Annotated in this window: 46 protein-coding genes, 2 tRNA genes and 1 pseudogene (1 of these 49 running past the window's edge); 12 read left to right on the top strand and 37 right to left on the bottom strand. The window is 59.2% G+C overall.

From position 1 onward, the window contains the following. Positions 1–406: the 3' end of an AraC family transcriptional regulator gene (locus tag ACFC20_RS05135; RefSeq protein ID WP_375192060.1), read on the top strand. Its footprint begins 614 nt before the window's first position; 406 of the gene's 1,020 nt are visible here — the last part of the coding sequence; its start codon lies off the left edge, out of view; it ends in the stop codon at positions 404–406. A gap of 10 nt (positions 407–416) precedes the next feature. Here ACFC20_RS05135 and ACFC20_RS05130 read toward each other — a convergent pair whose 3' ends face one another. Both ACFC20_RS05130 and rmuC read right to left on the bottom strand, forming a co-directional pair. After that, positions 417–1,262, bottom strand: coding sequence for a hypothetical protein (locus ACFC20_RS05130; RefSeq protein WP_375192059.1), 846 nt, complete (start codon positions 1,260–1,262; stop codon positions 417–419). 5 nt (positions 1,263–1,267) lie between these two features. Then, positions 1,268–2,929 (bottom strand): DNA recombination protein RmuC, encoded by a 1,662-nt coding sequence (rmuC, locus tag ACFC20_RS05125; RefSeq protein WP_375192058.1) that lies wholly within the window; start codon positions 2,927–2,929, stop codon positions 1,268–1,270. Positions 2,930–3,218: 289 nt separating this feature from the next. Between rmuC and ACFC20_RS05120 the strand changes: the two genes are divergently transcribed. The 4 genes from ACFC20_RS05120 (at position 3,219) to ACFC20_RS05105 (ending at position 7,026) form a co-directional block, all read left to right on the top strand. Next, the gene (locus tag ACFC20_RS05120) at positions 3,219–3,626 is read left to right on the top strand and encodes a hypothetical protein (protein WP_375192057.1); all 408 of its coding nucleotides are present in this window, start codon (positions 3,219–3,221) and stop codon (positions 3,624–3,626) included. A gap of 139 nt (positions 3,627–3,765) precedes the next feature. Continuing rightward, entirely contained in the window at positions 3,766–4,563 is a 798-nt protein-coding gene (locus tag ACFC20_RS05115) for an ATP-dependent zinc protease (RefSeq protein ID WP_375192056.1), read from the top strand. After that, positions 4,560–6,077, top strand: a complete 1,518-nt coding sequence (locus ACFC20_RS05110; protein ID WP_375192055.1) for an inactive transglutaminase family protein — start codon at positions 4,560–4,562, stop codon at positions 6,075–6,077. Before ACFC20_RS05115 ends, ACFC20_RS05110 begins: the two co-directional genes overlap by 4 nt. A gap of 1 nt (position 6,078) precedes the next feature. Next, positions 6,079–7,026: an alpha-L-glutamate ligase-like protein gene (locus tag ACFC20_RS05105; protein ID WP_375192054.1), complete on the top strand. Its 948-nt coding sequence runs from the start codon at positions 6,079–6,081 to the stop codon at positions 7,024–7,026. A 74-nt stretch (positions 7,027–7,100) separates the two neighbouring features. Here the strand turns inward: ACFC20_RS05105 and ACFC20_RS05100 are convergent, their stop codons facing one another. Then, positions 7,101–8,690, bottom strand: coding sequence for a BCCT family transporter (locus ACFC20_RS05100; RefSeq protein WP_375192053.1), 1,590 nt, complete (start codon positions 8,688–8,690; stop codon positions 7,101–7,103). 264 nt (positions 8,691–8,954) lie between these two features. On the opposite strand from ACFC20_RS05100, the gene ACFC20_RS05095 reads away from it, so the two are divergent. Both ACFC20_RS05095 and ACFC20_RS05090 read left to right on the top strand, forming a co-directional pair. Continuing rightward, positions 8,955–10,598 carry an FMN-binding glutamate synthase family protein gene (locus ACFC20_RS05095; protein WP_375192052.1) on the top strand — a complete coding sequence of 548 codons (1,644 nt, stop codon included), beginning with the start codon at positions 8,955–8,957 and terminating at the stop codon, positions 10,596–10,598. A 125-nt stretch (positions 10,599–10,723) separates the two neighbouring features. After that, positions 10,724–10,800, top strand: a tRNA-Pro gene (locus ACFC20_RS05090). Positions 10,801–10,932: 132 nt separating this feature from the next. Here the strand turns inward: ACFC20_RS05090 and ACFC20_RS05085 are convergent. The 21 genes from ACFC20_RS05085 to ACFC20_RS04985 all read right to left on the bottom strand — a co-directional run bounded on the left by ACFC20_RS05085 (position 10,933) and on the right by ACFC20_RS04985 (position 38,091). Then, a complete protein-coding gene (locus ACFC20_RS05085; protein ID WP_296932289.1) occupies positions 10,933–11,298 on the bottom strand; it encodes a MerR family transcriptional regulator in 366 nt (121 codons plus the stop codon). Continuing rightward, positions 11,279–11,581 (bottom strand): integration host factor subunit alpha, encoded by a 303-nt coding sequence (ihfA, locus tag ACFC20_RS05080; RefSeq protein WP_007151838.1) that lies wholly within the window; start codon positions 11,579–11,581, stop codon positions 11,279–11,281. Before ihfA ends, ACFC20_RS05085 begins: the two co-directional genes overlap by 20 nt. A gap of 3 nt (positions 11,582–11,584) precedes the next feature. Then, positions 11,585–13,957 carry a phenylalanine--tRNA ligase subunit beta gene (gene pheT / locus ACFC20_RS05075; protein ID WP_375192051.1) on the bottom strand — a complete coding sequence of 791 codons (2,373 nt, stop codon included), beginning with the start codon at positions 13,955–13,957 and terminating at the stop codon, positions 11,585–11,587. Positions 13,958–14,016: 59 nt separating this feature from the next. After that, the gene (gene pheS / locus ACFC20_RS05070) at positions 14,017–15,015 is read right to left on the bottom strand and encodes a phenylalanine--tRNA ligase subunit alpha (RefSeq protein ID WP_375192050.1); all 999 of its coding nucleotides are present in this window, start codon (positions 15,013–15,015) and stop codon (positions 14,017–14,019) included. A 151-nt stretch (positions 15,016–15,166) separates the two neighbouring features. Next, positions 15,167–15,520 (bottom strand): 50S ribosomal protein L20, encoded by a 354-nt coding sequence (rplT, locus tag ACFC20_RS05065; RefSeq protein WP_008170485.1) that lies wholly within the window; start codon positions 15,518–15,520, stop codon positions 15,167–15,169. Positions 15,521–15,570: 50 nt separating this feature from the next. Then, the gene (gene rpmI, locus ACFC20_RS05060) at positions 15,571–15,762 is read right to left on the bottom strand and encodes a 50S ribosomal protein L35 (RefSeq protein WP_007151842.1); all 192 of its coding nucleotides are present in this window, start codon (positions 15,760–15,762) and stop codon (positions 15,571–15,573) included. Positions 15,763–15,856: 94 nt separating this feature from the next. Continuing rightward, positions 15,857–16,402, bottom strand: coding sequence for a translation initiation factor IF-3 (gene infC, locus ACFC20_RS05055; RefSeq protein WP_375192113.1), 546 nt, complete (start codon positions 16,400–16,402; stop codon positions 15,857–15,859). After that, entirely contained in the window at positions 16,399–18,324 is a 1,926-nt protein-coding gene (thrS, locus tag ACFC20_RS05050) for a threonine--tRNA ligase (protein ID WP_375192049.1), read from the bottom strand. The genes infC and thrS overlap by 4 nt, the downstream gene beginning before the upstream one ends. Positions 18,325–18,487: 163 nt before the next feature. Further along, positions 18,488–21,088: a TRAP transporter permease gene (locus ACFC20_RS05045; RefSeq protein ID WP_375192048.1), complete on the bottom strand. Its 2,601-nt coding sequence runs from the start codon at positions 21,086–21,088 to the stop codon at positions 18,488–18,490. A gap of 82 nt (positions 21,089–21,170) precedes the next feature. Next, positions 21,171–22,154, bottom strand: coding sequence for a TAXI family TRAP transporter solute-binding subunit (locus ACFC20_RS05040; RefSeq protein ID WP_375192047.1), 984 nt, complete (start codon positions 22,152–22,154; stop codon positions 21,171–21,173). 196 nt (positions 22,155–22,350) lie between these two features. Continuing rightward, entirely contained in the window at positions 22,351–24,735 is a 2,385-nt protein-coding gene (locus ACFC20_RS05035) for an RND family transporter (protein WP_375192046.1), read from the bottom strand. A gap of 46 nt (positions 24,736–24,781) precedes the next feature. After that, positions 24,782–25,876: a WD40/YVTN/BNR-like repeat-containing protein gene (locus ACFC20_RS05030; RefSeq protein ID WP_375192045.1), complete on the bottom strand. Its 1,095-nt coding sequence runs from the start codon at positions 25,874–25,876 to the stop codon at positions 24,782–24,784. 199 nt (positions 25,877–26,075) lie between these two features. Further along, on the bottom strand, positions 26,076–27,464 hold the full coding sequence (locus ACFC20_RS05025) for a DUF1329 domain-containing protein (protein WP_375192044.1): 1,389 nt from the start codon (positions 27,462–27,464) through the stop codon (positions 26,076–26,078). Positions 27,465–27,598: 134 nt separating this feature from the next. Continuing rightward, entirely contained in the window at positions 27,599–30,241 is a 2,643-nt protein-coding gene (gene pepN, locus ACFC20_RS05020) for an aminopeptidase N (protein ID WP_375192043.1), read from the bottom strand. A gap of 78 nt (positions 30,242–30,319) precedes the next feature. Then, positions 30,320–31,159 carry a DUF2797 domain-containing protein gene (locus ACFC20_RS05015; RefSeq protein WP_375192042.1) on the bottom strand — a complete coding sequence of 280 codons (840 nt, stop codon included), beginning with the start codon at positions 31,157–31,159 and terminating at the stop codon, positions 30,320–30,322. Further along, complete coding sequence (locus ACFC20_RS05010; RefSeq protein WP_091992066.1) at positions 31,156–31,446, bottom strand: YeaC family protein; 291 nt, start codon at positions 31,444–31,446, stop codon at positions 31,156–31,158. Before ACFC20_RS05010 ends, ACFC20_RS05015 begins: the two co-directional genes overlap by 4 nt. 167 nt (positions 31,447–31,613) lie before the next feature. Then, positions 31,614–32,474, bottom strand: coding sequence for a rhomboid family intramembrane serine protease (locus ACFC20_RS05005; protein WP_375192041.1), 861 nt, complete (start codon positions 32,472–32,474; stop codon positions 31,614–31,616). A 39-nt stretch (positions 32,475–32,513) separates the two neighbouring features. After that, complete coding sequence (locus tag ACFC20_RS05000; protein ID WP_375192040.1) at positions 32,514–33,527, bottom strand: metallophosphoesterase; 1,014 nt, start codon at positions 33,525–33,527, stop codon at positions 32,514–32,516. Positions 33,528–33,529: 2 nt separating this feature from the next. Then, complete coding sequence (locus tag ACFC20_RS04995) at positions 33,530–34,414, bottom strand: NAD(+) kinase (protein ID WP_091992063.1); 885 nt, start codon at positions 34,412–34,414, stop codon at positions 33,530–33,532. A 129-nt stretch (positions 34,415–34,543) separates the two neighbouring features. Further along, the gene (locus ACFC20_RS04990; RefSeq protein ID WP_375192039.1) at positions 34,544–35,791 is read right to left on the bottom strand and encodes a DNA repair protein; all 1,248 of its coding nucleotides are present in this window, start codon (positions 35,789–35,791) and stop codon (positions 34,544–34,546) included. A 230-nt stretch (positions 35,792–36,021) separates the two neighbouring features. After that, complete coding sequence (locus tag ACFC20_RS04985) at positions 36,022–38,091, bottom strand: FAD-dependent oxidoreductase (RefSeq protein WP_375192038.1); 2,070 nt, start codon at positions 38,089–38,091, stop codon at positions 36,022–36,024. 160 nt (positions 38,092–38,251) lie between these two features. Here ACFC20_RS04985 and ACFC20_RS04980 point away from each other — a divergent pair. Then, positions 38,252–39,286: pseudogene (locus ACFC20_RS04980) on the top strand (AraC family transcriptional regulator); the annotation flags it as partial. An 11-nt stretch (positions 39,287–39,297) separates the two neighbouring features. Here the strand turns inward: ACFC20_RS04980 and ACFC20_RS04975 are convergent. Then, positions 39,298–39,374: transfer RNA gene (locus ACFC20_RS04975), tRNA-Asp, on the bottom strand. A gap of 137 nt (positions 39,375–39,511) precedes the next feature. Then, positions 39,512–40,543, bottom strand: coding sequence for an AraC family transcriptional regulator (locus ACFC20_RS04970; protein ID WP_375192037.1), 1,032 nt, complete (start codon positions 40,541–40,543; stop codon positions 39,512–39,514). Positions 40,544–40,809: 266 nt separating this feature from the next. On the opposite strand from ACFC20_RS04970, the gene ACFC20_RS04965 reads away from it, so the two are divergent. Then, positions 40,810–41,685: a MaoC/PaaZ C-terminal domain-containing protein gene (locus tag ACFC20_RS04965; protein WP_375192036.1), complete on the top strand. Its 876-nt coding sequence runs from the start codon at positions 40,810–40,812 to the stop codon at positions 41,683–41,685. Here ACFC20_RS04965 and ACFC20_RS04960 read toward each other — a convergent pair. The 3 genes from ACFC20_RS04960 to ACFC20_RS04950 are packed head-to-tail and all read right to left on the bottom strand — an operon-like array spanning position 41,682 to position 46,380. Further along, positions 41,682–43,259, bottom strand: coding sequence for a response regulator (locus ACFC20_RS04960; protein ID WP_375192035.1), 1,578 nt, complete (start codon positions 43,257–43,259; stop codon positions 41,682–41,684). The genes ACFC20_RS04965 and ACFC20_RS04960 overlap by 4 nt on opposite strands. A gap of 45 nt (positions 43,260–43,304) precedes the next feature. Beyond that, entirely contained in the window at positions 43,305–43,931 is a 627-nt protein-coding gene (gene fixJ / locus ACFC20_RS04955) for a response regulator FixJ (protein ID WP_375192034.1), read from the bottom strand. Between the two features lie 40 nt (positions 43,932–43,971). Beyond that, a complete protein-coding gene (locus ACFC20_RS04950; RefSeq protein WP_375192033.1) occupies positions 43,972–46,380 on the bottom strand; it encodes an AAA family ATPase in 2,409 nt (802 codons plus the stop codon). Between the two features lie 219 nt (positions 46,381–46,599). Between ACFC20_RS04950 and ACFC20_RS04945 the strand changes: the two genes are divergently transcribed. Beyond that, on the top strand, positions 46,600–46,977 hold the full coding sequence (locus tag ACFC20_RS04945) for a PilZ domain-containing protein (RefSeq protein ID WP_375192032.1): 378 nt from the start codon (positions 46,600–46,602) through the stop codon (positions 46,975–46,977). A gap of 18 nt (positions 46,978–46,995) precedes the next feature. Here ACFC20_RS04945 and ACFC20_RS04940 read toward each other — a convergent pair whose 3' ends face one another. The 3 genes from ACFC20_RS04940 to pncC all read right to left on the bottom strand — a co-directional run bounded on the left by ACFC20_RS04940 (position 46,996) and on the right by pncC (position 49,644). Continuing rightward, on the bottom strand, positions 46,996–47,466 hold the full coding sequence (locus tag ACFC20_RS04940; RefSeq protein ID WP_375192031.1) for a flavodoxin family protein: 471 nt from the start codon (positions 47,464–47,466) through the stop codon (positions 46,996–46,998). A 465-nt stretch (positions 47,467–47,931) separates the two neighbouring features. Next, on the bottom strand, positions 47,932–48,978 hold the full coding sequence (gene recA, locus ACFC20_RS04935) for a recombinase RecA (RefSeq protein WP_091992052.1): 1,047 nt from the start codon (positions 48,976–48,978) through the stop codon (positions 47,932–47,934). Positions 48,979–49,143: 165 nt separating this feature from the next. Continuing rightward, positions 49,144–49,644: a nicotinamide-nucleotide amidase gene (gene pncC, locus ACFC20_RS04930; RefSeq protein WP_375192030.1), complete on the bottom strand. Its 501-nt coding sequence runs from the start codon at positions 49,642–49,644 to the stop codon at positions 49,144–49,146. Between the two features lie 82 nt (positions 49,645–49,726). Here pncC and mutS point away from each other — a divergent pair, with 82 nt between their 5' ends. Continuing rightward, positions 49,727–52,348 (top strand): DNA mismatch repair protein MutS, encoded by a 2,622-nt coding sequence (mutS, locus tag ACFC20_RS04925; RefSeq protein ID WP_375192029.1) that lies wholly within the window; start codon positions 49,727–49,729, stop codon positions 52,346–52,348. 152 nt (positions 52,349–52,500) lie between these two features. Next, positions 52,501–52,824 carry a ferredoxin FdxA gene (gene fdxA, locus ACFC20_RS04920; RefSeq protein ID WP_008170541.1) on the top strand — a complete coding sequence of 108 codons (324 nt, stop codon included), beginning with the start codon at positions 52,501–52,503 and terminating at the stop codon, positions 52,822–52,824. A gap of 102 nt (positions 52,825–52,926) precedes the next feature. On the opposite strand, the gene ACFC20_RS04915 is transcribed toward fdxA, so the two are convergent. From ACFC20_RS04915 to ACFC20_RS04895, 5 genes are all read right to left on the bottom strand, one after another. Beyond that, a complete protein-coding gene (locus tag ACFC20_RS04915; protein WP_375192028.1) occupies positions 52,927–53,574 on the bottom strand; it encodes a LysE family translocator in 648 nt (215 codons plus the stop codon). 41 nt (positions 53,575–53,615) lie between these two features. Continuing rightward, positions 53,616–54,650, bottom strand: a complete 1,035-nt coding sequence (locus ACFC20_RS04910) for a hypothetical protein (protein ID WP_375192027.1) — start codon at positions 54,648–54,650, stop codon at positions 53,616–53,618. 148 nt (positions 54,651–54,798) lie between these two features. Continuing rightward, positions 54,799–55,749: a DegV family protein gene (locus ACFC20_RS04905; RefSeq protein WP_375192026.1), complete on the bottom strand. Its 951-nt coding sequence runs from the start codon at positions 55,747–55,749 to the stop codon at positions 54,799–54,801. Between the two features lie 110 nt (positions 55,750–55,859). After that, positions 55,860–56,693 carry a metal-dependent hydrolase gene (locus ACFC20_RS04900; RefSeq protein WP_375192025.1) on the bottom strand — a complete coding sequence of 278 codons (834 nt, stop codon included), beginning with the start codon at positions 56,691–56,693 and terminating at the stop codon, positions 55,860–55,862. 277 nt (positions 56,694–56,970) lie between these two features. Continuing rightward, positions 56,971–57,671, bottom strand: a 701-nt coding sequence (locus ACFC20_RS04895; protein ID WP_375192024.1) for a group II intron maturase-specific domain-containing protein, incomplete at its 5' end; no start/stop codon positions are given.

The following is a 57,671-nucleotide window of genomic DNA, read 5'->3' as shown; positions in this document are numbered from 1 at the left end:
TCGCGACAAACCGGAGATGCGCCAGTTCCTGAAGACCTCACCGGCCGATCTGCTCTCCCGGCCAGACGAGAGCAACACCTTTACCGGTCGCATTCGGGCGCTGATTGGTCGGGATTTTTCCAAACCACTGCCGGATTTCGAGTGGATTGCGGCGGAGATGCACACCAGCCCGCAAACCCTGCGGAGAAGGCTGAAGCAGGAAAACACCTCGTTCCAGGAAATCAAGGATCTGTTGCGCCGGGACATGGCGATCTACTACCTGGCCCGGCAGGACCTGCCCATCAATGATATTGCGGCGAAGGTGGGCTTCACCGAACCCTCTACCTTCCACCGCGCGTTCAAGAAATGGACAGGTGTGACGCCAGGAGCCTATCGAGAGGGCGAGCGCGGCAACCTGGCGAACTGAGTCAGGAACGCTAGGGCGACTGCACCGACCGAACCAGCTGGCCCAGGGTCTCAGCAATCTGTTGTGCCTGGTCCCGGTTGGCAGCCAACTGGAGCAAGCGAGAGCCGTCCCGAGGATCGTAGACCCAGCAGGTTGCTGCGGCGGCTTCACAGCGCCACTCCACCTGCGGGTTGATCCCAAAAACCTGGATCTGTTCGGTGCTTCTCAGGATCCGGCCGGCTTCATCCCGCCGGATCTCCTGAATGTGGATTTCGCTGCCCTCGGTGGTCACACGGTATTCCACATCCGCCGGGCGATCGAGCCGTACGATGGCCTGATCCCGGCGCCAGCCCGCCAGCTCCAGCAGACTGTTGATATGCAGTGTCAGCGCCTCGCGGTCGGTGTCTGCCAGATACAGCTTCTTCAGCGATGCCAGTTGGCCGTCGCCCGCCGGCTCGATCACCGCCACCTGTTCGCTCTCGGCGGCGGCCTGGGGCGCCACGCTGTTCTGTTTACGAGTCTTCTCAATGGTTGTGATCAGCTTGAGGGCTTCCTGGTAATGAGCGCCCTCGGCTCCGGCCTTGGTTACATAGGTTTCCAGGGCCGACTGTGCCTCGTTCAGATGCGAAGCCTGGAACATCACCCGGCCTCGGTAAAAGTGGTAGTCGGCAGGTTTCTCACCTTCGAGTTGCTGAAGCTGGTTCAGGTACTCGCCGGCCTCGCCCCAGTTCTTGGCCATGACGGCCTCCTCGGTGGCCAGCATCAACCTGCGGGTTTCGTGTTCAGGCGCCAGAGCATGGGCCTGTGCGGTCACCAGGAAGGCCGCAAGGAGGGCGCCACGGGCAATCCAGCGACCTGTTGCAAACGATACTGCCATGGCATTCACTCCTGCTCGTTATCTGCACCAACCGCCTGCTCAGACCCCTCAGGCAGTTCGTTGTCTTCAGCCGTGTCTTCAGTCGAGTCTTCAACGGTTTCCGCGTCGTCCCGGTCGTCCACTTCGGCCTGATCGATGATGCCTTTCGGCAATTCCTTCTTCACCCGCACCCCAAGCTCTACAAACCGGTTGGCCTGCGAAATCAGGTTACCACGTCCCCGGGTCAGGGTATTCATGGCCGAGTCGTAGGTGCCCTGGGCCGTATGCAACTGGCCGCCCAGGCGCTCCATGGCCTCAACAAACACCCGAAGCTTGTCGTAGACCGCACCGGCCCGTTCTGCGATGCGCCGGGCATTCTGACTCTGGCGCTCATAGCGCCATATGTTCTCGATGGTGCGCAAGGTGGCCAGCAATGTGGTTGGTGTTACCACAATAATCTTTCGCTCGAAGGCTTCTGCGAAAAGGTTCTCGTCCTGCTGAAATGCCGCCACGAACGCCGGCTCAATGGGCATGAACAGAAGCACGAAATCCGGCGAATGCAGTCCATGAAGCTGGCTGTAGTCCTTCTCGCTGAGCGTGCGAATATGGTTGCGTACCGCCTCCACGTGTTGCTTGAGCGCCTCGTCCTTGACGGTCGAGTCCTCTTCTTCGGTCACCCATTGCTGATAGGCGACCAGTGACACCTTGGAGTCAATGATCAGGTTGCGGCTGTCCGGCAGGTGCACGATCACGTCTGGCCTATACAGCTGGTTGTCGCTGTCCCGGTAGCTGCCCTGGGTTTCATACTCCACGCCCTTGCGCAGGCCGGACTTTTCAAGCACCCGCTCGAGAATCAGCTCGCCCCAGTTACCCTGGATCTTCTTGTCGCCCTTGAGGGCCCGGGTAAGGTTGGAGGCCTCCTCGGTGATCTGGCGATTCAGCTCCTGCAGGGATTTGATCTCACTTCTCAGGGCCTGGCGGTCACGGGTCTCCGTGGTATAGACATCCTCTACCCGCTTGCGGAAGTCCTGCAACTGGTCGCGGAACGGGTTCAGCAGCGTATCCAGGCTGGTTCGGGTCTGCTGGCTGAAACGCTCGCTCTTCTGCTCGAAGATCTTGTTGGCCAGGTTCTCGAACTCCTGCTTCAGGGCATCGCGGTTGCGCTCTAGCAGTTCCAGTTTTTCATTGGCCGCACGACGTTCCTTGTCGAGGGTTACCTCCTGCTCCCGCAGCGCCACACGGGCCTCGCTGAGCTCCCGACCAAGCTCCTCACACCGTAACTGGAGCGACTGCCGCTCGCGCTCAAGCTCGCTGATGCGCTCCCTGCGGGCCTCCAGATCCGATTCCAGACCGGCCACGCGGTTCTCAAGGCTGGTCGCCCGCTGGCGCCACTGCTCGATATCCTGCTCAATACGACTGTTCCGCTCGCGCAAGTCAGAAGCTGCCTGCTCGAGCTGGGTCTGGCGCTGGGCATCCAGCGCGCGTTCGTGTTCAGCATCGTTCAGTTGCCGCTCGAGGTCGGCAGCGCGGGCCTCAAGCGCGGACAACTCGTCGGACAGACTGCGTTTCTCCGCCGCGGACCTTACCAACAGCCCCGCCAGGACCGGGACGGCAATCGCCAGGACGATCACCAGACCCGCCATGGTTTCCGGCCGGGACATCATCAACTGCGTGATGGCTTCGGGCACTGAACTGCACTCCCTTCCTCAAGATCTGTATATGTTCGCACTATCGCTCAGGTGTACCTGCGTGACAGTCTAACCCAGTTATGGAACCTTTTTCCCGACGCGCCGTGATTCGTTGTGATGACCCGAAAACGAACCACGACTGTTTGGCAATTATTCACTGAGCCGCCATCCAGCTCTGGACGCCCGTCGTAAGATCATCTAAAAGGTTAGAATGTTCGCTGGCCCCGAGGTTATTACGCTTTTTTAACCGGCCGCCGGTCTGAACCGGATCAGAAACGGATTATCGATCATGCTGAAAGAACTCTGGCGAAAACTGGGTGCGGAATTTCTGCAGGCCGACGAGGACTGTTCCGCACAGCATGGGCTCTCAAACAGCCACGCAGGGTTGTTCGGCCAGAGATCGGCGAACCAGGATGACGCGTTCAGACTGCTTCCCCACATTACCCACACCGGTGAGTTTCACCTTGAGCGCCTTACTCACCTGCTCAAGGCCAGATACGGCAAAAGCTTCGGCGAGCCGGCCACCGCCTCTGAAAGCGATGAGGAAATCCGCGAGCTGATCAGCTTCGCCGCCCGCATCCAGGACCAGGACGTTCAACGCGAACTGCTACTGTTCTATCTCAACTGCTCGCCGGTCATTCAGGAGTATCTCCGGTCCGAGACAATCCTTGGAGACGGGAACTTCTTCTCACTATAGCCCCCTTAACCATCTGTAAATCAACCACACAGATCGGATGTTGTATACTCCCCTTTCCTAAATCACCTGGTTCTATCCAATTGAACAGGTCGCGGGCAGGATTGCCCGGGGTGACCGTTTGCCAGCTCAGAGGTTCTTGATGGGTTCTAAAACGTTTCGGGTCGCGCTGCCAAAGGCGCCGCTGCTCGCCCTGGCGGGCATTCTGATGCTCTCAGGCTGCTCGGCAGATCGCTATTTCATGGTACCGAAGACAGATCTGGAAGAGCTTGGAACCTCGATCAAGACGCAACGAGCAACCCTGGTGACGATGGAAGACAATGCTGCGGTTCGCCACAACCAGGTCATGGACCAGAGTCGCTCATCAACCCAGACCATTCTCGATGCCATAGCTACCCAGGTGGAAAAGCCCGAGTGCCCACCCATTCCGGCCCAGAAACAGTGCGCCGCCACCGACAGATCCAAAGGTCGGGCCGACAGGCTCAAGGGCAAGGTGATTGTTGGTGAGGTCGAGAACTTTTATCTGGCTGGCCCCGGGCTGATCTATAAGGCACGAATCGACAGTGGCGCAGAGACCTCATCGATCCACGCCGAGAACATTACCCGATTTGAGCGGGATGGCAGCAACTGGGTGCGCTTTGATGTGGTTGTGCCGGGCACCGAGCGCCATGTCACCCTGGAAAAGGAAATCTCACGCCGGGTAAGGGTTATCCAGGCCAGCGCCGATGAGGCCGAGCGACGCGTGGTGGTTGAGCTACAGTTCTTCATCGGCGACCATCAGCAGGTGGCCGAGTTCACATTGGCCGACCGTACGAACCTCACCTACGAGGTACTCATTGGTCGAAACATCCTGCGCGACGTCATGTTGATTGATGTCGGCAAGGAATACGCCACCGAGTTACCGGAATCTCTCCGCAACAGTAACGGAAACGAATCGTGACCACCCGTTCGCGCCTGCCATTTTACATTGCCGTCTTCCTGCTCATTGCCGCGGGCATTTCCCTTGCCATCTGGCGGCATGTGGAGTTTGGCATCCCCTGGCTGACCGGGGAACAGCGACCGGTGTGGATGGTGGAAGCAAGGGTAGACTTCGAGGCCGAGGAGGGCCCTGCCCTGGTCAGCCTGAACATACCGGAACAACCACCGGGCTTTCGCATCCTGACTGAGCAGGCTGCCTCGCCCGGCTACGGCTTCTCGATTATTGACAGCTCTGAAGGCCGGCGCGCCGAGTGGACCAAGCGGGAGGCCAACGGCCCACAGACGCTGTATTTCAAGGCCCAGTTTGTGCCGGATGCATCGGCGGAGACCGAGATACCCAGCCGCGCCCCCGCTACGCCTCGCACGTTCTGGGAAGAGCCGCAGGCTACCGCTGTCCAGGAAACCCTCGACCAGGCCCGAGCCCGTTCCAGCACCCCGGAGAGCATGACCCGCGAGCTGATCCGGCTGATGCAGCCCGATACACGCACCCAGAACACGACGCTTCTGGTATCCGAGGATAACTACCTCCAGCTGCTGGTCGATATGCTCAACCACGCCGGCATTGCAGCCCGAACCGCGGATGGCCTGAAGCTTGAGGACGCCCGCCGGCGCCAGCAACTGACACCCTACCTGCAGATCTACAATGGCAAGCGTTGGCTGACCTTCGACCCGAAAACCGCCGAGCAGGGTGTTCCGGAGGACCTCCTGTTGTGGCGCCAGGGCTCCACCTCTCTTCTGGACGTTGTCGGCGGCGAGAACTCCGAAGTCAGTTTCTCCATGCTCCGGCAGACGGTTCCGGCGCTGCAGTTGGCCACTCTGGAATCCGCCTCGAACGGTCTCGGCATTCTGAGTTTTTATGAGCTGCCCATTGAAGAGCAAAGCATGTTCCGCATGTTGCTACTTCTACCTCTGGGTGCCCTGATGGTCGCCTTCATGCGGATCGTCATCGGCATTCGCACTTCGGGTACCTTCATGCCGGTACTTATTGCCGTGGCGTTTGTCCAGACCACGCTCGTTCCAGGCCTGATCGCATTCCTGTCGGTGGTAGCCATCGGCCTGCTGATGCGTGGTTATCTTTCCAGCCTCAACCTGCTGCTGGTGTCCCGGATATCGGCCCTGATTATCCTGGTGATCTTCATTACCGCTGGCCTCAGCATCATCGGTTACCAGATGGGCTTCAACACCGGTATGACGGTCACCTTCTTCCCGATGGTGATCATCGCCTGGACCATCGAGCGCATGTCCATTCTCTGGGAGGAGGAAGGCGCCCGGGAGGTCATGGTGCAGGGCGCGGGCAGCCTGTTCGTCGCCATCTGCGCCTATCTGCTGATGAGCATGCCGCTGGCCGGGCATCTCACCTTCAACTTCCCCGAGCTGCACCTGGTCATTCTGGGACTGATCCTGCTGATGGGCCAGTACACCGGATACAAGCTCAGCGAGCTCAAGCGGTTCACGCCAATGAAGGTCTACGACTGATATGGACTGGATTTCACCGCGGGTACTGAACCGACTCGGCATGCTGAACATGAACCGGCGCAATGTGGATTACATTGCCCGGTATAACGAACGTTCTTCCTACCCACTCGTGGACAACAAACTGAAAACCAAGCTGGTGGTGGCGGAGTACGGCGTCAAAACACCCAAATTGCTGCAGGTTGTTCGCCAGCAGCATGAGATCTCTCACTTCCGCGAAATGGCAGAGGATCTAGCCGGTTTTGCCATCAAGCCGGCCAAGGGTTCCGGCGGCAAGGGCATCACCGTAATCACCGGCCGGGATGGTGAGGATTACATCAAGGCGTCCGGCGCCCGGGTCGACTCGGCCTTCCTGCAGCGGCACCTGACGAACATTCTGGCCGGCCTCTACTCGCTCGCCGGAACGCCCGATGTGGCCATTGTGGAAGCGCTGGTGGAGTCTGCGCCCTCGCTGGCAAAGTATTCCCATCAGGGGGTTCCCGACATACGCATTATCGTCTTTCAGGGCTACCCCGTGATGGCCATGCTGAGGCTGGCAACCACCGCCTCCGACGGCAAGGCCAACTTGCACCAGGGGGCCGTTGGTGTGGGGCTGGATATCGGAACGGGCAGAAGCCTGAATGCCGTGCAGTTCAACCGCCCCATCGAGCTCCATCCAGACACCGGTCTGGCGCTGGAGAACATCCAGATCGAAGCCTGGGATGAAATGCTGGAGATGGCAGCGCGCTGCTACGAAGCGACCGAGCTTGGCTACATCGGCGTGGATCTCGTTGTCGATGCCAAGCAGGGCCCTCTGCTGCTGGAGTTGAATGCCAGACCGGGGCTTGCCATCCAGATGGCCAATGGCCGTGGCCTACTCCCTCGCCTGAGAACCATCGAGGCAATCCGAAGACCGCACTTCTCGCCGCAGGACCGGTCCCGATTTGCCATGGAAACCTTTGCCAGTCTCTAAGCGCCAGATCACAAAACGGGCAGACACAAAAAAACCGGGGCCGAAACCCCGGTTTTTTTGTGACCGCTTACCGGTCAGAGCTCGCCTCTGGCAATCAGAAGCTTGCGTTCGTGGGTCAGCCCCTTGAGCAGACCCCAGGTCATGACCAGCAGGATCGCCGTAAACGGCAGACCGGCACTGATGGCGGTTGCCTGAATGGCGCCCAGAGCATCCTCGCCGCCCCCGAAAATCAGGGCTGCGGCAATCGCACCCTCTGCGACCACCCAGAACACACGCTGTGCTGTCGGCGCATCGGTTTTGCCACCGGCGGTAATGCTGTCGATAACCAGCGACCCGGAATCAGACGAGGTCACGAAGAACACCAGTACCAGCACAATGCCCACGAATGAGATGATGCCAGTCAGCGGCAGGTTGGAGAACATCTGGAACATGGCCAGAGAGACCTCGGTCAGTCCGTTCTCTGCCAGGGCACCAATGCCATCCTGAATCTGCTCCAGGGCAGTGCCACCGAATGCGCTCATCCACACCACGGTGATCACGGTAGGAATGATCAGGACCGCAGTTACGAACTCCCGCACGGTACGCCCTTTGGACACCCGCGCGATGAACATGCCCACGAACGGTGACCAGGAAATCCACCAGGCCCAGTAGAACACGGTCCAGCCCTGGAACCAGGCTTCGTCTTCACGGCCAAACGGGTTACTCAGCGGAACCGCGTTAGCGATGTAACTGGAGGAGGTAACCCAGAGTGTTTCCAGAATGGTCATGGTCGGGCCGGCAAAAATGATGAAGAACAGCAGAATGCCGGCCATGCTCATGTTGATGTTACTGAGGATCTTTACGCCGCCATCAAGGCCCCGCAGCACGGAGACCAGAGCCACGGCGGTAACGCCAACAATAATGGCCATCTGGACGTTGGTACCACCACCCGAATCGAACAGGTAGTTAAGACCGGAGGCAGCCTGCTGGGCACCAAAACCCAGCGAGGTGGCCAGACCAAAGATGGTTGCCACAACGGCCAAAACGTCAATGACGTGACCCGGCCAGCCCCATACCTTGTCCTTCAGGAGCGGGAAGAAGGCAGAGCGAATAGTCAGCGGCATGTTTTTGTTGAACGCAAAGAACGCCAGCGACAGCGCCACTACCGCATAAATGGCCCAGGGGTGGAGACCCCAGTGGTACATGGTGGCACCCATGGCCATATTGGCCGCCTCGGCGGTGTTGGCTTCGACGTTGAACGGGGTTTCATACCACCCTGTGTAATAGGCGACCGGCTCGGCAACCGCCCAGAACATCAAGCCGATGCCCATGCCCGCGGCGAACAGCATGGCGAACCAGGACATGGTGGAAAATTCCGGCTTGGCATCCATACCGCCCAAGCGGATTTTACCGACGGGCATGAAAATCAGGGCCAGGCACACCACTACAAAGATGTTGGCACTGATCAGGAAAAACCAGTCAAAGGTTGCAATGATGTCCCATTTGGCACCATCGAGCATCTCTTTGGCCTGCTCGGGGAACATCAAGGTACCAATTACGAACGCTATAACCAGTATTGCCGTAATCGGGAATACCGGTGCGTGGAGATCCAGCCCGAACGGCGTTATGTTGTCCTGGCCGGCCACGTAGTCCGTCTGATATTCGTCTTTCACTACTTCGCCCACGTTATGGCGCCTCCTGAGTTGATAAGCCGTTTTTTCAGAATCGGAATTCAATTATTACAAGCGCGTTAGTTTAATGCTTTGAGTTCAAAACATCAAAATGGCACTATTTTCGCTCTCCCTTGTTCTTGAGATATATCAAGCATAGCCCAAGCTACGAGTCAGGCCAGCGAATCCGGCAACAATCTGGCGTTGGTCCCCGCGCGTCGCGGGCTACACTTCAAATAGACCCGGCGCTGCCGGAAAGACGCCGCAACCGAGGGCCCCATGGAAAGAACCAAGACGTTTCCCCTGCGCTATACGGTTTACGTGCTGAGTGTTGTCGGTTTTCTGGTATCACTGGCACTGTCCGTGTTATCCGGTGCTAGCTACCTCTTCCCTGTCATTTTCGGCCTTTTCGCAGCCCTTGGAACCTATGACCTGCTGCAAAGACGGCATACGGTCAGCCGGATGTACCCGATCACGGCGCATTTCCGGTACATGCTGGAATCCATCGGGCCGGAAATCCGTCAATACTTCATCCAGTCCGACACCGAGGAGCGCCCGTTTTCGCGCGAGCAGCGAAGCATTGTCTACCAGCGTGCCAAGAACGTGCTGGACAAACGACCTTTTGGATCTCTTCTGCACATGTATGAGGAAGGGTTTGAATGGATGAACCATTCACTGGCACCAACCCGTCTGACCGACAGCGATTTCCGGGTGGTGATCGGCAAGCGCTGTGAAAAACCATACAGCGCAAGCGTGTTCAACATATCAGCCATGAGTTTCGGATCGCTGTCGGCCAACGCGATTCTCAGCCTGAATACCGGCGCCAGAATGGGCGGCTTCTATCACGACACCGGCGAAGGTTCGATTTCGCGGTACCACCGGGAGCCGGGCGGCGACCTGGTCTGGGAGATCGGCTCCGGGTACTTTGGCTGCCGCCACAAAGATGGCTCATTCAATGAGGAGATGTTTCAGAAGAACGCCACTCTTGACCAGGTAAAAATGATTGAGCTCAAACTATCCCAGGGGGCCAAGCCGGGTCACGGCGGAATTCTGCCTGGCGCCAAGGTTACCCGGGAAATCGCCGAAGCCAGAGGCGTGTCCGTGGGAGAAGATTGTGTCTCCCCGGCCAGCCACTCCGCGTTTTCCACGCCGCTGGAAATGCTCGAGTTCATTGATCGCCTTCGGGAACTGTCCGGCGGTAAGCCCGTAGGCTTCAAGCTGGCCATCGGACATCCCTGGGAGTGGTTCGGGATCGTCAAGGCGATGCTTGAGAGCGGGCGTCGCCCCGACTTCATTGTGGTAGACGGTGGTGAGGGCGGCACAGGCGCCGCACCGCTGGAATTCATCAACCGACTCGGCATGCCGATGACCGAAGCCCTGCTTCTGGTTCACAACACCCTCGTGGGCACCAACCTTCGGGAAGACATCGCGTTAGGCGCCGCCGGCAAGATCACCTCGGCGTTCAACATTGCCAGAACCCTGGCCCTAGGCGCCGACTGGTGCAACGCGGCGCGCGGGTACATGTTTGCACTGGGCTGCATCCAGTCGCTCAGCTGCCACACCGGCAAATGCCCAAGTGGCGTCGCCACACAGGACCCCAGGCGCGGTAACAAGCTGGACGTACAGGACAAAAGTGTACGGGTCTACAACTATCACAAGTCCACCCTGGACGCTCTCCAGAACCTGCTGGAAGCCTCGGGGCTGCGCCATCCTTCAGAGCTCGGCCCGGAACACATAGTGCGGCGGGAATCGCGAGCCGAGGTACATTCCTACATGGAGATCTTTCCGTTCCTCGAACCCGGAGCGCTTCTTGAGGGCGAAACGGGACTGACGATTTTCGACAAGTACTGGGAATCGGCAAGGGCGGATTCGTTCGGGCCGCCGGAGTTTATCCAGAAGCTTCGTGAAACCAAGCTCCGCTGACGGGCCGGAAAAAATGCGCACCAAATTCACGCCCGGATGTTTATTTTTGGGTTGCGCTCGTGTAGACTTCGCTCCCGCTAAGCCACTGAGATTACTCTCAAGTTTCCCGGTGGCAAGCGGCGAATCGGGGCGTAGCGCAGCCTGGTAGCGCATCTGCATGGGGTGCAGAGGGTCGCAGGTTCAAATCCTGCCGTCCCGACCAGATTCGAGAAGAAGCCCGGACCAAAAGGTCCGGGCTTTTTTATTGCGTGCTCGCCAATAAAAAACCGGAGCAGTCATGGGACTGATCCGGTTTCGCGGAACCTTCAAAGAATGCTTGAACCTTCTGGCTGCCCTATTTTACGGGGGCGTTCAGAACCTCAAGCACCTCTTCCAGCTCGGTAATCATCTGACGGATGAGCTGTTTGTACTGGGAGGTATCGTCTTTGACCTCATGACTGCTCAGCTTCTGCTTGGCGCCACCGATTGTGTAACCCTGATCGTACAGCAGGCTGCGGATCTGGCGGATGGTAATCACATCTGCCCGCTGGTAGTAGCGGCGGTTACCACGGCGCTTGACCGGCGACAGCTGGGGGAACTCCTGCTCCCAGTACCGCAGCACGTGCGCTTTCACGGCACAGAGCTCGGCCACCTCACCGATCGTGAAATACCGTTTTCCCGGAATCGCGGGAAGTTCGTTGTTATGACTGGGTTCCAGCATACGCTTCAACTTTTTGCTTTAGTTTTTGTCCCGGGCGAAACGTAACAACACGCCGTGCACTGATCGGAATCTCTTCACCGGTCTTCGGGTTCCGTCCCGGCCGCTGTTTCTTGTCACGCAGGTCGAAATTGCCAAAACCGGACAATTTAACCTGCTCGTTGTGACTGAGTGCGCCTCTGATTTCGTCGAAAAAAGCTTCCACCATTTCCTTGGCTTCGCGTTTGTTCAGGCCCAATTCCTCGTACAACCGCTCTGCCATTTCCGCTTTCGTCAAAGCCGCCATCTCTCAACTCCTCAGTGTTGCCCCCAGCTCTTCTTTCAATGCGTCAATCACACCGTTGAAGAGCGAATGCACTTCGTCTTCGTTCAGCGTGCGCTCAGGATGCTGCCAGAACAGGCTCAGGGCCAGGCTACGGTTGCCCTCACCCAGGCTTTCACCTTCATAGACATCGAACGCACGCAGGGCGGTCAGCCGCTCGCCGGCGTGCTTTCTGGCCACACGCTCAACGTCGGCAAACGCCACATCGCTCCCGATAATGATAGCCAAATCCCGCCGAACTTCCGGGAATTTTGAAATTTCTTTGAAATTAGGCACATAACCAGTGACGATCGAATTCAAGAATAGCTCAAACATCAGGATCGTGCCATTAAGTTCAAGATTTTTCTGCACTTGCGGGTGCAGAGTCCCCAGCCAGCCCACATGCTCGCCGTCGCGTAGCAGTTCTGCGGTCTGTCCGGGATGGAGCGCCGGGTGCTGGCTGCCGATGAACTGGATTTCCACGCCCAGCAGCCGGAACAGGCTTTCCAATTCCCCTTTTACATCAAAGAAATCCGCCGTTCTGCGACCGTTTGCCCAGTTTTCAGGATACTGGCTGCCAACCACTACGCCCGCCAGCATCGGCTGCTGGTCAATTCGCTCGCCCTCCTTCAGAAAGCGCAGGCCGGTTTCAAACAACCGGATTCTCGGCTGCTGCCGGTTCTGGTTATGGGCCACGGTTTTCAGCAGGCCGCTCCAGAGGCTGGTGCGCATCACCGACAGGTCCGAGGATATGGGATTGGCCAGGGCAATGCCCTCCCGCTCGGGATCCACCAGTTGCTGGACTTTCGGGTCCACAAAGCTGTAGGTCACGGCCTCCTGGTAGCCCTGATCCACAAAGAAATTGCGAATCGCCGAAACCGGCCGAACGGCTTCAGCTACCGGCCGAAGGCCCAGGGAACCCGTGGGCTCTGTCACAGGAAGGTTGTTGTAGCCGAAGATCCGGCCAACCTCTTCAATCAGGTCTTCTTCGATGGAGATATCCGGCCGGAAGCTCGGCACGCTGACGCGCCAGCCGTCCTTCAGCAGCTTTTCCACGTGCAGGCCAAGCCGGGTGAGGATTTCCTCCACCGTGGTGCGGTCAATGGCCATGCCCAGCACGTCGTTCAGTCGCCCGGCGCGCAGATCCACCAGCCGATCCTCGGGCAAATGCTCGTCGCTGGCCACCTCGACAATCTCGCCTGGTTCGCCGCCGACAATGTCCATCAGCAGCTGGGTAGCGCGCTCCATGGCCTCCCGCGCGAGCTTGTAATCCACACCCCGCTCAAAACGATGGGAGGCGTCAGTGTGAAGGCCGTAATGGCGAGCCTTCCCTGCCAGAGTAATGGGATCAAAGTAGGCCGCCTCCAGAACCAGATCGCGGGTTTTCGGGCTCACGCCAGAGTGTTCGCCACCCATGACACCGGCAATGGCAATCGGCTTTTCGTGGTCGGCGATGATCAGGGTTTCCGCGTTCAACTCCACTTCCTGACCATCCAGCAACACCAGCTTTTCACCAGCCCGGGCCATGCGCACAACGATGCCACCCTGAATCTCGTCACGATCAAAGGCGTGCATGGGCTGGCCGAGCTCGAGCATCACGTAGTTGGTGACATCCACGGCGGCGTCGATCGCGCGAATACCGGAACGGCGGAGCTTTTCCTGCATCCACAGGGGCGATTCCGCCTGCAGGTTCACGTTGCGGAGAATCCGTCCGAGGTAACGCGGGCAGCCGGCAGGTGCTTCAATCCGGATATCCGGGACTTCCGAGTGAGTGGCCTCCACCGGCTCGATCTCAGGGCTTTCAACCAGGAGGCTGTTGAGAACGCCCACTTCGCGGGCAAGACCCTTGATGGACAGGCAGTCGGCGCGGTTGGGCGTCAGGTCCACATCGATGGTCACATCGTTAAGCTTCAGGTAATCCGCCACGTCCTTTCCAACGGGGGCATCTGCCGGCAGCTCCATCAGGCCATCGTGATTCTCGGACAGCCCCAGTTCCGCCTCGGAGCACAGCATGCCCTCGGAAGGCTGGCCACGCAGCTTGGCCTTCTTGATCTTGAAATCGCCGGGCAGTTGGGCACCCACCACGGCAAACGGTACCTTCAGACCGTCTCGCACGTTCGGCGCACCGCACACAACCTGAACCTCGGAGCTGCCGTCACTCACCTGGCAAACCCGCAGCTTGTCAGCATCCGGGTGTGGTTTCACCGAGATCACCTCGCCCACTATCACGCCACTGAACTGGCCGGCAACCGGCTCGAAACCATCTACCTCCAGACCCGCCATGGTGATCTGGTCCATCAATTCCTGGGTTCCGATTTCCGGATTCACCCATTCGCGCAGCCACTGTTCACTGAATTTCATGGTTCTTGCCTTGTCCTGATGCGGTTTTGCCTGATTGGTTCGATGCCTGACGCTGGGCCTTACCGGAACTGGCGCAAAAAGCGCAGATCGTTCTCGAAGAACATACGCAGGTCGTTCACGCCGTAGCGAAGCATTGCCAGGCGCTCAACGCCCAGACCAAAGGCAAAGCCACGGTATTGCTCAGCATCAATTCCGCAATGTTCGAATACCTTGGGGTGTACCATGCCGCACCCCATTACCTCGAGCCACTTGATGGAGCCGTCAGCTTCACGGCCCCATTCAATGTCCACCTCTGCGGAGGGCTCGGTGAAAGGGAAATAGGACGGCCGGAAACGTACCTGCAGGTCGCGTTCAAAGAACACCCGCAGAAACTCCTCCACGGTGCTTTTCAGATCCGCGAAGCTCACATTCTCCTCAACCAGCAACCCCTCCACCTGGTGGAACATGGGGGTGTGGGTCATGTCAGAGTCACAACGGTACACCCGACCGGGACAGATCATCCGGAAGGGCGGCTTGCCGGCTTCCATGGTGCGAATCTGTACCGGCGAGGTATGGGTACGCAACAGTGTGCCCGGGTTGAAATAGAAGGTGTCGTGCATGGCGCGGGCCGGATGATGTCCGGGAATATTCAGCGCCTCGAAGTTGTGATAATCGTCTTCGATTTCCGGTCCCTGCTCTACGGTGTAGCCGGCCCTGGCAAAAAACTGCTCGATTCGCTGCAGGGTACGGGTTACGGGGTGCAGCCCACCAAGATCCTGACCACGGCCCGGCAGGGTCACGTCAATGGATTCGCTGGCAAGCTTTTTCTCGATGGCAACCCGCTCAAGATCGTTACGGCGGGCATTGATCGCCTCTTCCACCCTGGCTTTGGCTTCGTTGATTTTCTGGCCCGCCGCCGGACGCTCCTCGGCGGAGAGCTTACCCAGGGTCTTTGCCTGCTGGGTTATCGAACCCTTCTTGCCAAGGTATTCCACTCGAATTTGATCAAGTGCCTGCAGGCTGTCTGCTTTATCGACCGCCGCCAGACCGTCCTGAACCAGTTGTTCCAGGTTTTCCATTGACCCTACTCCAAACCAGAAATGGGAGTGCTAAATCTGCAGTTTCACAAACAAAAATAGGGGAAGAGCGTGCCCTTCCCCTATCAGAAGGCGCCATCATGATCTCACGAGGCGCCCATATCGATCAGCAATCGATGAAAGAGCTAAGCGATCACAGGGACGCTTTGGCCTTCTCAACAACAGCGGCAAAGGCCTGCTGCTCGTTCATGGCCAGATCGGCCAGAACCTTACGATCGATTTCAACGTTTGCCTTCTTCAGGCCAGCAATCAGACGGCTGTAAGACAGACCGTTCGCGCGGGCGCCAGCATTGATACGGGCAATCCACAGGGCGCGGAATGCACGCTTGCGGTTACGACGGTCGCGGTAAGCGTACTGACCGGCCTTGATAACTGCCTGCTTGGCTACGCGGAATACACGACTGCGCGCACCGTAGTAACCTTTGGCCTGATTAAGAATCTTTTTGTGACGACGGCGTGCGACCACACCACGTTTTACACGAGCCATACTTTAATCCTTCTACCTTTACTTTCTAAGGAATGATTGGCGCGGCTGGATCAGCACGCGGTCATACGCTTGATAGATGCCACATCAGACTTGGCGATGAGCTTGGTGCCGCGCAGCTGACGCTTACGCTTCGGGCTCTTCTTGGTCAGGATGTGACTGGTGAAGGACTGCTTGTGCTTGAAGCCGGTGGCGGTTTTCTTGAACCGCTTGGTGGCTCCGCTTTTGGTTTTCATCTTCGGCATTTTTTAAAACTCCGCATTCTATTTTAGATAAACAATCGCGTGTTCCTGAACGACAAATCCCCCGCATGCGCGGGGGACAAGCACCCGATCAGGCTCACTTCTTCTTGCGGGGCGCCACTACCATGGTCATCTGCCGGCCTTCCATTTTCGGCCGCATCTCTACCTGGGCAAGCTCTTCCACGTCTGATTCAATGCGCTGCATGAGCTGCATACCAATTTCCTGGTGTGCCATCTCACGGCCACGGAAGCGGATCGTGATTTTGCCGCGGTCCCCGTTTTCAAGGAAACGTATCAGGTTGCGTAGTTTGACCTGATAATCCCCTTCTTCAGTTCCGGGACGGAACTTAAGCTCTTTAACCTGCGTCTGCTTCTGCTTCTTCTTGGCAGCCGCCTTGGCCTTCTTCTCTTCGAAGATCTTCTTGCCGTAATCCATTATCTTGCAGACGATCGGATCGGAATCCGTAACCTGCACCAGATCGAGAGAGGCCTCCTCGGCCTGCTTGAGGGCATCCTCAATCGGTACAATTCCGACCTGATTGCCTTCGGCGTCGATCAGGCGGACTTCAGTTGCGTCAATGTTCTCATTGATAGGCGCCTTGGGAGAACGCCCACCCCGATTCGTTCGCTGTTTAATAATCAGATCTCCGTTTTGGTTCTGCCTTTGCGCTGAATGTCCTCTGCGAGCAACTGTTCGAACGCTTCAAGCGATAAGGTACCCAGATCTTCGCCCTTTCGGGTGCGTACGGCAACCGCGTTATTTTCAACTTCCTTGTCGCCGACGACGACAAGATAGGGAACCTTGTTAAGAGTATGCTCGCGGATTTTAAAGCCGATCTTCTCGTTTCTCAAGTCAGCATTAACCCGATAGCCCAAAGAATCCCACTTTTTCGCCAGATTCTGGCAATAATCGCGCTGATTGTCGGTAATATTGAGGACCGCCACCTGCGTGGGCGCCAGCCAGGTCGGGAACGCCCCTTCGTATTCCTCAATCAGAATACCGATGAAACGCTCGAACGAACCCAATACCGCACGGTGCAACATCACAGGCGTCCGGCGCTCGGAATTGTCTGCCACATACTGCGCCCCCAGCCTACCCGGCATGGAGAAATCGACCTGGATGGTGCCACACTGCCACACCCGGCCGATACAGTCTTTCAGCGAGAACTCAATCTTCGGGCCGTAGAATGCGCCTTCTCCGGGCAGCAACTCCCAGTCCACGCCTTCCCGGTTGAGAGCTTCTTCCAGAGCCGCTTCCGCCTTGTCCCAGACCTCGTCAGAGCCAACCCGCTTTTCCGGACGGGTCGAGAGCTTGTAGAGGATCTCGGTAAAGCCGAAATCGGTGTAAATCTCGTGCAGCATTTCAATGAACGCAGACACCTCTTCCTGGATGGCGTTTTCTTCACAGAAAATGTGGGCGTCATCCTGGGTAAACCCACGTACCCGCATCAACCCGTGCAGAGCACCAGAAGCCTCGTTGCGGTGACAGGAGCCGAACTCCGCCAATCTCAGCGGCAGATCCTTGTAGCTCTTGAGACCCTGATTGAACACCTGCACATGGCACGGACAGTTCATCGGCTTGATGGCGTAGTCGTGCTTCTCGGACTCGGTGGTGAACATGTCATCCTTGAACTTGTCCCAATGGCCCGACTTTTCCCAGAGGGTCCGGGAGACCACCTGTGGCGTCTTGATCTCCTTGTAGCCATGCTCCTGCTGCTTGCGGCGCATGTACTGCTCGACTTCCTGGTACAGCGACCAGCCATCGGGATGCCAGAACACCATGCCCGGCGCCTCTTCCTGCATGTGGAACAGGTCAAGCTTCTTGCCGATCTTGCGGTGGTCCCGCTTTTCCGCCTCTTCCAGGCGGTGCAGGTAGGCTTTCAGGTCTTTCTTGTTGCCCCAGGCGGTGCCGTAAACCCGCTGCAGCTGCTCGTTGCTGGTGTCACCACGCCAGTAGGCGCCGGCCACCTTGGTGAGCTTGAACGCCTTGAGTTTGCCGGTGCTGGGCACGTGCGGGCCCCGACACAGGTCGATGAAATCGCCCTGGCGATAGAACGAGAGATCCTCATCACCGGGAATGTCCTGGATAATCCGGACCTTGTACTCCTCGCCCATCTCTTCAAAGAGCTTGATGGCCTCTTCGCGGGACAGGATGGAGCGATGCACCGGAATATCCTGCTTGGCGAGTTCTTCCATGCGCTTCTCGATGCGCGCCAGATCTTCGTTGGTGAAGGGGCGATCGTACTTGAAGTCGTAGTAGAAGCCGTTGTCGATCACCGGGCCAATGGTGACCTGGGCGCCCGGAAACAGTTCCTGGACTGCCATGGCCATCAGATGGGCGGTTGAATGGCGAATAACATCCACGCCCTCTTCATCGCGCTCAGTGACGATCGCCAGATCGGCGTCTTTCTCGATACGGTAGCTGGTGTCTACCAGCTTGCCGTCCACCTTGCCCGCCAGAGCGGCCTTGGCCAGGCCGGCGCCAATGTCAGCGGCGACATCGTGAACGGTAACGGGTTCGGCAAAACTGCGGTGACTGCCGTCAGGCAGGGTTACGACGGGCATGCAATACTCCTGTTGGTTACTCAGCGGTGATCTATACCAGAGACCACTTGGTGACGGCACTGCGCGACACAAACCGCGGGCCATTTCGAGGCGAAGTCTAACAGAAAAAAACCCGGCAGGTTAATGCCGGGTTTCACGGTTTTCTTCCTGATGTTGCGTGCCGTCAGGCCGTCTGGCCCATGGCTTCCTCCCTTGCCCGCCGTCGCAGCTGGCCGTAGGCAAGCAGCCCCAACAGGAGCAAAGCGGGGATGAACATCAGCTCTTTCGGCGGCCGGGGCAACTCCACCTGCACGGCGTCGATGGTCCAGCCAAACTGGATACCGACTCTCTCTGCGGGGCTGCCAAACCCGACAAAATCTACCGCCATCTTGTCGCCATCCGGACTCAGTTCCAGACCAGCTTCCATGAGTCGCTGTTCCGGCGTCTCGCCCGCGGGAATGGGCAGCCGGACATAGGTGCTCACCTCGTCGCCGTCGATATTCATTCCAGACGCCTTCAGGATGATCGGCTGGTCTGCCGGAATGTCTTCAACATATTCCATAACCTGCACACCCGGACGGTCTTCAGTGGGGGGATAGATCATGTCCCACCAGAATCCGGGACGGAACATGGTGAAGGTAATCAGCAGCAGCAGCAGAGTTTCCCACTTGTGGCTCTTGGTGAACCAGTAGCCCTGGGTTGCCGCCGAGAACACCAGCATGGCGGTGACCGCGCTGAACACCGTAACCAGCAGATCAAACCATCCGGTCAGGCCGATCAACAGCAACTGGGTGTTGAAAATGAACATGAACGGCAGGATCGCTGTTCGAATATCGTAGGTGAAGCCCTGGACACCGGTGCGTATCGGGTCGGCACCCGAGATGGCCGCCGCCGCATAGGCCGCAAGCCCCACCGGGGGTGTATCATCGGCGAGAATACCGAAGTAGAACACGAACAGGTGCACCGCGATCAGCGGCACGATAAGCCCATTCTGGGCACCCAGGGTTACGATCACCGGCGCCATCAGGGTCGAGACCACAATATAGTTGGCGGTGGTCGGCAGGCCCATGCCGAGAATCAGGCTGATAACGGCGGTGAAGATCAGCATCAGCAGCAGGTTGCCGCCAGACAGGAACTCCACGAAAGCCGTCATTACCAGGCCAATGCCCGTAAGAGTGACGGTACCCACAACAATACCCGCCGTGGCGGTCGCAACGCCGATGCCAACCATGTTACGGGCACCGGTGGCCAGGGAATGGGCCAGATCGAAGAAACCATCCAGGGTCAGGCGACCGAGGTCACCGTGCTTTCGGAAGAAGGCCTTTAGGGGCCGCTGGGTTATCACAATGAAGATCATGAACAGGGTCGCCCAGAACGCAGAGAGCTGGGGCGAGAAACGCTCGACCGTCAGGCACCACACCAGAACCACAACCGGAAGCAGGAAATACAGGCCGGTTTTCACGGTTGGTCCAACCGGGGGCAACTCGCCCATGTCCTTGTTCGGATCGTCTTCTTCCAACTCGGGAAAACGGGTCGCGTAGCCCACCAGTGCCACATAGACAAGCACGAGCAGTGGCGCAAGCACCCAGATAGCAGCTTCACCCAGACGTGTCTTTATCCAGCCAATGCCGTAATACACCACCAGCGTAACCACGATCAGCCCAATCAGAATGACCACCCAGTTGAGCATCCGCTGGGCCAGGGTCGGCTTGTTGAGACGCTCGATGCCCTGCATCTTGAGCTTGCAGGCCTCGAGGTGGACGATGTAGATCAGCGCCACATAGGAAATCAGGGCAGGCAGAATGGCGTGTTTGATCACTTCAAGGTAAGAGATTCCTACGTACTCCACCATCAGGAAGGCAGCAGCGCCCATGATCGGAGGCGTCAGCTGCCCGTTGGTGGAAGCGGCAACCTCAACGGCACCGGCCTTGGTTGCCGGGAAACCCACGCGTTTCATCAGCGGAATGGTGAAGGTTCCGGTTGTCACTACGTTGGCAATCGAGGAGCCGGAAATCACCCCGCTCAGGCCGCTGGACACCACCGCCGCCTTGGCAGGACCGCCACGCATATGACCAAGCATGGCGTAGGCTACCTTGATGAAATAATTGCCGGCGCCGGCCCGCTCCAGCAGGGCGCCAAAAAGCACGAACAGGAAGACAAAGCTGGTAGACACCCCAAGGGCGACACCAAACACGCCTTCGGTACCGAGCCATTGATGAGACGCCAGCTTGCTGAGGCTGACCCCCTTGTGCGCAATCACATCCGGCATATAAGGGCCGGCAATGGAATAGGTAATGAAGACCGCGGCCACAATGGTCAATGGCAGACCAAGCGAGCGCCGGGTCGCTTCCAGCAAGAGCACCAGGCCAATCAGGGCAACCCAGAGATCCTGGGTGATCGGCGCGCCCGGGCGGGTGGCCAGCTCTTCATAGAAAACATACAGGTAGGAGGCGCAAAACGCCGCCACCAGGGCGAGGACCCAATCGTAAAACGGCACTTTATTGACGTGCCGACCGCGGATCATCGGAAAGGACGCGAAGGCCAGAAAAACAGCGAAGGCCAGGTGAATCGAACGGGCTTCCGTCGAATTGAAAATCCCGATATCCAGAACAAACGGGAGCGGTGATGCAATCCAAAGCTGAAACAGCGACCACACCAGGGGAACGATGAACAGAATAACGGCCGCATAGCCGCTGGCCGCCCTGCCCCCGGTTTCGGTCTGCAGGATTTCCTCTACATTGCCGCCGCCAGCGCTACCTCCGTTCGACGGATCGCTCGTTGCCATAAATTATTCCTGTAGCGTGAAAGGTTAATCTCTGGAAGGAAACCCGGCGGGCAAACGCCCGCCGGTCCGGATTAACGACCGATCAGTCGATCAGGCCAGCTTCCTTGTAGTACTTGGCAGCACCCGGGTGCAGCGGCGCACTCAGGGCATCAGAGACCATCTCTTCCTTGTTCAGGTTGGCGAAGGCAGGATGCAGCCGCTTGAAGCTGTCGAAGTTCTCGAAGACCGCCTTGACCACGGCATAAACCACATCGTCCGGCACATCGGTGGAGGAAACGAAGGTGGCAGCCACACCGAATGTGGTCACGTCTTCATCGCTACCACGGTACATGCCGCCCGGAATTACCGCCTTGCGGTAGTACGGGTTCTCTTCGATCAGGGTTTCCGTAGCCTCATTATCCACGCTGACGATGACGCTGTCGCAGGATGTGGTGGCTTCCTTGATCGCACCGGAGGGGTGGCCGACGGTGTAGAAGAAGGCATCGATGTTGCCGTCACACAGGGCCTGGGACTGTTCCGCAGCCTTGATCTCGGCCGCCAGAGCGAACTTGTCCATGCCCCATCCCATTTCTTCCATCAGGACTTCTGCTGTTGCGCGCTGACCGGAGCCGGGGTTACCCACCGATACCCGCTTGCCCTCGAGGTCCTTGAAGGTCTTGATACCGGACCCTTTGCTGGCAACAACAGTGAACGGCTCCGGATGCAGGGAAAATACCGCGCGCAGTTCCTTGTTGGCGCCGTCGTCCTTGAACTGGCTGGTGCCGTTATAGGCATGGTACTGCCAGTCAGACTGGGCAACCGCCAGATCAAGCTCGCCCTGGCGAATGGCGTTCAGGTTGTAGACTGAGCCACCGGTGCTTTCCACCGAGCAGCGGATACCATGCTCTTTACGGTCCATGTTCACCAGACGACAGATCGCCCCACCGGCCGGATAGTAAACGCCGGTAACCCCGCCAGTACCGATGGTCACAAAGCGCTGTTCCTGAGCTGAAACGGACGTGGAGGCAGCACCGAGACTGACGGCTGCAGCGACAGCGAGTGCGGAGGCTTTGAGTTTCAGTGTCATGTGAGTTCTTCCTTTTCTGTGTGTTATTGGCAATCGCCCGCACGTTCCTACGGACAGACTTCATGGTCGTTTGAAAACATAGACCACTTCACACCATAAATAAAGTATGGATTAGCTGCCTAACCGGTTGACGGGACAACAAAAAAGCCCGCATTGCGGGCTTTTTTGCTCATCATCTCCCGAGGAGACTGACGATCTATTTGGCCGCTCGGGCCTTGGCAACCATGCGATCCGGACGCAGCAGGAAGCGGGCCAGAGCCGGCAGCAGCCAGATAGCACCAACCATGTTCCAGATGAACATGAAGAACAGCAACAGCCCCATGTCTGCCTGGAATTTGATCGGCGAGAAGATCCAGGTCACCACGCCAAGACCCAGTGTTACGCCGGTAAACATAACCGCCTTACCGGTGGAACGCAGGGTCTCGTAATAGGCCTCCTGCAGGGTCTTGCCTTCCAGCAGGTACTTCTCAAGCTTGCTGTAGATGTAGATACCGTAGTCGACACCGATACCCACACCCAGTGCAATCACTGGCAGCGTAGCCACCTTGATGCCGATGCCGGAGACCGCCATGATCGCCTCACACAGGATCGAGGTGAGTCCCAGCGGGATCACGATGCACAGTACCGCACGGAGCGAGCGGAAAGTGACAAAGCACAGCAAACTCACCACGCCGTAGACCAGAATCAGCATCTTGTCCTTGGCGGAGGAAATCACCTCGTTGGTGGCCGCTTCAACGCCGGCGTTACCTGCTGCCAGCAGGAACCGGTGTTCTTCGTTGCTGTTTTCCTCGGCAAACGCCTCGACACGCTCAACCACGGTCTGCAGGGTTTCTGCCTTGTGATCTTCCAGGAACACCAGCACCGGGGTCAGGCTGCAGTCGGTGTTGATTAGCCCGGCCGGGGCCTCGCGGATGGAGGCGTTGATAATGGTCTGGTTCCGGGAGATCTCATACCACTTCCAGTTACCCTCGTTCAGAGCCTTGGTCACAATCTTGGAGACGTCGGCCAGTGAAGCAGACGACTGGACACCCGGCGTGTTCTGAAGCTCCCACTGCAGCTTGTCCATGGCCCTCAGCACGTTGTACTGGGTGCACTGCTCTTCTGGCGTCTTGACCATTACCACCAGAACATCGGCGCTGGTGGAGTAGTTGTTGATGATGAAGGCGTTGTCCTTGTTGTAGCGGGAATCCTTCCGCAACTCCGGCGCACCCTGGTCAAGGTCACCAATCTTGAGGTCCTGCTTGTAATACAGCCCCAAGCCCAGACCGATGACCGCAATAAGCAGGGAAATCGGAGCCACGCCCGGGTGCGAGAAGTAGGACATGACGTGCCACTTGCGATCCTGCTTCTCACCATGGTTCTGCACATGACGCACGCCGCCCTTGGAAATGCCCAGGTAGGACATGATCAGAACGTGCAACACCAGGTTGGTGATGATCACGAAGGCAACACCGATACCGGCGGCGACCGCCAGATCGCGGATTACATCGATCTCGATGAAGAACAGGGTCAGGAAGCCAAAGGCGTCGGAGACCAGGGCCAGCATGCCCGGGATGTAAAGAGCCCTGAAAGCAAGCCTGGCGGCCGTTACCGAGTCAAAGCCTTTGGCCGCTTCAACCGCCATGGCATTGACGATCTGTACACCGTGACTGATACCGATGGCGAACACCAGGAACGGCACCAGAACGGAATAGGGGTCGAGCCCGTAGCCGAGCAGACGCAGGGCGCCCAGCTGCCAGAACACCGCGATGATCGATGTGAAGACCGGGACCAGCGTGCCGGTGATGGAACGCGAGTACCAGAACAGCAGAAGCGTGGTGAGCACAATGGTGATGCCGGCGAACCAGGCAATGGAGCCGATGCCTTCAATCAGATCGCCCACTTTCTTGGCGAAGCCAACGATGTGGATCTGGATGTTGGGGTTCTGCTCTTCGTACTTGTCGCGAATCTTTTCTTCAAGCTGACGGGAAAATTCCGCGTAGTCCAATGCCTCCCCGGTTTCGGGGTTCTTCTCGTAAAGCGGGGCATAGACGATGGTGGACTGGAAGTTATCCGAGACCAGACGCCCCACTTCGTTGGAGCGCAGCACATTCTGGCGCAGCTGCTCCAGACTGTCGCGGGAGCCGTCATAGCCATCGGGGATGACCGTACCGCCCTGGAAGCCCTGCTCGGTCACCTCTACCCAGCGGACGTTGGAGGTCCACAGCGATTTCAGACCGGAACGGTCCACGCCGTTCAGATAGAACACCTCATCGGTGATCTGCTTCAGGGTTTCCATGTACTCCTGAGTGAAAATATCGCCTTCTTCCACAGCAACGGCGATACGCACGAAGTTACCCAGGTTTTCCAGATCTTCCCGGTGCTCCAGCATGTTCACGATGTACGGATGTTCGAGCGGAATCATGCGCTCGAAACTGGCATCGGGCTGGATCTTGGCAGCGTTATAGCCAAGGAAAACAGTCAGCAACGCGAGAACCGCCAGGATGGCTGCCCGGTTATTGAACAGCAGTCGCTCGAGGAAAGGTTCCGCCTTGGGGGTGGTCAGGTAGTGCTCGCCCCTGTCATGTTTCGGGTTGGACATTCAAAAGCCCCTCTATTGTTCGTTCGGTTATTGCCACATCAGGGCGTTATTGAAGGTTCTTTCCGCGGGCGTCCGTGATCTTGGCGCCACCTTCACCGACAATCAGCAGATCGGTTCCGGAAATGGGCACCACACTCATCACACCCTCGCGATCACTACGGAAATGCTCCCGAAAGGTTTCCGCGCCGTTGGTACTCAGCAGAACCGCGCCACCGTTACCAACCAGCGTTATCCGTCCGTCTTCGGCAACAACGCCATCGTTGAGGGTGGCACCGGCCGAATTCGGAACCATGCGCCAGGACTTGCCCAGATCAGTGGAGAACAGCATGTTGCCCCGCAGGCCGAATGCCAGGATTTCGTTCACCTGGCCGGTACCGATAACACCGAACAGGGAGCCGTCATAGGGGGACTCGCGGCGCTCGAAGGTTTCGCCGCCATCTACCGATACGTGGATCTGACCAGCCTCACCTACCAGAACAATCGCTCCGCCGGTGATCCGGGTGATGCCGTTAAGGTGGAAGTTCTGGCGGTTATCAATTCGCGGGGCCCAGTCACGCCAGGTTTCACCGCCATCGACGGTACGCAGGAACATACCGTAAGCACCGACCACAAAGCCGCGCTGTTCGTTCTCAAACCATACGTCCAGCAGCGGATTCACGGGACCAATGTCCAGGTCTGCCTGGAGGTTCTCGAGGGCAAAAAACAGATCGTCCAGCGCCCACTCGAGGTCGCCCTTTTCTTCTTCCGGAGCCTCCTCGATCCGCTCTTCCATCGCGGCAATCTGCTCTTCACGGCTCTCGATGGCCAGCTCCAGGGCACGGGTGCCGTCCAGCTGCAGCTCCCAGGTAGCACCGGCGTCGGTTGTTTTAAGAACAACGCCACTGTGGCCTACCGCCCAGCCATGGGTATCCGAGCCGAAGTCGATACCGGTCAGGGTCACTGATACGGGAACCTCGCCCTGAGTCCAGGTTTTGCCCTCATCATCGGAATAGATGATGTGACCACGCTCTCCCACAGCCACAATACGCTCGCCTGCGCGGGTCACGTCCGTCAGGAGATTTTCCGGGGCCAGATCGGTCAGCCGGGCCGGGGTTTCGATGATATCTGCAAGCGCAAACGCTGCCGGCGCAGACCATGCCATGGAAAGTCCAAGACAGGCCGCTCCCAGAGTCTTGCACATCAACCTTTTAGCCATTCAGATTGCCTATTGTGTTGTGTTGAACTGTGTCTCTGCCCAGCATTGCCGGGTATAACTGTAAACATACCGACAGCCTCACGGCTGCCGGTATGTCAGGTCGCCACTTCCCTGGGGCGGGGGCACGTCCTCCGTCACCGGGGCCTTATCGGACACTCCGGCGGCGGAGGGACGCCGGCGAGAAGTAGCGCCGGTTCGGAACCTCGTTGGTGAATACCCGGGTATTCGGCTCTTCGGTATCCAGGCCAAGCACGTGATACCGGCGGGCCTGAAGATCATGATAGACGTCCAGAACCGTCCACACGCCCGGAAGTTCGTAGTAATTCTTTGGCAGGCCCATGGTCACACGCCAGAGCTCGCCCCGACCGTCGTACTGGTCCAGCAGCACGGTATTCCAGCTGTCCTCGTCGATGTAGAACCGACGCTTGCCGTAGATGTGCCGCTCACCTTCCTTGAGGGTCGCTTCCACCACATGCACCCGATGCAGCTCCCAGCGGGTCAGATCCGGGTTGATGTGGGTAATCCCGAGGATCTCCTCATAGGGCAGCCCTTTCTCACCGATGCGGTAGTTGTTGTAGGGAATGTAAATTTCCCGCTTGCCCTCGTAGGTCCAGTTATAACGGTCCAGGGCACCGTTGAAGATATCGGTGTCGTCTGCGGTCCGCAGGTTATCAGCAGCCGCGATGGGCGAATCATAGCCGAGGTTCGGGGCCCGACGCACGCGCCGTTGTCCGGCGTTGTAACCCCAGCCGTTACGCGGGTTGATGATCTGGTTCAGGGTTTCGTGAATCAGAATCGCGCCACCGGCCAGTCGGGGCGGTGACTGGGTGAAGGAGAGGTAGTAGAAGATGACGTTATCCAGCGTCTCCTCGCTGCCCTCAGGGTTGTAGAAGTTGAAGAAGGCTTCCTGCTGTGAGGTTACCAGGCCGTACTCTCCGTTGGTCTGCACGGCAACCTCGCTGGAACGACGGGTCACGGAAACGCCGCGCCACCGGGTCAGGTGGTTCCAGATTGCCTGCCAGGCCTTTTCCTCGTTGTTGCCGTGCAGAATCGGGAACGGGTAGCCCCCGAACGCACCATCAAGGCCTTCGCCCTCGCCCACGATTTCGGCGCTGACTGCATTTTCCTTGGTATTTTCTGCCACCCAATCGGGCACGGCGTGGGTGCGCCGGGACCGGTAAACCGGCACCTCAAAGGTAGTCGGATAGGTCTCGAGGAGGGCCTTCACGCCATCGGTGAGGTATTCCTCGTACTGATCCATGTTAGCCGGGGTGATCGTGAACAGTACCTCATCATCCGGGAACGGATTGATGTGATGCTGACCGCTACCCTCATAGCCCGGAGGCGGTTCGGTAAGACCGCCAGTCCAGGGCGGAATGGTACCGGCCTCATTGCCGGCCTTGGGTGAGCCAAAGGGAGTCAACTCGTTCCCCAGGCGTGCCGCCTCACTGGCAGACACCGCCGCCAATGCCGACGACGATGCCACGGAAAGCGCCAGAAGGCCGCCGAGAATCACGTTTTTGTTGTATGTCATTTTGGAACCTTAAGTGCGTCTGGAAGCCTCTGAAGAGGCTCTTATTATCGTCTTATGGAACTACCGACTTTCACCCAGATTAGCCGATCTGCCACTAAAGTCTATCGACCGAAAGTGCGATTTTGTATCTGGCCTTACCCGGCCAGGCTCTTGTGCACAACCTCATAGACATCCCGGGAAAGGCCTTCCTTGTCGCGGATACGCTCGAGCGCCGATTGCATCTGGCTGCTGTAAGCCGGCGCAAACTTCCGCCAGCGGGTCAGCGGCGTTACCAGACGGGCCGCAATCTGGGGATTGCTGTCGTCCAGGCGGCAAACCTGGTCTGCCAGGAACCGATACCCCGAACCGTCGGGATTATGGAAGGCCGCCAGGTTCTGGCCGGCAAAGGACCCGATCACCGACCGGATCTTGTTGGGATTCTTCCAGTCGAACGCCGGATGCACGAGCAACTGCTCAATGTCCGACAACTGACCTGCGCGGTCGCTGGCTGCCTGCACCGAGAACCACTGCTCGACCACCTGGGGGTCATCGCGGAAGCGGTCGTAGAAGTCATCCAGCGCCTGCCGCCGGTCGGCCTCGTAATCGGAATTGACCAGCGCCCGCAGCGCTCCCATCCGGTCCGTCATGTTGTCGGCCTCGTTCAACTGGCGCACCGCCAGCGCCCGCCCCTCATCATCATTGATCATCAACAGCCAGCCCAGGGCGGTATTACGCAGACTTCGGCGGGCGATCGCCTCAGGCGTCACCTCATAGGCACCGCTGTCGTGCTGGCGCTGGTAACAGGCAACCAGCTCATCCCGGAGCGCCACCGCCAGATGCTCCAGAACACGCTCCCGGGCCCGATGGATGGCTGGCACATCGGCACTTTCCGCCAGCTCGATCAGATAGGCCTCTGAGGGCAACTGAAGCATTTTCGCGACCAGAGCCTGATCAAGGCCGGTGTCGGTAATCAGTTTGCGGTAAGCCTCGACCAGCCTCGGATCTATGGCCGCGTCATCCGGTGAGCCAATGAGCCGCTGAATGACATCCACCGCCAGACGCTGGCCGGCATCCCAGCGATTGAAGCCGTCCGGGTCGTGATTCATCAGGAACAACATTTGCTCCCGGGTCCAGGGATAACGCACACGCACCGGCGCCGAGAAATGCCGCAGCAGAGAAGGCACAGGCTCTGAAGGGATACCGTGGAACTCGAAGGTATGCACCCCTTCGGTCAGCTCAAGGACTCGTTCGGTTGGCGCCTCCGTCTCATCGCCGGACAGGCGCAATGGCAGCGGCTGACCATCGGAGCCCAGTAACCCAAGGGCAAACGGAATATGCTGGGGCTTCTTGTTGCTCTGCCCCGGGGTATCGGGAATGGTCTGCTCGATGGTCAACCGATAGACGCCCCGACCTTCATCGAATTCATCCGACACGGTCAGTACCGGCGTTCCGGCCTGCTCGTACCAGAGACGGAACTGGCTCAGGTCACGGCCCGAGGCATCCTCCATGGCCCGCACGAAATCATCGGTGGTTACGGCCTGGCCATCGTGGCGCTGGAAGTACAGGTCGCTACCCTTGCGGAACAGATCGGGCCCCAGCAGGGTGTGGATCATGCGCACCACTTCGGCGCCCTTCTCGTAGATGGTCAGCGTGTAGAAGTTGGAGATTTCCATGTAGGACGCCGGCCGCACCGGATGGGCCATCGGGCCACCGTCCTCGGCAAACTGGGCGGTTCGCAACAGGGTGACATCCTCGATGCGCTTGACCGTGGGCGACCCCATGTCTGCGGAAAACTGGGAATCCCGGAACACGGTAAACCCTTCCTTGAGACTGAGCTGGAACCAGTCCCGGCAGGTCACACGGTTACCCGACCAGTTGTGGAAGTACTCGTGGGCGACAATGGCTTCAATACGCTGGAACGCCAAATCGGTGGCAGTTTCCTGGCTGGCCAGCACGCACGATGAGTTGAAGATGTTGAGCCCCTTGTTCTCCATGGCGCCCATATTGAAATCGTCCACGGCCACAATCATGAAGATATCGAGGTCGTATTCCCGCCCGTAGACGTCCTCATCCCAACGCATGGACCGCTTGAGGGAGTCCATGGCGTGGTCACACTTCTCGGCGTTCCTGGGCTCTACATACATGCGCAGATCAATGTCGCGGCCGCTGCAGGTGGTGAACGTGTCACGCTTCTCCACCAGGTCGCCGGCCACCAGCGCGAAGAGGTAGCAGGGCTTGGGGAACGGATCCTCCCAGGTGACAAAGTGGCGACCATCGTCCAGTTCGCCCCTGTCCACGTCGTTGCCGTTAGACAACAACACGGGATAGGCCTCTCGATCGGCTTCAATGCGGGTACGGAAACGGGCCATCACATCGGGACGATCCGGGAAGAAAGTAATGCACCGGAATCCCTCGGCCTCACACTGGGTGCAGAACATTCCGGAGGATTTGTACAGGCCCTCCAGCCGGGTATTGTTCTGGGGCTCGATCCAGGTCACCACGCTCAGTGAGAAGCGCTCGGGCACCGACCGGATAACCAGCTGCTCGCCGCGGTTTTCATAATCGCCATCAGACAGGGCGGTACCGTCCAAAGCAACCGACTCCAGCACCAGACTGTCGCCGTCCAGTTCGAGCGGAGCGGCGGACTCCTGCGAATCGGGGTTACGACGGATAGCCAGCGTGCTATGTACTCGGGCACCGTCCTCGAACAGCTCGAATCGCAAATCAACGGTGTCCACCAGATACGCGGGTACCTTGTAGTCGCTCAGGTAGATGGTTTGTGGCTGGCTGGTACGCATGGATGGTCTCCTGAATTCGTAGCCCGCAGGGGCGCTCGGGCCTGGCGGGCGAAAAAAGATCACTCGGGCCCGTGGCGGTCAGCCTTCCAGGACCCGGAAACGGATTTCATAACCGGTGAACTTGCGGATGTTGATCACACCGGTATCCAGAATAAGGTATTGCCCCTTGATACCCTCGAGCGTGCCTTCAACCTCCGGCGTTTTATCGAGGTTATGGGTTTTGATCTTCGCTGGCCAGGTCTGAACCGGGTAACTGAGACCCAGGCCCTGCTCATCCACCGCCCGAATGGCGTCCTCACCGTGCTCTGCCCGGAGCGCGTCAAGATCGTCGGCTATGAGGGCCAGCATCCGCTCACGCTCCTCCTTCAGGTCCAGCTCCGGCACTTCACCCTTGAGCATCCGCTGCCAGTTGGTGCGGTCGGCAACATGGGCCTTGCACGCCACCTCCACCAGACCGGCCAGATACCGGGTGGCCACCCGAACCATGGGAATGGCATCGACAGCCCCCTGGTCTATCCAGCGCGTCGGCACCTGTGAGGCCCGGGTAATACCAACCTTCAGCCCGGACGAATTGGCGAGGTAGACCACGTGCTCGATCATGCAGTGAGTCTCTCCCCACTCCGGCTCACGACAGGTTCCCAGGTGATAATGGCACTTCTCCGGGCTCATGATGCAGCTGTCGCAGGCGGCCAGCTTGCGGAAACACGGGAAACAGAACCCCTGATTGAAACTCTTGTTGGTCTTGCGATCACAGTGGATGCACCGGATCACGCCGTTGAAATCCAGCCGCAACGGCCTGCCGATGAGATCGTTCAGTGGAATGCGGGTGTCACCCACGGCAATGGTGTAGGACACCGGATGCCCGGCCTCCACCGGCATCTTGCGCAGACGGCCTGTTATGTCGATCAGTTCGTTCAAGACTTGACCTCAACAAACTGGTCCGGGTCTACCTTGCCCTGCCCCTGCGATCGCTGCACGGAAGGGTCGCAGGCCGTGCCAGCCTTGCTGCCCCGATCCAGGTAGCCGGTGCGCTCTTCTTCCGGAATATTGTGCAGGTTCTCGTAGTAAATCACGGCTTCAAGGCTGATTTCCCGCTGTTCGGGCGTCAACTTGCGGCCATCGGGCCATTTGCCCAGCTCAATCGACTGGCGCAGGCTCCGGTACACGTTCGGGTCCAGCCGCTCGATCAGTTCTTCATAGGTCATGCCGCCCTCCTGAAAAAACGTTCATAAAAAATCCGGCTATATCGTTTGACATTCTCAAACGACAATGATTATCATTACCTCACCAAATGGCAACGGTCGTTTCATTTGGTCTCTCTCATCAGGAGCTGAATGCTCTTTTAATGCCCCGCTTTTGCGGGGCTTTTTTATTACCGCCTCCGCTGCCTTACGGGCAGAACCGCCGCCAGGGCCAGCCCTGCAACAAATCCACCCAGGTGGGCCTCGTTGGCCATCCGTCCCAGGCCTACCAGTTCAGGCAACGACGTGAAACCAATCACCATCCAGGCCACCGCAAAGGTCACCAGGGCCGGCGGAAACTGGAACCTGGGCGCCGCACGCTGGCTCAACCAGCAATAGCCCAGAATACCGTAGACCACGCCGGACAGCCCGCCGAACAACGGCCCTGAAACAAAGTACTGCAGACCGTTGGAGAGCAGACTGGTCACCACGAACAGAGTGATGAAGCGGGCACGACCGTCGAACCATTCAATCTGACTGCCCAGAAACCACAGCATCACCGAATTGAAAATGATGTGGGTCCAGCTGAAATGGAGAAAATCGGGCGTCAGCAATCGCCAGATCTGGCCGCTGGCCAGGGTCGCTGTCAACGCGTCCACGCGACCGCCCAGGGTGCTCCAGTCAAAATCCCGGGGATCGATGATCATCAGCGCGGCGGCAAGCTGGTTCTGCCCCATGGCTGTCAGCCAGACCATGAGTACCGCCAACCCGATGATACCCAGCACCAGAGGCGCGTGGCGGGGGGATGGCTGCCAGCGACCGCCCACGAACGCCGGCGACCGGCTCTGGCGATCCACGGCATCACGGATTTCCGGCTCGGCCATGAACCGGTCAAGGGCAGCCAGTACCGGCTCGGCGTGCGCCGGGTCTTCCAGCCAAAGCACCTGAAAGCCGCCTTCTTCGGAGATCCGATGGGCCACGCCCTGTCCATTCAGCCAGCGACTGAAACCGGCCAGATTTACCCTGGTATCCAACTGCTTGACTCGATACACCCTTTGCTCCGCCTCAGGACCTGTTATCGCCGGCGCGTCCTAGCGCGCGACACTGTCTTCACTGGAGGGATAATCTGCCTGCTCCGGCCGCTCCACATCTACCCAGACAAACTTGTCCCGGGAAAGTGCCCGCTCTCCATCCATCCGGTAGGCCACCAGCCGACCGTATTTCACTGCGCTGTAGTCGATGCAGGCCACATTGGCCTTCAGCGGCGCCGGTTCACCTTCCATCCAGTAGTGACCCACAAACACCGGCGGCGCGTCCAGCGGATAACTGATCAACTGCCGGTGCTCGGCCGCCGTCAACTCACGACTCGCAACCTCTGGCGGCAGTGGATCCGGCTGGAACACCACATCGGCGTAGGTTCTGGGATCGTCCGCCCAGAATTTGGTGCGGAAAAACTGGCGCACATAGCCATCGCGACCGGTGATGGACATGCCCTCTGGCAGCCGCAGATCGGTGCCTCGCAGCAGGGTATCCATGACCTGCCCGGCAAAGGATTCAATGGCAGCCGATGCGTGCAGGAAATCCTCGTCGATACAGGCACCGCCCTGGATCCGTTTGAACTTCTCGATCAGGTCGCCATCCCAGCAGGCGTGGACGACCCGGAAGTTCTCTTCCTCGATGAACAGCGGAATGGTGTAGAACCAGTCGAGGAACTCGTTCCACTCGTAGGGATGGGCCTCGAACTGGTCCAGGGTCTCGCGGATCAGGCGATTGTGACGGGGGTTGTGCTCCCGCAGCCACTTCTTGCCACTGCCGGCCCGGGCCCGGGTGCAATAACCCAGGGCGTTGTACTCGTGGTTGCCCATCACGATCCGGGCCGAGCCATGCTCCACCATATCGCGCACCAGGTGCAGTGCTTCACGGATCCTGGGACCACGATCGATGATATCGCCGATAAAAATCGCCTGGCGCCGGGGGTGCTGGTATACGCCGTTGATCTTGCGATAACCCATCTGGTCCAGCAACCTGACCAGGGTGTTCGCGCAACCGTGAATGTCGCCAATGATGTCGTAACCGCGACTAGCGGTCTGTTTCGATACAGCCATGATCAACTCGCTGATATTTCACTGGCCCAGCCAAGCTTGTCACGGCAGGTGGCGTAGAAGTTGTGGTCGGTGGGGTGAATCAGCCGGATCTTGAACGGCTTCTTGGTGATGCGGATGATGTCGCCCGGCGCACAGGCAATGTTCATCTGCCCGTCGAAGCTGATCTGCGGATAGGTTTCATTGGTTTCCCCGATCACCAGTTTGATCTCACTCTTGCCATCGACAACGATTGGCCGGCTACTGAGAGTGTGGGGAAACATCGGTACCAGAACAATGGCGTCGAGCTTGGGGTGCATGATCGGCCCGCCGGCAGACAGCGAGTAGGCCGTGGAGCCAGTGGGAGTTGATACGATCAGGCCGTCCGAGCGCTGGCTGTAGACAAAATGGCCATCAATGAACAGGTCAAAGCCGATCATCCGGGTCGATTTGCCCGGGTGCAGCACCACATCATTCAACGCGGTACCGAACCCCAGGGGCTGGCCGTTGCGCTCAACATTGCCGTCCAGCAGAAACCGGGTTTCCTCGATGTACTCGCCTTCCAGCACCTTCCCCAGGCGCTCCTCGAGATCGGCCGGAGAGATATCCGTCAGGAAGCCAAGACGCCCCCGGTTGACACCCAGCAAGGGTATCTTCGACTTGGCCAGTTCCCGGGCCGCACCGAGCAGGCTGCCATCACCGCCCACCACAATCACCAGGTCGCAGATCTCACCCAGCAGCTTCTTGCTGGCCACCTGCAGGCCGTGACCGGGCAGCATGCTGGCCGTGTCTTCTTCGAGAATAACGTGGTAGTTATGGGTGATCAGGTATTGCTTGAGCTGGCGCAGGGATTCAACCACCTTCACGCTGCCCATCCGGCCAATCACACCAATGTTCCTGAACTGATCCATGAAGCTTCCTGTGGTGTCGGGATGCCGCCGGACGCCGAGCGGTCGTCCGGCTCCGGTTCACACTGGGCTACAGTTTAACGAAAGTCGACGGGATACTGAAAAAAGTTGGCAATGGCGAGCTGTCGTTGCTCAACCCGGGTTCTGATGCTGCTCGCACCTGTCGTCCACCCCCGGGCGGAATTCCGACGGCTGGCTGACCCTCAGGATGGGCTCCCCGCAGCGCTTTCCACCGTCGGTTTCGTGGGCACACACCGGGTTCTCGTAGTGCTCAAGCCACTCCCGGTAGGCGGGCTCATTCATGCCACACCGGTCGGCGGCATAGGCCGTTGGATTCTCGAAGTAGGTCTCAATGTCTTCGAACGGCAGGGTCAGGTGCCCCACGCCGGGATGGTAGGCCACCAGAAACACCGATTGCCGCTTCAGGTGGTCCATGATCGAATTTTCCACGGGCTCCCGATTTCTGAGCTCGTGGTTTTCCTGCTCCAGGGCGACGATCTTGTCGTCCCGCAACTCGAGCTCCCGCTGCCGGCGCTCCAGCTGATCCTTCAGCAGCACCAGTTCGGCGTCGGCGTTCGACTCCTCGCGCTGCTTGTCGGTCCCACTGTCGGCAATCTGCTCCTGCATGGTGAGGTATTGTTCGTTACGCTCAGCCAGTCGCTTTTTCAACTGCTCGTTGCTCAGCCGCTGGCGTTCGTACTTCTGCTCCAGATCCGCAATCTCGCCCCTCAGGGTCTGCATCTCGAGACGATGCTCGCGCTGCAGGTCAGACAGGGAATCCCGGTGCACGCTCTGCAGCGTCTTGATCCTCAGACGTTGCTCGCGGATCAGCTGCGCCAGCCTGGAGCGGTCTGCGGCCGACGAGTCGTCTGTACCCGGTGCTTCCGCCTGGGCATTAAGCACGGGGATCTCCTCTTCCCGCGCCGGTTCTTTCTTGCGGAATTTGAGACTGTTGGCCTCCACGGCCTTGCGAATGGTCTGGAAGTGGTTGTTCCCCGGTGTCATATCGGGGTCCCAGAGATCCTCCTTGAACCGGGGATCCGGGCACTGGCTGCGGCACACCAGGCGAATGGCGCCGCCACCCATGTCAGGGCCCTTGGCGCCGTTTCTGGCCAGCTCCTCAATGGGAACGTTCCAGTGCGTGTCGGCCCGGCCCTCCTCGTCAAACCAGATGCGGAAGAACACCAGGGATTGAACCAGCAGCTCTCCATTCAGCTCAACCAGAACGGCTCGAACATCGGTCTCGGCCAGATCCGACAGTCCCACATAACCATCCAGGAAAGCGCCGAACTCGCTGGCGCGCATCTGCCGCGAAACCTGGCTACCGTCCATGAAGAACACCGCCGCATAACCATCAGTTGCCTGGTCGGCAGACACCATTGCACTTTCTCCGCACTAGACTCCGAAATCGAACGTATCCGTACCCTCACGACAGAACCGGACAGGTTGTTCCATTCCGGAGGGTAAAAACCCCTTGCGCAATACGTGGTCGCCAGGGAGCAACCACGAATCGCGGAAGGGGCAAGCTGACAGACCCAGCGCTATTAGTCTAGCCAGACAATCGTTCGTGCACAGGGAAAAACTGCAACGATTTGTGATCTTGTGACCGATCAGAGTTCGGCGGCGAGCCTGCTCCCCTGATTGATGGCGCGCTTGGCATCCAGTTCGGCAGCAACATCGGAACCGCCGATCAGATGCACCGGCAGGCCGGCCGATTCCAGATCCGCCTGCAATTCACGCAGCGGCTCCTGGCCCGCGCACACGATGACGGTGTCCACTGCCAGCACACGGTCTTCGCCCTGCTCGGCACCCTTCGGAGTAATGGTGACATGCAGCCCTTCGTCGTCAATCTTGCGGTAGGTGACACCCGGCACCATCTGCACCTGACGGTTCTTGAGGGAGGTACGGTGGATCCAGCCGGTGGTCTTGCCCAGATTCTTGCCCACCTTGGAGGCTTTGCGCTGCAGCAGATACACTTCCCTTGCCGGCTCCGGCACCTCCGGGGTCATGCCCTGGATACCGCCACGGTGCTCCACGCTAAGATCCACGCCCCATTCGCGCATGAAGTGGCCAGTATCCAGCGCGGCCGACTCGCCTTTGTGAACTATGAATTCGGAGACATCGAAACCGATGCCGCCAGCGCCAATCACCGCCACTTTCCGGCCAACCGGCTTGCGCTCAAGCAGTGCATCCAGATAGCCAATCACCTTGGGATGGTCGATGCCCTCGATATCGGGGGTGCGGGGCTTCACCCCTGTGGCCAGGATCACCTCGTCGAAACCACCGGCCTTGAGGTCTTCGGCACTGACACGGGTATTCAGGCGAACATCCACGCCGTGCTTGTCCAGCATGACCCGGAAATAGCGGAGCGTCTCGTAAAACTCCTCCTTGCCCGGAATCAGCTTCGCCACATTGAACTGGCCGCCGATTTCGATGCCCGCATCAAACAGCGTGACCTTGTGGCCACGCTCCGCCGCAACCGTGGCAAATGCCAGACCAGCGGGACCGGCACCAACCACGGCAATGGCTTTCGGGTTGGCCGTTTTCACGTAGGTCAGCTCGGTTTCGTGACAGGCCCTCGGGTTCACCAGGCACGAGGTAAGCTTGCCGCTGAAGGTATGGTCCAGACACGCCTGGTTACAGCCGATGCAGGTGTTGATTTCATCGGCACGGTCTTCGGCGGCCTTGAGAACCAGGTCGGCATCGGCCAGGAACGGGCGGGCCATGGACACCATGTCGGCGTCGCCATCGGCCAGGATCTTCTCGGCGACATCCGGCATGTTAATCCGGTTGGTGGTAACCAGCGGAATGCTCACTTCGCCTTTCAGTCGCGCGGTCACCTTGGTGAAGGCGCCCCGGGGTACGGAAGTTGCAATGGTCGGAACCCGGGCTTCGTGCCAGCCGATACCGGTGTTGATGATGGTGGCGCCAGCCTTCTCGATCTCTTTCGCCAGGTGGACCACCTCGTCCCAGGTGCTGCCGTCTTCGATCAGATCCAGCATCGACAACCGGTAGATGAGAATGAAGTTCTCACCCACCCGCTCGCGTACACGGCGGACAATTTCGAGGGGCAGGCGGATTCGGTTCTCGTAGCTGCCGCCCCAGCGGTCGGTTCGGTGGTTGGTGTGGGAAACAATGAACTGGTTAATGAAATAGCCTTCCGAACCCATGATCTCCACCCCGTCATAGCCGGCCCGCTGAGCCAGGGCGGCACAATCGACGTAGTCCTGGATCTGCTTCTCGATGCCCGCTTCATCCAGTTCTTTGGGCTTGAAAGGGTTGATCGGCGCCTGGATGGCAGACGGGGCGACCAGTTCCGGAGAGTAGGCGTAGCGACCGGCATGAAGAATCTGCATGCAGATCTTGCCGTCTGCCTCATGCACCGCCTCGGTGATGATCCGATGCCTATCCGATTCCTCCTCAGTGGTCATCTTGGCAGCGTGCTGGAAAACCCCGCCTTCAACATTCGGCGCAATACCACCAGTCACAATAAGCCCCGCACCACCACGGGCCCGCTCTGCGTAGAACGCCGCCAGGCGCTGGAATCCATTCTTCGCTTCCTCAAGCCCTGTGTGCATGGAGCCCATCAGGGTGCGATTGCGCAACTTTGTGAAGCCCAGGTCCAGGGGCTCAAGCAGATTCGGGTACCTGGCAACGCCGGGGGTAGTGCTGGTGGTCATGTCCTGTCTCCTCATCGGGTTCGTCAGCGAGGCCATGGCTCTTGCGGCCGGTTCATCCCCGCTCGTGATCGCCCCTAAAGCTACCGCCACCCCTTGCCCCCAGCAATATCCAGGAATAACATTCTATTATCTTTGGATAACATGTCAGACAAAGGCTTCAATGAGCGAACCCCGATCCCTCCAGCCGGTGCCCCGTAATTCGCTCGGCGACATCAGTGTTCTCTATGTCTCCGTACTGATGCGCGCCGCAGCGGCAGAGGGCGCCGATACCGCTGAACTGGCATCCCGCTTCCAGCTTGACAGTGAGACCCTGAACTCGCCGGATGCCAGGATTAGCATCCCGCGTTTCATGCGGCTCGGCCATGCGGCCATCGACGTCACAGGCAACCCTGCCCTCGGACTGCGCATGGGGGCGCTGTCGCGACCGGTAGACGCGGGCCTCGCCGGTCTTGCCGGTGAAACCGCCGGCACCGTGGGCGCTGCCATCAGTACACTGATACGCTATGCCCTTCTAACCAGCCGGAACAGCCGGGGCACGCCCTCGGTGCGCCCGGACGCCAGGCAGGCCTGCTTTTATTCCATCCGGCCCTACAACAGCTTCAACTATTTTGTGGTGGATTCGGTACTTGCCGCCTGGACCCAGTTCCTTCGCGCTATCAGCGGTCGCTACGACGTCCTGGAACGAGTCAGCATTGAATACCCCTCCATCGGGCAGGACGAATTGTTCGAAGGCTGGTTTCGCTGCCCGGTGCACTTCGGCGCTGCAACCAACAGCATCACGGTGCGTCGCGAGATCTGGGAGATGCAGAGCCTGCAGGCACAACCGGCCATGCATGAACACCTGGTACGCCAGTGTGAGGGCGAACGTCAGCAAATCGAGAAAGGCTGGACCACCAAAGACCGGGTGAAGAACCTGCTCACTCCCCTGTTCCGGGGTGAAACACCGGACCTTCAGACCATTGCCATGAAACTTGGCGTGGCGCCCTGGACCCTGCAGCGGTTGCTGGCCTCGGAGGGCACCGGCTTCCGGGAGCTGGTTGACGAAACACGAAAGCAACTGGCGCGGGATTACATCCGGGAGACAGATACATCGCTTGCGGAAATTGCCTGGCTGCTTGGTTTCGCGAACCCGCCTGCGTTTCACAAGGCGTATCGGCGGTGGTTCAACCTGAGCCCGGGAGAGCATCGAAAAAGGGAGAGTAAAAATGGCGGAGCGGACGGGACTCGAACCCGCGACCCCCGGCGTGACAGGCCGGTATTCTAACCAACTGAACTACCGCTCCGTGCGGCGCATCACAGGAACCTTGAACAGGCGGTGCAATCAGGGGTGTGACTGCTCTGTGACAACGAGGGCGCATTATAAAGAGGCGCCCTGCCATGTCAACGTTTTTTCTGAAAAAAATTGGTGGATGGCCAGCCGTTACATGGCATCGACCATCGCATCCTTACCCTGTGCGGTTTTGCGATATTCGATCGGGGTCATGCCGGACCAGCGCTTGAACGCCCGGTAGAAGGTGCTGGGCTCGGAGAAGCCAGTCAGGTAGACGATTTCGTCAATGGACTCGTCGGTGGTGGCCAGCAGCTGACGGGCGAGACGGTAACGGAAATCGGCCAGCACCTGGTTAAAACTGGTTTCTGCTTCCGTTAGGCGCGTGCGCAGGGTCCGGGCCTTGATACCCAGCCTCTCGGCCACGGCATCGAGGGTGACTTCGCCACTGTCGAGCAGTTCGGCGACAATTCGCTCAACCTGCCCAACGATGTCCTTTTTCTCCAGACGCGCCACCTGCTCACTGGCGAAACGCTCGTGCAGGTCCAGCAGTTCTGGCTCGGCGTGCGGCGAAGCGTGAGAAAGCAACTTGGCCGGGAAGTAAAGCCGGTTTTCCTCTGCGCCGAAGGTCACATCGCAGCCAAGCACTTCCCGCACATGGTCCTGCCCTTCTGCACGCTCGTGTTCGAACTCGATGCGCGATGGGTAGAAACTGCCGTCTGTGATGGACTTGAAGAAAGTAATCAGCCCCTGAACAAAGCACTCGTTGAAGTGTTTGAGGCGGCGAACGTCATCGGAGGCGGCGTCCAGCACCATGCAGGCATCATCGCCCTCGATAAAGAAATCGGTGTTGGCGGCGTCGCTGAGCAACCGCTGGTAGTTCTGTGCGCGGCGCAGCCCTTCGCCGAAGGTGGGACTGCTCAGGAACAGGTATTCGAGCACCTGCCCCTTGTAGGCTGGCAGCAACTGTCCCAGATGAAGGCCGACATCGGGATCTCCGGACACCTCCTCAACGGCCTGCCAGAAATACATCTGGGCGCTGTGGGGTGTTCGCAGCTGCTCGGTGTAGACGTAGTTCTCATCCACCCCCAGGCGACTGAAGATGGCGTCCGTATCAACTCCCTGCTTCTTCATCGCCTCATAGATCAGGCGCAACATCACGCCCGCGTCACGAAGTTCCTGCATAAGATCCCGCTTTTCTTATTCGTTAACTGATACCTTGACCGGCTGGACAAACACCGGGAAACCCCAGGTCAATGCCCTGCCCGACGGTTTCTGCCAGACTAATCGAGTATATAGAATACACACTCCCGGGCGTTCGCCTGTTATCAGAGCATATCAGGCCACGACCGGAGAGTTGTACCAAATTGTAAAAATAAGCGGTATCTGCGCGACAGAACCCCCCGTTATGGTTCCGCCCGGCCCGCCACAGGACGCACAAGGAGTCACCTATGCCCGAGCCTCTTGTCTACCACGGCACGCCGCCGGCTTTGCTGCCTCTCTACGGCAAGGCTCTGCTCCCCAAAAAGAAGCATTCGGGAGATTCCATCGTCATTCCTGAGCTCTCCGCCCGCCTGGTCGGCGTGGCAACCGCCACCGACAAACTCCGCAAGTACCAGCAGGTCTGTGGCTTTGCCAGCCATCACCACGTGCCCGTGACCTGGCCCCATATTCTTGCCTTTCCCCTGCATCTGAAGCTGCTGACGGATGACCGATTCCCCCTGCCCCTGCTGGGACTGGTACACCTGCGCAACACCATCACCCAGCACCGACCGATCGGACACGGGGAAACGCTCGACCTGAACGTCGCGCTGGGGAACACCACAAAATCTTCACGGGGAGTTGAATTCGATCTTATCACGCAGGCCCACTCGGCCGGCCAGCTGATCTGGGAAGAAGCAAGCACTACCCTCTTCCGGCAGGCCAGCGGCAACGGCCAATCCGGTGGCGGCAAGCCGCCAAGAGAGCTGGAGCGATTCCCGGATACCCTGAACCTGAAAGCGCCGGAATCGATCGGACGCCAGTATGCGCGGGTTTCGGGCGACAGCAACCCCATCCACATGCACGCTCTGAGTGCCCGGGCCTTTGGCTTTCCGCGGGCTATCGCGCACGGCATGTGGACCAAAGCCCACGCCCTGGCGCTACTGGAGCGGCAGCCCGGCTGGAAATCGGGGGCCCTGAGTGTGAGCTGTCAGTTCAAGAAGCCGCTGTTCCTGCCTGGCACGGCCCAGTTGAACTGGCGAAGCGGCCCAAGCGGCTGGGATTATCAGGTGTTGAATGGCAAGGGCGATGCGCCCCATCTTACCGGGCGCATCGACTGGCTCTAGGAGTCCGAATCCTCCGGTGCGCAGGGAGAACCCTCCGCCCCGGCGACCGGCAGGGTGAAATAGAAGCAGGCGCCGCCGTCTTCGGGGCGCTCAAACCCGATATCACCGCCCTGGGCCTGAATGAGGGAGCGGCAGGTTGAAAGCCCGATGCCCATGCCCTCGTCCTTGGTGGTGAAAAACGGCAAAAACAGCTTTTCCTCAGCGTCGGGAGACAGCCCCATTCCGTGATCCCGAACCTGGATACGCACACAGCTGCCCCCCTGAACCCGGGCGCTGACCTCCACGGGCGCGTCTGAGTCAATACTGCTGGTTGCTTCCAGGGCGTTGCGGATGAGGTTGAGAGCCACCTGCTGAACCTGGATGGGATCCGCCAGCACCTCCGGCATATCATCCGGCACCTCAAGAGAGATAGCGCCCTTGTTGTTGCGCATATCCACCTCGGCGAACTGGCGGGTATCCTCAAGCAATGCCGATACCGACAGAACTTCCTTGCCGGTGGCCGGTTTCTTCATGAACCGGCGGATCCTGCGAATGATCTCGCTGGCCCGGTGGGACTGGGCCTCGATCTTGTCCAGGGTTTCCCGAAGCAGATCCATATCGGGGCTTTCCTTGGCCATCATCCGCTTGGCCACCCGGGCGTAGTTGGTTATGGCTGTGAGCGGCTGATTCACCTCGTGGGCGACGCCAGCCGCCATCTCTCCCATGGTGGTCAGGCGCGAGGTGTGGGCAAGCTGGTCCCGCTGCTCCTGCACCAGCTGCCTGGCCTCTTCCAGGGCCCGTTCACTGTCCAGCTCGGCGGTAATGTCGCGGAAAACCACAACGGCGCCATGGAGCTCATCGGCATCCAGCTTCGGCGTGGAGCGATACTCAGCCGGAAAACCGGTGCCGTCGGCACGCAGCATCCGGATGTCCCGCTGGTTCTCCGCCACGCCCTGCTGGCAGGTAGCCCGAACAGGCAGACTGTCCGGGCAAGCGGCAGAGGTGGCAAAGTGAGTTTCAAAAAAATTGCGGCCGATCAGCTCGTCAACCGGGCAACCAACAATGGCGGCCGCGGCCGGGTTGGCAAACTCGATAATGCCATTCTCATCCAGTCCGTAAATGCCTTCACTGATGGAGTTGAGAATGCGGGTCTGGTCGCTCTGCAGCTCCCGGTTCCGCGCCTGCAGCTGCCGCTCGAGACGAATGACGCTGGCGTGGGTTTTCACCCGGGCAATCACTTCCTGAGACTGGAACGGCTTTGAAATATAGTCGGCGCCACCCAGGGAGAAACCCTTCACCTTCGCCTGCAGGTCGTCGAGGGCAGACAGGAAGACCACAGCGCAGTCAGCGGTCTGGGGATCGGTCTTGAGCCGCTGGCAGACTTCGTAACCGTCCATTTCCGGCATCATGATGTCGAGGAGAATCACCTCTGGCTGGTGACGGTGTGCAAGGTCGAGGGCTTTCTCGCCCTCGTTGGCAATGAGCAGTCGGTAGCCTTTGTCTTTCAGGGTCTCATAGAGGACTTTGAGGTTCTGCGGGTTATCGTCCACGAGCAGAACCGTCACCTCCGAGTTCTCGCTGACAGCTTCAGTCATAGTTGTCGGACCGGTTAGAAAAGTAACCGTATGATGGCGCCGGGATCACCGTGCGTCGATAAGGTCCTTTACGGACAGGACCATACGGACGAGATGTGCGAGGGAATGGGTTCCCATTTTGTGCATGACGCGGGAGCGATGGATTTCCACCGTCCGCTGACTGATCTCAAGCTCAATGGCAATTACCTTGTTGGCCTGACCGGCAATCATCCGGTCCATGATCTCGTGTTCCCGGGGGGTCAGGCTCTTGATGCGACGGATGATCTCCTGTTTTTCATCCAGTGACTTACGCTGCTCCAGGTCCTGCTTCAGGGCCGCCTCGATCTTCTCCAGCAGCGCTTCCTCACGGTAGGGCTTCTGGATGAAGTCCACTGCGCCTTCCTTCATGGCATCAACCGCCATGGGCACATCGCCGTGCCCGGTCACAAAGATGATCGGCAGAATCGAGTGCTTTTCATTGAGCTTTTTCTGCAACTCCATACCGTCCATACCCGGCATACGGATATCCAGCACAATGCAGCCGGCCATCTTGTCGGAATAGTCCTTCAGGAAAGCGGTGGCACTCTCATAGGTCTTGACCGGCTTGCCGTCGGATTTCAGCAGCAGCTCCAGGGAATCGCGGACTGCTTCGTCGTCCTCTACCACGAATACGGTTTGCTGGATGTCAGTCATGGATGTGTTCTCTCCTGTCCGTTTTCTTGTTCGTCGCCGGTCAGTGAATTGACGGGTCTTTATGGTCATCACGGGCGTGTTCCTGACGCTCGTGTTCCCGCATTTTTTCAAGTCGTTGCTGGATAATGCCAAAAACGCTCTGTTTGGGGTACCTGCCTTTGTCATCGGCCTTGCCCGCAGGCTTGCCAAGCAACAGGGTGACAGCCTCTTCAACCCGGGACACCGCATACACCGCAAAGCGCCCCTCCCGTACCGCCTGAACAACCTCGCTGTCGAGCATCAGGTTCTGCACGTTGGTGGTCGGGACAATCACGCCCTGCGTGCCCGACAACCCACCCTTGAGCTGACAGGTGGTGAAAAAGCCCTCTACCTTCTCGTTCACGCCACCGATGGGCTGAACCTCACCAAACTGGTTCACCGAGCCGGTAATCGCCAGATCCTGTCGCACAGGCACACCCGAGAGGGCGGAAATCAGCGCACACAGCTCTGCCAGTGAGGCGCTGTCACCATCCACCTCACCATAATTCTGCTCGAAGGTCAGGCTGGCCGAGAGATGCATGGGGTCCGTCACCGCAAAATGCGACGACAACCAGGAGCTGAGGATCATCACCCCCTTGGAATGCAGGTTGCCGCCGAGCTTCACATCCCGCTCGATATCCATCACCGCGCCATCTCCATAATAGCAGGTGGCCGTCACCCGGTTGGACAAGCCGAATTCAAAGCCACCGGTAGACAACACGGACAGCGCGTTGACCTGCCCGATGGTCTTGCCCGTGGTAGATACGAGCGTCGAGCCATCACGGATGGAGTTATAGAACTGGTCGCGAATACGGCTGCTACGGTACCGGGCACTCTCCAGTGCCCGCTCCACGTGAACATCCTGGATCAGTTTTGCGCCGGCCTGTCTCGCCCAGAAATCCGATTCCCGAAGCAGGTTGGCAATATCTGCCGCATGCAACGAGAGCCTGTCCTGGTGCTCTGCCATGCGCGCGCTGTGCTCGATGACCCTTGCCACTGCCTTGTTGGAACAGTGCAGCAGTTTTTTCTCGCTCACCAGGCTGGCAATGAACTTGGCGTACAACAGCTGGCTGTCGTCGGACCGGTACATTTCATTTTCAAAATCGGCCGTTACCCGAAACAGCTCGGCGAACTCGGAATCGTATTCCTGCAGCAGCATCCAGGTTTCACGATCGCCAAAAAGAACAATCTTGACATCCAGCGGTACCGATTCCGGTTCGATGGAAATCGTGCCGGACAGAGTCATTTCCCGCTCCAGGGAGTTGATCTGTATGGATCGGGAACGCAGTGCCCGCTTCAAGCCGTCCCAGACGAAGGGTTGCTCCAGCACCTTGATGGCATCCATCAGCAGATAGCCGCCATTGGCCCTATGCAGGCTGCCGGGGCGTATCAGGGAGAAATCCGTGAACACTGTGCCCTTGTAGGTAACGTTTTCCACATAGCCAAACAGGTTGTGGTAGGTGGGGTTGTCTTCCACCACCACCGGCACCTCGTTGGTTTTCTGGTGCACGAGCACGTTGACCAGGTAACGCCGCGGCATCTTCTTGTCGAGGGAGGCGTAGGCAATCGCCGCCTGCTCTTCGTTGTCATCCAGGAAGATATCCAGGTTCTCCACCATATCGGCCCGGACTGCCTCGAAGTAGGCCACCACGTCAGGCAGATCCCGGTACTTTTCGATCAGCTCGTCAATCTGGTGGCCAGAGATGCTCTCCAGGGTTTCCTGGTTCAATGCCTGCTGCTTCTCCGCATACTCCTGCTCCCAGTCGGCCAGTTTACGGAGGGCCTGCCGGAGCTTTTTCTCAAGCTTGTTGATGGCATCCTCGAATTTGTCCCGCTGCTCCTGGGACAACGCCTGGAAGGACTCGGCGGTATGCGGTTCATCACCGTTCATGGCCACCAGCCGGTAACCGCCCGGCGTGGTCACAGTCAAGCTCACTTTTTTGCGCTTGGCCTGCGCCGCCACTTTCTCGAGCTCATCTTCCTGCTTCTTGCCGTACTCGTTCTTGAGCTGCTCCGAGCGCTCGAGGAAGCTGTCGCTGTCGAAGGTCTGGGGAACCACCTTCACCAGGCGACTCATCAGCTTTTCCATGTCCTGTTTGAGCTCGGTCGCCTTGCCCGCGGGCAACTGCAGCAGCCGGGGAATGCGCGGCTCCTCAAAGTTGGCCACGTAGCACCAGTCATGGCTTTGCTGATCCGTATCCACATGGTGCTCCAGGTACCGGAGCATCATGGTGCGCTTGCCAAGGCCGTTCCGGCCCACTGCATACACGTTATATCCACCATGGGGCATCGCCAGGGCAAAACGTACCGCTTCCTGGGCACGGTTCTGGCCAACGATTTCAGCCAGGGGTTCCAGCTGGCGGGTGGTCTTGAACGGCAGGTCCTTGAGGACACAGGCTTTGTAGAGCTGATGCAGAGGCAGTGACTTCAAGATTGGTTCCTGTAGCGGTTAACACATTGGCCGGTCATTGTAGTTTCTGGAGGCGGCCCTGTCGCGTTCGCCGAAAAGATTTCGCCCGGCCTTGGCGGCCACCGGAAATATGTTAGGTGGTTCACACTTCTGCGACCGTTCATTTTTCAGCCAGCAGGGCCTTGACTACACTTCGTCTCCCGACAACAAAAATACGATGCACGCAACGGATGCCCGCGTATGACGAGTGATTCCGCCGACCGCAGAATCAAGGACCGCTACCCCGCCTCCTGCCTGAAGGTTCGCCTTCGTGAACGTGGTTTTTTCGGCCGGGGCAAGCACGCCACACCGGTAACCTGCCTGGATCTGAATCGTTATGGGATGGCCGTTCTCTGTCCTCGCCCGGTGGAGCGGGGGGCAAGACTGTTCCTGGACTTCGACGGCAAATACATCAGCGAGTCGCGGGTGGGTGCCAGAGTCGTGGATTGTCAGCCCTACCAGACCGGCTACCGGGTCAGCGTACAGTTCAGCTATTGCCAGGATCCGAAAGGCTATTCCCGTACTGTCGATAACGCCCTTTCCCGGATTGAAGGATTCTATAACCGCTTCGCGAGCTGAGCTGCGTTAAACGGCAACTCAGATCAGCCCCGCGTCCAGACTGGCCGCCACGTACAACCCCAGCTCCCGACACTGCTCCTCAAACTCATCACGGTAGTCGCCCCGGCAAATCAGTGGCTCCTGAATTCGCTTCCAGCGCAGCCCGGTGGTGATGCTCTCGATGGCCCTGCGGGTACCGGTGCCATCGTGACCAGCGCGAATGTAACAGGCAAACGGCAAGGCCTCGGTCTTCTCCAGGCAGGGATAATAGCTCCGATCGAAAAAGTCCTTGAGCGCCCCACTCATGTAGCCAAGATTCTCGGTGGTACCCAGGATAATGGCATCGCACGCCATCACATCCTCCGGCCCGGCCTCAAGTGGTGACAGAACCCGCACCTCAACATTTTCAATGTCTTCGTGGCGAGCGCCGTCCACCACCGCCTGCCTGAGTTTCAGGGTGTTCGGGGAAGGTGCATGGGCAACCACCAGCAGTTTTTTTTGCGCTTCCATAACAAGTTCCCAGTTTCGGAATTGCCGTTGACGGGCCGCCACCGGACCGAAGAGCACAGATGGTCAAATTTCGAGCAGTACAGACCTGCAATCCTGGCAACCTGTACCGGAATGAAACCACGGATCTGACTCGATACCCGGGCAAGCCATGAGCCTAGTATGGACAAACAGCAACAGGGAGGAAGAACCCATGCGCCAGATCAACTTCAGATCATTCCGGAATTTTGTCCGTCGACTGCAACATCGACAATGGATCAGGAATCAGCTTGCACAAGCCGGAGGTGCAGACTATCTCAGGCGATTGGAAGAAGACATCGGCGCCGAGCCGGGGCATTTCCGAAAGGCGCTTGAAGCGCCTCTGTTCTCGGTGAACAGAGGCGACAGAGACAGCCGGCGCGGGGCCAGCGATGGGCAGCACGGGTGGACTCTCACCCTGCCACCGCACCGCCTGCCCGCCGGGAAATGTTAGAGCAGCTCGCCGTTGGCTTCCGCCGGCGCCTCTTCCGCCTCTTTCTTGGCGGTCGGCTTGGGCATCAGCTTGTCACGAACCTTGGCTTCGATCTCGTTGGCGATGTCGAGGTTCTCTTCGAGGAACTTGCAGGCGTTGGCCTTGCCCTGGCCGATCTTGTCACCGTTGTAGGCGTACCAGGCGCCGGACTTGTCCACAAAGCCTTCCTTGACGCCCATGTCGAGCACCTCGGCCATGTGGTAGATGCCCTTGCCGTACATAATCTGGAATTCTGCCTGCTTGAACGGCGGTGATACCTTGTTCTTGACCACCTTGACCCGGGTCTCGTTGCCGACCACTTCGTCGCCTTCCTTCACCGAGCCAATGCGGCGGATATCGAGACGCACGGAGGAGTAGAACTTCAGGGCGTTGCCGCCGGTGGTGGTTTCCGGGCTGCCGAACATCACGCCGATCTTCATGCGGATCTGGTTGATGAAGATCATCAGGCAGTTGGCGTGCTTGACGTTACCGGTCAGCTTTCGCAGGGCCTGGGACATCAGTCGCGCCTGCAGGCCAACGTGGCTGTCGCCCATTTCGCCCTCGATTTCCGCTTTCGGGGTCAGGGCCGCTACCGAGTCGACGATGATGACATCGACGGCGTTCGAGCGAACCAGCATGTCGGCGATTTCCAGCGCCTGCTCACCGGTATCCGGCTGGGATACCAGCAGTTCGTCAACATTCACACCCAGCTTCTCGGCGTAAACCGGATCAAGCGCATGCTCGGCGTCCACGAAGGCGCAGGTTTTGCCTGCCTTCTGGGCCTCGGCAATCACCTGCAGGGTCAGTGTGGTTTTACCGGAGCTTTCCGGGCCGTAGATCTCACAGATCCGACCATAGGGAAGCCCGCCAATACCCAGGGCCACATCCAGACCAAGGGAACCGGTGGACACCGCAGGAATGGCCTCACGGGGCTGATCGCCCATTTTCATGACCGCGCCTTTACCAAACTGGCGCTCGATCTGCCCAAGTGCTGCGCTCAATGCTTTCTTGCGGTTGTCTTCCATCAGTGCAAACCCTCTTTCGCCTGGGCCATCAGTTCTCTCTGGAACCTGACAGCGGAATCGTGAACCGGGACGCCGTACAGCAAAAACCTGAGCAATCCCTGTATATTTGAACAGTATTAAAACATAACCGGAAAAGGAGACCAACCCCTGCGGCAGTGAAATCGGTCAGACTTCACCCAGAAAGTCGGTAACCCCCTGAAGCGCATAGAGAACGGCCTGCCGACGCACCTGATCCCGGTCGCCCTCGAAATGCCTGACCACCGCCACCGTGCTCGCCGGGCTGCTGCCCCAGGCAAACCAGACCGTGCCCACCGGTTTTTCCTCACTGCCTCCGCCAGGGCCGGCCACACCACTGATGGCCACCGCCACGCTGGCGCCCGTGGCGGCCAGGGCGCCGGCCACCATCTCGCGCACCACGGGCTCGCTGACCGCGCCGTGCTCATCCAGGGATTTCTTTGTAACGCCCAACAGCGACTGCTTGGCCTCGTTGCTATAGGTCACCAGGCCACCAAGCACATAGGCCGAGGACCCGGCCCGATCCGTCAACACCTTGGCCACCCAGCCACCGGTACAACTCTCGGCAGTGGCTACCGTGCGGCCGGTACCAAGCAGCCGGTCGCCCAGGCGGTTGCCCGCGTCTTCCAATTGCTGATCGCTGGCCAGCATAATGACCTCCTTCGTTTCATCGCGGCGGTTATTTTCTTACAATTCACGCCTTCACCCAAAGCCAGGCGAACCGGACCCGTTCATGTCAGCAGCTCAGACCGATCTTTCCAAGCACACCCCGATGATGCAGCAGTACCTGAAGATCAAGGGCCAGCACCCCAATGAACTGGTGTTTTACCGGATGGGCGACTTCTATGAGCTGTTCTACGAGGACGCCAAGAAAGCGGCCGAACTCATGGACATTACGCTCACCGCCCGGGGCCAGTCCGGCGGCAACCCCATTCCCATGGCGGGTATCCCCTACCATTCCTCTGAGGGTTACATTGCCCGGCTGGTTCGGGCGGGTCAATCCATCGCCATCTGCGAGCAGATCGGCGACCCGGCCACCAGCAAGGGGCCGGTCGAGCGCCAGGTGGTGCGCATTGTCACCCCCGGTACCCTGAGCGACGACGCGTACCTCGAAGACCGCCGCGACAACCTGCTCGTGGCCATCTTCAACAACCGGGAACAGTTCGGTTTTGCCTCCCTGGACATCTCCAGCGGCCGGTTTGCGGTGTCTGAACTGGAGAATCTTGAGGCCCTGCAGGGTGAGCTCCAGCGGCTGAGGCCGGCAGAGATCCTGATCAGCGAGGATTTCCCCTTCGAGGAGATCCTGGAGGGCTTCACCGGCATCCGGCGCCAGGGTCCCTGGCTGTTCGAATCCGACACCGCCCGGCGGGTGATTACCCAGCAGCTCCAGGTGCGCGACCTCACCGGTTTTGGCTGTGAAGACCTGCACCTGGCCATCTGCGCCGCCGGCTGCCTGTTGCAATACGCCCGGGAAACCCAGCGTACCGCCCTGCCCCACATTCGCAAGCTGACCCGCGAGCGCCGCGACGAGGCCGTCATCCTCGACGCCGCCAGCCGCCGCAACCTCGAGATCGACACCAACCTGATGGGCGGCCACCAGTACACACTGGCCTGGGTGATGGACCGCACCGCCACCGCCATGGGTGGCCGCGAACTGCGGCGCTGGCTGAACCGGCCGTTGCGTGACGTGGAGATTGTGCGCCAGCGCCAGCAGGCGGTTTCCGCGCTGCTGGACGGGTTCCACTACGAGCCGGTGCACGATCTGCTCAAAGCCGTGGGCGACATTGAACGGGTACTGGCGCGGGTGGCGCTGCGCTCGGCCCGTCCACGGGACCTGGCGCGCCTGCGCGACGCCTTCCAGGCCCTGCCGGAGTTGCAGGAAGCCTTGAAGCCGGTTAACTCCCACCACGTGGTCAAGCTGGCCACCACCATTGGCGAGTACCCCGAACTGGCCAACCTGCTGGAACGGGCGATCATCGATAATCCACCGGTGGTGATTCGCGAGGGCGGCGTGATCCGGGAGGGCTTCGACGAAGAGCTGGATGAGTTGCGCAACATCAGCGAGAACGCCGGCCAGTACCTCTTGGATGTGGAGACCCGTGAGCGCGAGCGCACCGGCATCAGCACCCTGAAAGTGGGCTATAACCGGGTGCACGGCTACTACATTGAAATTACCCGGGCCCAGTCGGCCCAGGCGCCGGCGGACTACATTCGCCGCCAGACCCTGAAAAACGCCGAGCGCTTTATCACCCCGGAGCTGAAGGAGTTCGAGGACAAGGCCCTGAGCGCCAAAAGCCGGGCCCTGGCCCGGGAAAAGGGCCTGTACGACGAGGTGCTGGAAACCGTGGCCGAGCAGCTGGCGCCACTGCAGGACGCGGCCCAGGCCCTGGCAGAGCTGGATGTGCTCAGCAACTTTGCCGAGCGGGCTACCTCACTGCGGTTCTCGGCGCCGGAATTCAGCGAATCGCCCGGGTTTGATATCGAGGAGGGCCGTCATCCGGTGGTTGAACAGCTGCTGGACGAGCCCTTTGTGCCCAACGATCTGTTGATGGACACCCAGCGGCGCATGCTGGTGATCACCGGCCCCAACATGGGCGGTAAGTCCACCTACATGCGTCAGGCGGCACTCATCGCCCTGCTCGCCTACACCGGCAGCTTCGTGCCCGCCAACCGGGCGGTGATCGGACCGGTAGACCGTATCTTCACCCGCATGGGGTCCTCCGACGACATTGCCGGTGGCCGCTCTACTTTCATGGTGGAAATGACCGAAACCGCCAACATCCTGCACAACGCCACCGAGCACAGCCTGGTGCTGATGGACGAGGTGGGCCGGGGCACCAGCACCTTTGATGGCCTGTCACTGGCCTGGGCCACCGCCGAACACCTGGCCCGGGAAATCCGCTGTTATACCCTGTTTGCCACCCATTATTTCGAACTGACGCAGCTGGCCGACGACCTGCAGCACGCGGTGAACGTGCACCTGACAGCCACCGAGCACGATGACAGCATCGTATTTCTGCATAACGTGCACGATGGCCCCGCCAGCCAGAGCTACGGCCTGCAGGTGGCAAAACTGGCCGGGGTGCCCCAGGACGTGATCCGCAATGCCAAGGCACAGCTGTCCCATCTGGAAGGCAGCGCCAGCCCGGCCACGCCAGGCAGTCAGGATATAACCCGGCCTGCTCCAGCACCGGCTGCCCCGAAGGCCAGCGAGCCCGTCTACCAGGGCGACATGTTTGCCAGTCTGGAGCCCAGCGCCGTGGAAGAGGCACTGAAAGCGCTGGATGTGGATGATCTCACGCCCCGGGAAGCCATGAACCGGCTGTACGAATTGAAAGAGTTACTGAAAAAATAGCAGCGAGTTGATCTGGGTAATAAGGTTATAGCAGGGCAACGCTTGCGGCTGTGAGGGTCCCTCCCTACAATATCGCGCACTAAAATATAACGGTGGGGCTCCGAACGGTGCTCCTGATGAGATTGACCGACCACTGGACCAGGGATCTGACTATGGCGTTTATCGTTACTGATAACTGCATCAAGTGCAAATACACAGACTGCGTGGAAGTCTGCCCGGTAGATTGTTTCTACGAAGGACCGAACTTCCTGGTAATTGATCCGGACGAGTGTATCGACTGCGCCCTGTGCGAGCCCGAGTGCCCGGCCGAGGCCATTTTCTCCGAAGACGAGCTGCCTGCCGACCAGGTCCAGTTTGTGGAGCTCAATGCCGATCTGGCCGCCAAGTGGCCGAACATCACCGAGAAGAAGGACCCGCTGCCGGATGCCGAGGAGTGGGACGGCAAGCCGAACAAGCTCCAGTACCTGGAGAAGTAACACGCTGGCGCTGGAACGAAAAAAGCACCGGAACAGAAAAGGGAAGCCTCGGCTTCCCTTTTTCTTTGAGCAGTTACGGCGCCCGGCCGCGCTCGCTTGTTCTCAGCTGCTGGCCAGCTTGGCACCCATGGCAACGAAGAATCCACCGGTCAGGCCGTTGAGCAGCTTTTTCAGCCGGGCGTTAACCCCCAGGCTGCGGAAGGTGACCACCACCCACGCCAGGCCACATTGCCACACCATCGCCAGCAGGAAGTGCACCCCGGCCAGCAGCAGCGATTGCTGGAAGGCATTTCCGGCAGGATCAATAAACTGCGGCAGCAGCGCCATATAGAACAACGCGGTTTTGGGATTCAGAACGTTGGAGAGTACGCCCTCCCGAAACGACACCGCCAGGCCCACATGCCTTCGAGCGATTGACGCGGGCACGTCTGCGGTCGCACTGTCAGGAGCCGCCCGGCTCCGGCGAAACGCCTGGCGCAGCGAACCAATACCCAGCCAGATCAGATAGAGGGCACCGGCCCACTTCAGGGCGGTAAAGGCCCAGGCAGTCTCTACCAGCAGCAGGGAGATGCCGAGGGCAGAGAGCGTCGCGTGAATGAACAGGCCGCTGCAGATGCCGACACTGGTCGCGCAACCATCCCGCAAACCACCCCGACCGGTATTGCGCATCACCAGGAGCGTATCGACTCCCGGTGTGATGGTAAGCAGGGTAATGGCGACCAGATAGGCCCAGAACAGATCGGAGATCATGGCACTGCCTCCTCAAAGCACATCAGGAGGCCGCGACCTGATCAGGCCTCCTGCTGGAGAATCTTCTTTGCCGCGGCAGACTTGTAGAACGGCGTCAGTCGTCGGCGGATCAGGGCTTCAACATAGCCCTCTTCCCGCAACACGTCTATAACCGGAATTGCGTAGGCGTCGATTTCGGCCATGATCACCTCCTGGCTCACACCAACGTCGCCCAGCAGGTCAACCACGGGCCGGTCACCGTACTTCTCGAACAGATGCGCGACCACCGCCCGGGCACAGCCCTCGAAGTAAGGGGTTTTGCGGAACTGCAGCCAGAACTCGTAGCCCAGCACCACAAACTCCTGCAGCTCCACATCGCCCAGCCCTTCCTGGAGCTCGGCAATGGTACGATCCTCCACAGCCACCCAGGCCGCCATTACGCTGTCCCGAAGCTCGTCATCCGACAACGCCTTGTGCAGGAACTGCTCACTGCGGCTGATCAGGCCCGGCAGGCTGTCAGACAGCCAGGCCTTGAGGCGACGCTCGAAGGTTTCGTCCAGGCCCGGCACCGCCCTGTTGGCCATGCGCTTGCCGAATTTCATCATCGAGCCCACGCCCGGCACCGATTTGGTGATCAGGTTGTCCTCGTACAGGTAATTCACCAGCCCGTGGTACACCACATTGGCGACCAGTTCCTGATACACAGGATGAGACATGATCTCGCTGATCACCCGCTCCCGCTGCTGGCGCAACTCGAGGGCCTCTTCCAGGAAGCCGGTGGCCTGCTCGCGGGAAATGATCTCGCCCAGGGTGGTCGTCGACTGCACATCCGCATTCAGCACTTCTGTCGCCATTTCCGCCGCCAGCTCAGGAATACCGGCGTCCAGTTCCATGTTCATCACGATCCGGTGAATCACGCCCATCACCTGATCCTCGGAGGTCACGCGGTTAAGGGTCAGCGTACCGGCCTGTTGCCAGAGTTCCTCCAGCTCCTGCTTGAGGAACTTGCGCAGTTTGGCACCCTTCAGCGAGGCCAGCTCGTGCTTTACGTGCTGCTCCAGCAACTGGTCGGCGAGATCCGTTGTGCCTTTGGTCATGGTGTCAGATGTCCTGTGGTTAAAGTGAAAACCGATGGTCGGAGGCTAACACGAACGATGGCCCGGCGGGTTTGCCAAAACTACAGGCGAAGGGATGCACGGGGGCCAGTCAGCCCCCGATCCGGCCAGAGAGAAGGTCTTGAAGAGGCTACTGGAAGTCGCTGAAGCTGTGGGGCTCGGCGGCCAGGGCCAGGCACAGGCTGCCGGGGCCCACGTAGATACTGCTGGTAATGCCCATCTGGGAAAGCAGCAGCTCAACGCCGTTACGCTCGCAGGCATCGCGCAGGCGGTTCAGCCCCGGAAGATCTTCAATTTCGGTCCAGGTCAGGCCGCAGGAAAGACTCACGTAGGGGGTCAGCAGACCCGCTTCCACCCGTGCGGCGGCGTAATTCATCACCTTCTCCACCGCCACATCGAAGCTCCGGGTCTTGGCAACGGGCTGACCCTCTGCCCCCTGACCGAAGATGACCGGGGTAATATTCAGGGCCTTGCCAAGAAACGCGACCAGCGCCGACACACTCTTGTCGCCGCGGCGGCGGGCCCGCTCGCGAATGTAGTGCAGATCCCGTGGAATCACGCAGGTGTAGATCTTGTCAGTGAAGGCTTCCACCTCGTGCCGCAGCGCATTCTTGGTCAGCTTCTGGTCAATCAGACGGAGTGTGTGCGCCGCCAGCAAGCCCTGGCCGGCAAAAATCTGCTTGCTGTCGATCACCCGCATGAAAAACCGACCCTCGCGGCCGGCCGCCGTCCTGGCCCGTTCATAGTTCGACAGAACGCTGTTCATGGCCTCGGTGGCGTTCTGGAAAATCAGGCTGCGAGTCTTGGTTACGGTTTCGCAGATGGCAAGGTCAAACTGGGTCACAATCTTTTCCATGAACAGCTCATGGATCTGCTCGGCACTGAACGCACGGGTTTCCGCCTCGTGACCTTTCTGCAACAGGCCGCTCTGGTAAAACTCCTGGGTTCGGACCGGGTCGTGTTCGTCTATGTAGGTCTGGCCGTCGATAACGGCGGTCACGGGAAGGATAAACAGGTCGTGTTTTCTGCTGAATTCATACGGTAAATCACACGCGGAATCGACGATCAAACCAACTCGCATGGCGGGCCTCCAGCTCCGGACCGCTTCCTGGCCGGAAGCGCCCTTTATTGTCATTATTTTTGGTGTCGTCCAGTCTTACACAACCTGACCAGAATTTCAGCAACGAGACGCTAACCCGCCGGAGGCGCCAGCTCAAGCTCCTTGAGCGTGCGCTCAAGCAAGTCCCGGTTGTCCTGCTGCCAGGGGTGAAACCCCTTGCGAAAGTATGCCAGGAACTCGGGCAGGCAGGTACGCAACACGCCCGGCTTACCCCAAAGAAAGTTGATGCCGCCCAGCCAGGTGCGCAGGCTCCAGAGTTTGCCATCGGTCTTGAGCAGGCTGCAGGTATTCAGGAAGGTGTACTTGAAGAAATTCCAGGTGACAAACAGGAACACGATCCGGCGCAGGCGCTCGTTGCCCACGCATTCCCGGTAGACATCAAAGGCCACCGATTTATGCTCGGTTTCCTCAATGGCGTGCCAGCGCCAGAGCCTGGCCATCGTTGGCGACGCCCCGTCCATCCATTCCGGGTGTCGCAGAATGGCGTTGGCCAGAACCGCCGTGTAGTGTTCCGCACCGCAGGTGCCCGCCAGTTGCCGGCTCGGGGGCAATTTGCCTACCCACTCCATGTGCTTGCGAAAACGCCGGTCGAGGGCGTCGATGTCATAACCACGGGCCTTCAGAGCGTCGTTGTATTCCCTGTGCTCACGGCTGTGCAGGGCTTCCTGTCCGATAAAGCCCCGGATTTCCGCTTTCAGCTTGGGGTCTTCAATCCGGTCACGGTACAGCCTCACGGCATTGATGAACTGCTGCTCGCCGTCGGGAAACTGCAGCGACAGCGCGTTGAAAAAAGCGGTACGGAATGCGTCGTTGCCGTGCCAGAGCGTTTTCAGATCTTCGCTGACATCGAACCGCAGATGCCTGGGCTCAACGGAGACGCCCTCGGGCGTGGAGCTGATGGTCATAACTGCCTCCCGTTTTTCTTGTGTTGTTATCCTGAACGAAGAGCGGGCAAAAATTCACCAGAAAGGTCAGTGTAAACCCGGCGAGCAGCGCGAAGGAAGGCGTTAGGGGCAATAATTCGACAAATTGTCACGAAATGACATTTTGTCAAAAAGAAACAGCCAGGCGCCGAACAGCAAAACCCGACCGGCATCGGGATAGGGGGGAGCCATGAGGCTCCACCCCTCCCACACCACCCGGCATGCGGGTCCGCACCGGGCGGTTCGAGACGTTGAGGGTTCACGAGAGTCTCGGCACTCCCAACCGGTCGAAGTAGGCAATCGTCAGGACATTGTGGATGGCAGAGCGACTGTTGTGCCACCAGCGGCGACTCAGAGCCGCCACAGATTCAGCCACCCAGGAACTGGCACCCAACCGGACCAGCTCCCGGTAGATCGTCTTACCCCGCCGCCACTGCCGGAGGTGGAGCATTCTCAGACGACGACGTATCCACTCATCCAGTGATCGCCAGATGCGTGGCGTTTGCGCCAGCCTGAAGTACCCTTTCCAGCCGAGCAGGTATCGGCGGAGTTGCTCTACCACCTGTTCAATACTGCGACCCCCTGATCCCCGGGTCAGTTGCCGGATCCGGAGCTTGAACGCCTGTAACGCCCTGGTGGATACCGCGCGTCGAACCTCAGCGTTCCTCCCTTGCCACAGGGCATAGCCGAGGAACTTGCGCCCGAACACGCTGGTCACCGCGCTCTTGGCTTCGTTAATCACCAGACGCAACTTTCCATAACAGCGGCGGAGTAACTGCATGACCCGTTCTCCCGCCTTGTGGCTGCGAACGTAGACGTTGCAGTCATCGGCGTAACGGGCGAAGCAGTGCCCCCGGCGTTCCAGCACTTTATCCACCTCGTCCAGCAGAACGTTGGCCAACAACGGCGACAATGGCCCGCCTTGCGGCGTGCCCTCGTGCCGATCCATGACCACACCAC

Origin of the sequence: Marinobacter sp. (assembly GCF_041984545.1) — a bacterium.
GTDB lineage: Bacteria > Pseudomonadota > Gammaproteobacteria > Pseudomonadales > Oleiphilaceae > Marinobacter.
This window is presented reverse-complemented; position numbering and strand designations above follow the sequence as displayed.

What these genes read in the sequence shown, in the direction of transcription:
- ACFC20_RS04915 (WP_375192028.1), bottom strand. Translation starts at nt 53,574, where the DNA reads ATGATCTCCGATCTGTTCTGGGCCTATCTGGTCGCCATTACCCTGCTT.
- ACFC20_RS04965 (WP_375192036.1), top strand. Translation starts at nt 40,810, where the DNA reads ATGCCCGAGCCTCTTGTCTACCACGGCACGCCGCCGGCTTTGCTGCCT.
- ACFC20_RS05010 (WP_091992066.1), bottom strand. Translation starts at nt 31,446, where the DNA reads ATGACCTATGAAGAACTGATCGAGCGGCTGGACCCGAACGTGTACCGG.
- ACFC20_RS05040 (WP_375192047.1), bottom strand. Translation starts at nt 22,154, where the DNA reads ATGACACTGAAACTCAAAGCCTCCGCACTCGCTGTCGCTGCAGCCGTC.
- ACFC20_RS05095 (WP_375192052.1), top strand. Translation starts at nt 8,955, where the DNA reads ATGGAAAGAACCAAGACGTTTCCCCTGCGCTATACGGTTTACGTGCTG.
- ACFC20_RS05105 (WP_375192054.1), top strand. Translation starts at nt 6,079, where the DNA reads ATGGACTGGATTTCACCGCGGGTACTGAACCGACTCGGCATGCTGAAC.
- ACFC20_RS05030 (WP_375192045.1), bottom strand. Translation starts at nt 25,876, where the DNA reads ATGGCATGGTCTGCGCCGGCAGCGTTTGCGCTTGCAGATATCATCGAA.
- ACFC20_RS04905 (WP_375192026.1), bottom strand. Translation starts at nt 55,749, where the DNA reads ATGCGAGTTGGTTTGATCGTCGATTCCGCGTGTGATTTACCGTATGAA.
- fdxA (WP_008170541.1), top strand. Translation starts at nt 52,501, where the DNA reads ATGGCGTTTATCGTTACTGATAACTGCATCAAGTGCAAATACACAGAC.
- thrS (WP_375192049.1), bottom strand. Translation starts at nt 18,324, where the DNA reads ATGCCCGTCGTAACCCTGCCTGACGGCAGTCACCGCAGTTTTGCCGAA.
- ACFC20_RS04995 (WP_091992063.1), bottom strand. Translation starts at nt 34,414, where the DNA reads ATGGATCAGTTCAGGAACATTGGTGTGATTGGCCGGATGGGCAGCGTG.
- ACFC20_RS05035 (WP_375192046.1), bottom strand. Translation starts at nt 24,735, where the DNA reads ATGTCCAACCCGAAACATGACAGGGGCGAGCACTACCTGACCACCCCC.
- ACFC20_RS04900 (WP_375192025.1), bottom strand. Translation starts at nt 56,693, where the DNA reads ATGACCATCAGCTCCACGCCCGAGGGCGTCTCCGTTGAGCCCAGGCAT.
- recA (WP_091992052.1), bottom strand. Translation starts at nt 48,978, where the DNA reads ATGGAAGACAACCGCAAGAAAGCATTGAGCGCAGCACTTGGGCAGATC.
- ACFC20_RS05130 (WP_375192059.1), bottom strand. Translation starts at nt 1,262, where the DNA reads ATGGCAGTATCGTTTGCAACAGGTCGCTGGATTGCCCGTGGCGCCCTC.
- mutS (WP_375192029.1), top strand. Translation starts at nt 49,727, where the DNA reads ATGTCAGCAGCTCAGACCGATCTTTCCAAGCACACCCCGATGATGCAG.
- ACFC20_RS04990 (WP_375192039.1), bottom strand. Translation starts at nt 35,791, where the DNA reads ATGGTGTCTGCCGACCAGGCAACTGATGGTTATGCGGCGGTGTTCTTC.
- pncC (WP_375192030.1), bottom strand. Translation starts at nt 49,644, where the DNA reads ATGCTGGCCAGCGATCAGCAATTGGAAGACGCGGGCAACCGCCTGGGC.
- ACFC20_RS04960 (WP_375192035.1), bottom strand. Translation starts at nt 43,259, where the DNA reads ATGACTGAAGCTGTCAGCGAGAACTCGGAGGTGACGGTTCTGCTCGTG.
- ACFC20_RS04945 (WP_375192032.1), top strand. Translation starts at nt 46,600, where the DNA reads ATGACGAGTGATTCCGCCGACCGCAGAATCAAGGACCGCTACCCCGCC.
- pheT (WP_375192051.1), bottom strand. Translation starts at nt 13,957, where the DNA reads ATGAAATTCAGTGAACAGTGGCTGCGCGAATGGGTGAATCCGGAAATC.
- rpmI (WP_007151842.1), bottom strand. Translation starts at nt 15,762, where the DNA reads ATGCCGAAGATGAAAACCAAAAGCGGAGCCACCAAGCGGTTCAAGAAA.
- fixJ (WP_375192034.1), bottom strand. Translation starts at nt 43,931, where the DNA reads ATGACTGACATCCAGCAAACCGTATTCGTGGTAGAGGACGACGAAGCA.
- ACFC20_RS04970 (WP_375192037.1), bottom strand. Translation starts at nt 40,543, where the DNA reads ATGCAGGAACTTCGTGACGCGGGCGTGATGTTGCGCCTGATCTATGAG.
- pepN (WP_375192043.1), bottom strand. Translation starts at nt 30,241, where the DNA reads ATGCGTACCAGCCAGCCACAAACCATCTACCTGAGCGACTACAAGGTA.
- ACFC20_RS05120 (WP_375192057.1), top strand. Translation starts at nt 3,219, where the DNA reads ATGCTGAAAGAACTCTGGCGAAAACTGGGTGCGGAATTTCTGCAGGCC.
- ACFC20_RS04940 (WP_375192031.1), bottom strand. Translation starts at nt 47,466, where the DNA reads ATGGAAGCGCAAAAAAAACTGCTGGTGGTTGCCCATGCACCTTCCCCG.
- ihfA (WP_007151838.1), bottom strand. Translation starts at nt 11,581, where the DNA reads ATGGCGGCTTTGACGAAAGCGGAAATGGCAGAGCGGTTGTACGAGGAA.
- ACFC20_RS05000 (WP_375192040.1), bottom strand. Translation starts at nt 33,527, where the DNA reads ATGGCTGTATCGAAACAGACCGCTAGTCGCGGTTACGACATCATTGGC.
- ACFC20_RS04910 (WP_375192027.1), bottom strand. Translation starts at nt 54,650, where the DNA reads ATGACCAAAGGCACAACGGATCTCGCCGACCAGTTGCTGGAGCAGCAC.
- ACFC20_RS05025 (WP_375192044.1), bottom strand. Translation starts at nt 27,464, where the DNA reads ATGACATACAACAAAAACGTGATTCTCGGCGGCCTTCTGGCGCTTTCC.
- ACFC20_RS04985 (WP_375192038.1), bottom strand. Translation starts at nt 38,091, where the DNA reads ATGACCACCAGCACTACCCCCGGCGTTGCCAGGTACCCGAATCTGCTT.
- ACFC20_RS05085 (WP_296932289.1), bottom strand. Translation starts at nt 11,298, where the DNA reads ATGCTGGAACCCAGTCATAACAACGAACTTCCCGCGATTCCGGGAAAA.
- rplT (WP_008170485.1), bottom strand. Translation starts at nt 15,520, where the DNA reads ATGGCTCGTGTAAAACGTGGTGTGGTCGCACGCCGTCGTCACAAAAAG.
- ACFC20_RS05045 (WP_375192048.1), bottom strand. Translation starts at nt 21,088, where the DNA reads ATGGCAACGAGCGATCCGTCGAACGGAGGTAGCGCTGGCGGCGGCAAT.
- pheS (WP_375192050.1), bottom strand. Translation starts at nt 15,015, where the DNA reads ATGGAAAACCTGGAACAACTGGTTCAGGACGGTCTGGCGGCGGTCGAT.
- ACFC20_RS05115 (WP_375192056.1), top strand. Translation starts at nt 3,766, where the DNA reads ATGGGTTCTAAAACGTTTCGGGTCGCGCTGCCAAAGGCGCCGCTGCTC.